Genomic DNA, 57671 nt, shown 5'->3' with positions numbered 1-57671 from the left:
GTCGATGTGCGCTTCTCGTTGACGGGAGATTTCGGTTTCTGATGTGGATTGCCCGGCGGAAGACCTCCGCCGCGTTGTACGAGCTAAGATGATCAAGAATTTGGGGGGGAATGAGTTTGCGTATTCTGGCATTGATCCTGCCGGCATTGCTGTGGTCGGTGGTCACGCCCGCCCAGGGCGAAGCGCCGCCGTCGATTGCGGCCGTGACGCTGGCTGGCGAGCAGTGCCGAACCGAGATCCGGACCGACGTGAAGATCGTCGGTTCCGCCCCCGCGGATGCCGATCTGGTCTGCGCTGGCAAGACGGTCGGACGGTTGGCCCATTCGCTCGTGCCCGGCAGCAGCCAGGAGACTGCCACTCAACCGGCGCTCTCGACCGCATTGGCCGGCAGTCGTACGGCGACGGCGATCAGGTCTGAACTAGCCTGTGAAGCCGAGCACTGGCTGGCGACTCCTCAGGGGCCGGTCATCCTGTTTCCATGCCGGCAGAAAAATGATGGCTGGCCGATGCTGGTCCTGGCGCGCCTCGATGGCGGGGTGTTGACGATTGTCGTGGGGCCGGCCTCCACCTATCCGGTGCTTCGCGCGATAATGCGGCTGCCCGATGAAGGACTGTCCCAGACGCAGCTTACCGCCCAGGTCCAGGCCTTCTGGTCGCAACCTGTCGCGATGGCGAGCGCGACCGATCTCGAAGCCGTCAGGGCTCTGTTGCGCAATGCCCGCGTCGCCGCGAGCCAGCTCGACTATGAAGCCGCCGAGGCCGGATTCCGTTCGGCGCTCGAGCTGCAGTCCCGGCTTTTCGGCGAAAATGATCCCGGCACCAACGAGATATTGCTGGATCTGGCCCTGTCCGTCAGCAATCAGCGGCGCTTCGACGAGGCCGAGGCACTGCTGCGTCGGGCGGCACCGGTAGCGGACCGCTCGACACGCCCATCGGATCGCGCCAGGTCAGCGGCCTATCAGGGATACATCGCTGCCAATCGCGGCGATTTTGCAGCCGCGCGCAGCTTTGCCCACGCGGCCACCGCGGCATGGCGTTCGATCGCCGCCGACAGCCGGAGGACGGACAGTGTCTCGGGCCTGCTCGACAAGGGTGAGCAGGATTCGTCGGAGGCGGAGCTGGCCCATGCGCTGAACTTCGAAGCCGCGATGATGCTCCGCAACGACGATGCTACGGGCGCCTTTGCGACCGCCGGCGAGGCGCTTCTGATCATCGACCGGGTCGAGGACGAACCGCGCTGGTGGAAATCGGACATCCTCCTGACCCTCGGCGAAATCAGCAGTGTCCAGGGGCGCCTGTCTGCTGCCGAAGCCTATCTGAAGGGCGCACTTGCACAGCGGCAGGCGATCTTCGGCGAGGGGCCTGGCACTCTCAAGGTGAGGACGGCGCTGGGCCGCGCCTATCAGGCCGAGCAGATGAACACATCGGCCATCATCGCCTATCGCGACGCCATCAAGGTCGCACGTGCCCTTCCCGGGGGAAGCGTCCCGTTCACTGCCGATGACTTCGTGCCTTTCGCCGCAGCGCTCGTCGACTATGCGGGAACGGTCGAGGATCCGGCCGCGAAGGCGGGCCTTTTCGCCGAGGGTTTCGATGCTTTCCAAATGGTTAGAAGCCCGCTTGCCGATCGCTCCGCCGTAATGGCATCGGCACGTCTCTCCGCGGACACGCCCGAACTCGCCGCTCTGATCGGCCGCCTCGATGCTGCCATCCGCGACCAGGGTACCGCGCGCCTGCGACTGGGGCAGGAGCAGTCGCTCAACGCGCAGGAGCGCAGCGCCCAGGTCGAGGAACAGCTCGCCAAGGACATCGCCGTCCAGGGCAGGGCCGTCTCATCCCTCAGGCAGGAGATAGCCCGCCGCTTCCCGTCCTTCGGGCAATTGGCGGAGCCCAAGCTGCCAACGCTCGATGCGGTCCGCTCGCGCCTGCAGGAAAGGGAAGGGCTGGTCACCTTCCTGATCGGCCGGGAGCGCTCCTTCGTGCAGCTGGTGCGCCGGGACGGCGTGGTCATCGCACCAGTGCCAGCGGGCGCCGCAGCGCTGCAGGCGGCGGTCGTCCGGCTGCGCCGCGGCCTCGAAGTCCAGGGCACGTCGGTCAACGAGTTCGATCTCGAGGTCGCGCATCAGCTCTATTCGGATCTGTTCGGCGGCATCCTCAAGGAACTGGGCGAGGTCGATCGCCTCGTCGTGGCGCCCTCCGGTCCGCTGGCCAGCCTGCCGTTCAGCGTCCTCGTGACGAGGCCCGCCGAGGGCCAGGACTATCGCAAGGCGGGGTGGCTGGCGCAGGCGAAAGCCCTGACCCATGTTCCGTCCCTGGCGGCGTTCGTCACCCTGCGGTCGACCAAGCTGGTCGGCAATCAGCCGAGGCTGCTGATGGCCATGGGCAATCCCGTACTAGGGCCGGTTCAGTCCGGCTCCGGGCAGCGCAGTTCGATGGCCGCCTTTACCGGAAGCTGTCTTTCCGGCGGCGTGACCCCGCCGCAACTGCTCCGCTCGCTGGCGTCGCTACCCGACACCGGAGGCGAGATCACCAGCGTCGCGCGGTCGCTCAAGTCGGCCAACGTCACCATCAAGCTGGGCCAGGATGCGAATGAGACGGCGTTGAGAGAGGAGAATCTGTCGGACTACCGCATTCTCTATTTCGCCACCCATGGCCTGCTACCCGGCGAACTGCGGTGCCAATCCGAGCCAGGTCTGGTGCTCACGCCGCCCGCACTGCCGGCGGCATCGCATGAGAGCGACGGCCTGCTCGGTTCCAGCGAGATTGCGAAGCTCTCGATCAATGCCGATCTCGTCGTCCTGTCCGCGTGCAACACCGCCGCGTCGGGCGACAATCTCGGCGGGGAATCGCTGTCGGGGTTGGCGGCCTCCTTCTTCCACGCGGGTGCGCGCAGCCTGGTGGTGAGCCATTGGCAGGTACCGTCCGCTGCCACACGCCGGCTCATGTCGGGGATGTTCGGCGCGATGGGCGCGGAGCCGAACCTGCCCGCCGACACGGCGTTGCAGCGAGCCCAGGTCGAAATGATCCGCGATCCGGCGACAGCGCATCCTTTTTTCTGGGCGGCCTTCGTCATCATGGGTGACGGCGCCACGAAGCCTCTTCAGACGAGGACCGGAGCATGAAGCTGCATGCGCTTCTGTTGCTGCCGCTCGCCCTGCTGGCGGGACGGGCATCGGCCATTAACATGGTGGTGGTGGAGGCCCGGGCCGCCGGGCTCAAGCCGGGGATGATGATCAGCAGCACCGCCCCGGTCACCCTCAAGGAAGGCGAGCGCGTGACGATCATCGGCCCCGACGGCCGTTCCGTGACGCTCAGGGGGCCCTATAAGGGGATCGCGATGCGGGCCGGAACCGCGGTGCAGGATCCGAAGGCCGCACTGGCGGCGCTGATCTCCACCCGAAACGATCGCGCCAAGTCGGTCGGTGCGATCCGCGCCGGCGCGAATGCGGCAAAGCTTCCCGACCCCTGGCTGATCGATATCAGCCGTCCGGGCGCACGATGCGTGCGCGAGGGTGACCGGCCGATCTGGTGGCGGCCGGACGACCGTTCCTCCGAGACGTTCACCGTCTTCCCGATCGACCGCTCGTGGCGCGCCGATTTCCAGTGGAAGGCGGGCATCGACCGGATGGCGGCACCGGCGCTGTCCAGGCTGGAAGGGGTCAGCACCTTCCTTGTCCGTGTCGAGGGGCAGGAAAATGCCATCAGCATCCAGGTGATCCCGCGCGACGTCACGGAGCCGCTCGTGCTGAGCAGCTGGATGCTCGAGCGCGCCTGCATCCAGCAGGCCGATGCCTATCTGCGCCAGATCGAGGCGGATCTCGCGAGATCAGCGTCTCCTTCTTCGAAGTCCAAAGGATCCAATCCGTGAGCAAGGCATCGCGCCTATCCCTGTCCGTGATCGCCATCGCCCTCGCGGCGGCGCTGATCGCCTTCTTCGCCGTGCGCTACGTCTCGTTGCTCACCAATCTCGAATATACGTTCGCCGACATCCGCATCGCGGCGATGCAGCCGCCGGCGGAACCATCGAAGGATGTCGTCGTCGTGGCTCTCGACGAAGCGACGCTCACAGCCTTTGCCTATCGATCTCCGGTCGATCGCGGCTTCCTAGCGGATCTGATCACGCAGCTTTCAGCCAAGGGCGCGAAGCTGATCGGGGTCGACGTCATCGTCGATCAGCCGACCGAGCCGGAGAAGGATGCCAAGCTCAAACAGGTCATCGCTTCGACCAGGACGCCCCTGTTCTTCAGCTACTCCTCGGCGCCGAATATCGTGACCGAAGAGCAGCTCGCCTATCTGGATGCGTTCATCCCGGCCGACAAGCGCGCCGAGGCGAATTTGCTGACCGACCCATTCGATCAGTCGGTGCGCAGGATCAATCCCGGCGGAGAGCTCAATGCCGCCGGCCAGCGGATCGACACGCCGCACCATCCGGCGGGTTTCGTCCGGAAAACGCTCGCGCTGGCTGGGCGGAAGGCTCCGACGACGCCGGTGGAAATCGCCTGGCGCAGCCGACCGGACGCGGAAACGCCGGCCTTTCCGACCTTCTCGGCCGCGGTGATCCCGTTCCTTCCCGCGAGCTTCTTCAAGGACAAGATCGTCCTGGTCGGGGCGATCCTCTCGATGACCGACCGGCACCGGACACCGCTAGCCGTCGTCGACGACGGGGATCAGGGCAACATGCCGGGGATCTACGTTCAAGCCCATGGCGTCACGCAGATCCTCGAAGGGCGCAACCCGCCCCGCATGAGCGTCCCGGCGAAGGCGGCCATCACCCTGGTCGGTGCCATCCTGGGGGTGCTCCTCTCGCTGCTCAAGCGGGGCATCCTCTTCAACGTCGTCGTCGGGGCGTTGCTGATCGCCGCCTATTGGGCGGGAGCGGTGGTCGGCTATGGCTACGGGTTGCCGATGCTGCCGCTGGTCGGCCCGACGATGGCGTTCGCCTTCTCGATCTGGATGATGGACGTCTTCATTGGTCGGGGCGAGCGCAAGCAGCGCGAGTTCGTCCAGGGCACCTTCTCGCGATATGTCTCGCCCGCCGTCGTCAATCAGCTGGTCGCCGACCCGAGCGCGGTGTCGATCTCGGGCGTGCGCCGCGAAGCGACCTTCATCTTCACCGATGTCGCCGGCTTCACGACCCTGTCGGAACAGCTCACTTCCGAGGCGCTGTCCGATACGCTCAACGATTATCTCAACGGCGCCTGCGACATCATCCAGAAATATGAGGGCACGATCGACAAGTTCATCGGCGATGCGATCATGTCGATCTTCAATGCGCCGATCCTGCAACCCGATCATCCCGAAAGGGCGATCAAATGCGCTCTCGAGCTGGACGCCTATGCGGAAGCCTTCCGCATCGCACGCAATGCCGAAGGCATTCCGATCGGGGTTACCCGCATCGGCATCCACACCGGCGAGGCGACGATCGGCAACTTCGGATCGCAGTCGCGCATGGACTTCACCGCGCTGGGCGACACGGTCAACACGGCGGCGCGGACCGAAGGCGTGAACAAATATTTCGGGACCCGGATCTGCGCGACCGAGCAAACCGTGTCGCGCTGTCCTTCACTCCGCTTCAGGCCGGTGGGTGACATCGTCCTGAAGGGTAAATTGACAGCGACGGGACTCTATAGCCCGGTGGCCGACGACGAGCCCGAGGCGCTGACCCGCGGCTATGAGGCCGCCTATGCGCTGCTGCGCGAGAAGGACGACAATCCAGCGGCCGTCGACGCCTTCAAGGCGCTTGGCGCCGAGTTCCCCGATGACCCGCTGATCAGGTTCCATCTCAAGCGGATGAGCCAGGGCATCATTTCCTCCCGCGTCGTAATGGACGACAAATGATCGATCGAAGGACGACACGCCGTTTCCGCGCCCCGCGGCCGCACGCCGCCGGCCTGTGGCTCGCCACCGCCGTGGCGGGTTGCCAGGGCAGTCTGGCATTCGCGCAGAACGCCATCAAGCTGCCGCCCCAGGCGGACATCGCCCGGCAGCGCGTCGCGCCCCTGCCGCTGCCACCGGCCGATTATGATTTCAGGATCCAGAATCCGGAGAAATCGGCGGTGCCGAGAGCGGTCGACGAGATCGAATTTTCGGTGCGCGCGATCCGGGTGGTCGGCGCAGAGCATTTTCCCGACAGTGTCGTTCGCAGCATCTTCGCGCCGCTCGAGGGCAAGACGATCGTCCTCGAGGATCTGCGCAAGGCCGCGCAGCAGCTTGAAGACCGCTATCGCGCGGAAGGATATTTCCTGACCCGGGTCTTCGTCTCGCCGCAACAGGTCAAGGACGGCGTGCTCGAGGTCCAAGTGCTCGAAGGCTATATCGGCGCGGCCTTTGTCGAGGCGCCCAATGCGGCGTCACGGCGGCATGTCGAACAGTTGCTGGAACCCGTGACCAAGCAGCGTCCCGCGCGATTCCTGGACCTCGAGAGCAGGCTGCTGCTGATCAACGATATACCGGGCCTCGCGGGCAACAGCGTCCTTCGCCAGGGTGTGGAACCGGGCAGTTCGGAAATGCTGGTCAACCTCACAAGGGTGCCCAACGCCTACCGCGCCACCTTCAGCAACACCGCCTCGGACATATTGGGTCCGACCAGCTATGGCCTGGGAACGACACTGAGTCAGCCGCTCGGCCGCCCCGGCCTCCTCGACATCGACCTGTCGGCCTCGGGGGGGAATTTGTCGGAGCTGCGATCCGCCAATTTTCGCTATGCATCGCCGGTCGGGTCCGGCGGTGCTGTGCTCGCGCTCGGTGGGCTGGTGGCGTTTGCAAAGCCGGGTGGCATTGTCGCTGCCTCCGACATCGAAAGTCGGATCATGAGCTTCAATAGTCGCTTGCGGGTTCCGCTTCTGCGCACACGACCGAACTCGGTTTATCTGGATCTCTCCCTGACGCTCAACCGCAGCCGAACGGAAGCGAAGGGCCAGCTGTTCGTATCCGACAAGGGCACGGTCGCGGAAATCGGCCTGTCCTGGCAGCAGGCCGGTTGGCTGAACGGCGCGACGACCGTCACGCTTACTCTGTCCCGCGGCCTCGAGATATTCGGTGCGATCGGGCGGTCGGCTTTGCTGCCGTCGGTCGTGGGCTTCAAACCCGACTTCACCAAGTTGAACTACAGCCTCCAGCGCACCCAGATATTGGCCGACCGCATCACCGCGCAGTTCAATGTGCAGGGCCAATATACCGGCGATCGTCTGCTTTCGGGTGAGCAGGTCTCCTTTGGCGGGCCGTCGATCGGACGCGGCTATGACCCGTCGCTGCTGGCCGGCGAACGCGGCCTCGGCATGGTCGGCGAGCTCCAGTACGACCTGCCGGTCAAGCTCGCGCCTGCGGCCGACAGTGCCAAGCTCTACAGCTTTGCCGATTGGGCGCGGGCGACCACCCTGGCATATGGCCCCATGCCGAAACAGAACCGGTATATCAGCTCGATCGGGTTCGGCGTGCGCACCGTTCTATGGCAACATGCCAGTGTCGACATGCAGCTTGCCCGAGCCGTCCGCACCGTCGCCGGGGATCCTCGGCGTGGCGCGCGTTTCAACCTGAATGTCTTCCTCTTCTGGTAGGGACGTCGGCGGCCGCGCACGGTCTAAAAAGGGGCGATGGCGAGGATGAACCAGCCTGAGGGTGCACCGGAACCGTCGGCTGGTCCTCACGCTTGACACACTGATCCTTGCCGTGCTCACGCGGCGAAACGGTCCGTGGCGATTTCAAGCGGTGGATAATGTCACTTTGACAGGCGCCCGTACCGGAGGACCGATTCTGAGGCATTGATTCGACCTCCCACGTCACTTTAATCCTTTTATGCTGCCTTGCGACGACTGAGGTGGTTTCAATACCCCTTCTGATTTGACCCCACCTTGTAAACTGCATGCTATCATCTTCTACTGATGAAAGGTCTGCGCCTACGATCCGGGCAGCCGTCCCTGGAGAGGTTCTGATGGAGCTGAAGAGATCTCCAAAATTACTTGCGCTCGCTGCTGGGGGATTAACGCTTGCACTGGCGGCGAGGGAAGGGGGAATTGAAGGTCCCAATTTGGACCTGTCGATAGTTTTATTTTCTTGTGCTGCCGTTGTCGGAATCATCGCCCTTATCTTTGAGATAGCGATATGGAAAAGGCTTCATCGGGCTGATCAAAAAGGGATGATCGAGGACAGGGAAGCCGATACGCTGCCGATCATTGCAGCCATCATACTTTTTACATTGATCCTGATCTCCTTGGTTGTGCTGCCCTATGGATGGATGAAAGTCGTTGCAGCCGTTATCTTCCTTGGTTCATCGGTATTCATCTGGCGAACTCAGCAATGGCGCGTGGCATTTCCGGCGTTTGATGCTGGATGCCTGCTTTCGTTGTCATGCTCAGGCTTGGGTGTTGTCGTACCGCTACTGGGCTTGGCTCACGCAAATGCGGAAACGGGCGCGGAGCGGGCTAAAGGCGATTTTCTGGGAACATCGACGTCCGGTTCGACCCGGTACGGGGGAGTGAATGAGGGTCGTGTTCTCATGGATCAATTCGAGCATGCGATCAAATCGGGCGACAGTTCAGCAGTTGAACGTCTTCGACGTCGGATCAACGCGCTGTTCGATCGAGCGCCAGGAAGACAGGCAGCTGTGCCCGTTCCGGTAGTCTGTAGATCATGGACGGGACCCAAGGGAGACAAAGGAGACCAGGGTCCCAAAGGGGATCGGGGACCGAAGGGAGATCAGGGACCTAGCGGAGACAACGGCAAGACCGGAAGGCGGGGCAAGACGGGAGCTCAGGGCAAGACGGGCGCGCAGGGCAAGACGGGCGCTCAAGGACACACTAAGGATCCGGATGGAGATGAAGCGGCCAAAGCTCTCCAAACGGACAAGCGATGCGCGCAGCCAGGCGGCGCCAAGATATTGGGATCAGCAGGCGCAATTGTGACGCTTCCTTTCAAGGCGGGTCGGAGTTCCGGAGGTTCCGGATATCCCGCGGCACCTTCTGGTTAGAATAGCGGATATAGCGTCAAAGCTGGGCTCGGGAGAGCATGCTATTCGGCGATGGCGCCGCGTTATTGCAGCGCCATCCACCTCGGTAGCTCACAAATTGAACGAGACTATTGAGCGATGCTCTTCGTCTCTGCGAGAAAGCCAGAAAATTTGGCGGGCGTCATTCTTGCGAGTGTGTGGCCAGCTGAATGGCATTTTCCGATCTTACGAGTTCGAAAATTATCGCCAGAGGTAAACCGAATAGATTGAGGTACGTCCTAGGGCTAACTCGTTTACCCTTCCGGTTACGAGCCTCTCGCTTCCTTGTTCGCGGTAACTTTACCGACCAATACAGAACTGGAAATTATTACTTACACGACGTCGATGCGGGGCGCGAATATTCGCCAGATAATGTCTCCTGTTGTTGGAGAGAGGGAGCGACATGGCATCGAGGGAGCCGCCGGGTGACGGGCAATAGCTTCCGCCACGTGGCGGCCTTCCTGATCGGCTTCCTTCTAATGGGCGGCTCGGGACGGGCTGAGGTCGCGAAGGACCGGCCTCATGCCGAGCCTGGCATGGCAGCGTCCGGAGACATTCTCCCCCTCGCGTTTGATCTTGGGCGCTCGCTGTCTGGGGCGGAAGTCCCCTCAATAGGGATCACCTCCTTCCGCGAACCTCAGGCCGAACCGCCGGAGAGCATTACGGGTTTGCCTTCCTCGGCTGTGCGGGAAGGCGCGAGTCAGCGCCCCTGGGCGGATCATATAGCGAGAAGCGCGAGCCCCTATGCCACGTTCGGAAGCCAGGTTCGTCGGATCAAGTGGGAAAGCCTGGGGGCTCTCGGCTATTTCACCGCCGTCAACTCGCCCAAATTCTTCAAGGAAACGACATCTCTCCACTTCAAGGACGAAGGCTGGTTCGGGAGGTCGACGGAAAACCTGGGCGTGGACAAGCTGACCCACGCCTTCGATGCCTATATTCTCGCCGAGATCCTGCATGCCCGCCTCCATGCCAAGACGGATGGGACGAGCGGGGATGCCTTCACCGCGGCGGTCCTGGCGACCGGCCTGATGTTCTATAGCGAATTATACGACGGCATCGAGACCGACAGTGGAATCTCTGTCCAGGACATGGTCATGAATGCTGCCGGCGCGACGTTCTCGCTGCTGCGAAATACTGCGCCTGGGCTCAGGGAAAAACTCGATTTCCGCCTGCTTCTGATGCCCAATGCCGACATCTACACCCGCACCGGCAAGCGCCATTATGCCCAGCAGCGCTACCTTCTCGCCCTGCAACTGGCGGGATTCGAAAAGTTCAAGGATACGCGGCTGCGCTTCGTCGAATTGCATGCCGGCTATTATGCGTCGGGCTTCACCGCCAAGGACGTCGCCCGCGGAGTGAAGCCGCGCCGCCGGTTGTTCTTCGGTATCGGCCTCAATTTGCGCGAACTCTTCTTCCGCGCGCCCAGATCCACCGCCGGAAGAATCGCAGGCGTCGGGCTCGATTATATCCAGATCCCCTACACCGCCGTGCATTGGAAATAGGCAATCGCGGCCAGGAAGGCGCGGTGGGCGGTCTTGGGGCGGCGGCGCGTCTGGTGCAAGTTAATGATTAAAACAGGGAAATCGATAGAGGAAAAAGGAATATTGGGGCATGGTCATTTCGCCTGTTGATGTTACGATTATGGAATAAACGCGATATTCTATTCCACTCGCATCCTATGGATGCTTCTGCCGCAATGCAGTACCCGCCCAACTCAAAAACCGATTGGTAGCTGGTGCCGTCCCTTGATTTCATACCAGGCCGCGACCTAGATACACACGCCGAGATGATCATGCTGATGCGGCAAAGAACCGCTGGGGAGCATGTCCTGCTGCCGATTCCTGTAGAAATTAGGGACGATTTGGCAGAAGCAGGTTAGATCATAACAGGATCATAGGACTGTATTAAGGCAAAATATCTTGTCGTAACATTTGATAGTGCGCGCCGTCTGCGAAGCGGTAGTCGGTCATGTGAAGGATCGCACCATGCCCTCAATGACACTCCCGACTGCGAGATCTCGGCGGGCAAAGGCCTTCGTCATCATCGCTTCGAAAGGCAGGCCTCAGCAGGTCCGTCTGCTGCGCGATCTCCTGCGGGTTCAGCGCGATCTAATCGGCAGGCTGATCGTGGTCGGTAGCGAAGCAGCGGACATCGAAGGGGTTGCTGACGGCGATGGGCACTGGATGCGCTGCCTGCTGGCACGAGAGGCCGGTGCGGCGATCCAGAGGAACGAGGGCATCGCCTATGTCATGAACCATGAGAACCCCGATCTGACCCAGGACGTCGTCATATTCTTCGACGACGATTTCCGCCCTGCCGGCGACTGGCTTGAACGGGCAGCGGGCGTGCTCTCCGAGAGATCGGATGTCAGCGCGCTAACCGGCCGCATTCTCGGCGACGGGGTGAATGGCGAGGCTATCGACGAGGTGTACGCTCGAAAGCTGTTGGCCGGCGAAGCGCCGCCGATGGCGCATTGGGCTGCCGGTGAGGAGCGCGAGGTCGGCTCGGTTTACGGGTGCAACATGGCCTTTCGCGCGTCCGTCCTGTCGGAAATCCGGTTCGACGAAAACCTGCCTCTCTATTCCTGGCAGGAGGACCTGGACATCACCAGCCGGGTGGCGAGACTGGGCAAGGTGCTTTACACTCCGGAGTGCCGCGGTGTGCACCTGGGTGTGAAGTTGGGCCGCACAAGCGGATTCAGATTCGGCTATTCGCAGATCGCGAACCCGATCTATCTCTATAAAAAGGGGACCTGTCCCTATAAACGCGCGGCGCGATTCACGGCGCGCGCGATCGTGGGAAACGGAATCCGCAGTCTCCTGAAGCCGCGGCTGTTCGATTATCGCGGACGATTTCGCGGCAATCTGCTGGCGCTATATGATGTGATGCTCGGCCGGCTCCACCCCCGCCGGATTCTGGACCTATAGGCGTCTTCATTTTCTAGCTTACGCCGGCAATCGCCTTCATCAGCTCGGCCTCGCGAAAGGCTTTGGTCAGTCTCGGTATGTCCGGTGCACTCGTTTCGGCATCGGCATCGGCATAGCCGACACGATCAGGACGGGCAGGCCGGGCCAGTGTCGCCTTATGCTCAGGACAAGCTCCGCGCCCGACATGCCGGACGATTTCCGCTGCTCGCGAGGAGCTGGCGTCATACTCGCCACAATGTCCTTCGACCGGTTGCAGGCATAGCAGGCAGCGCCGGAGGACGGCGACGCCGGGGCCGCCGGGCTGACTCGGACGTGGTCGGTCCACGCGCCACGATCATCGCTCTTGCGCAGTGCAGCAAAGTACGTAGTGTGACGGGCGGAGAGGGTGCTTCCATCGGGTTGGGGAGCATGTCGATGCAAGACACTGATGCCGTTCATGGACGCTGCCGCCAGACCGGGCAGCTGATCGCCAAGAGCAACTGCTTCGCCCTGCGCTGCGAGGACGGTGGCGAGTTCTGGCTCGAAATGGATCGCATTCCTCATCATCTGATCGACCAGCGCGTCGACATAGATGGCATCATGTTCGGCAAGACCCTGATCGCCGTCGAGGGAATCGGTCCCGCGCCTGAGGCGGCGTGACCATCTCCTGTCCCATCCTCCCGCCCTGCCGGCAAGGCGTTGATTCTCAGGTAAGGCCTGTTCCCCCTCAAGCCCGCCGCGGTTGACGCGATGCTTGGCCGCGCGTCAAGGCTCGACTGTCCCTGCGAAAACCGCGTGCTCCGGAAATAGCGGAAAATATGCGCAGCTGTGAGCACCGTCACTGCGCGAACTGCAAAGAAATGTGAACGCTGTGTTGCCGGGTCTGGCGTACCAATCGGTACGCCTTGTCGCTAGAAGCCCGGCAACAGGGGAGGCGGCCATGATGCCGTCCCTGTCGTGGAGACCGTTTATGGCATATCTGCAATCGGACCTGCCGCCCTCGACCGCACCGGGCGCATATCGCGGCACTGCGCGTCCCGCCACGGCAAGACTCCCACGGCGGCGCGCTCGATCGAAGCTGCCGACGTTGATAGCAGGAGCCTTCGTCCTGTTGCTGCTGCTCGCAATCCCGGGCTATATCGCAGCGCGCGCAACCGCGTCGATCGCGATGGGCATCCTCGCCGCCGATCTGCTCTTTCTGATTGCCGTCGCCGGCTGGTCGGCCGTTGCGGGAGGCGCGCGCCGCTAATGAGGAATTCGGAAGTTGAGGTTTTGCTGCTCGCCGCCACAAGCCGTCGCGCCGTCCGGCCGGTAACTCTTGGTGTAGGTGAAGTTCTTCGCGACGCCGACTGCAGCATCGCGGAATACGAACGGAGGATAGGCGATGATGGCGCGTTGCGCCGCCGTCCGACCATCTGCTTCGATGTCATATTCCAGCCTCACCCACCCTTCGAAGCCCATCTCAAGCGCTGCCGTGGGATAATCACCAGAGTCGAGGCCCATATGTAGCAAGGCCGGCTTGGCGTCGATCAGAGCGCATTGTTGGCTGCTTAGCCCACTTTGCTGATAGGTCGCGGCAGCACTGGCGATATCGCCCGCTTCCGCCTGCAGCGCAGCCAGCCGCACCAACGCGCCGATGCGAAGGGGATTGGTCCTACCGAGCCGATCGTCGTCGATCACCTGGCGCAGGAGGACGCTGGCGTCGGACGGAGCCTGCGCGCGTACGATCGGTTCCGCAATGAGCAGTTTCAGCGTATTCGCAACGACCGCATCCGCAGCCACCCCGGGCTGGTCCAGCAGCGTGCGCAACTGGCTTCGATAGGTGACGGCGCCGGATTTTCGCCAGAGCGGAACTTCGGCGGCCAATTGCGTCTCGATCGACATCAGCGCCGGCAGCGGCGCACCCGCTCGAATGGCCAGGTCGCGGGCCTGAGTAAGCCACATTTGTCGATCGTCCGGAGTTGCTACCGTCTCTCTGCCAAGAGCGAGCAGGACCGGTATCGCGGATATGCCGCCACCCGTGGCCTGTCGACGCGCCAGTTCGGCCTTCAGCGGCGCGAATCTGGCCGCATCGCTCGCACCCTCGGCGGCAGGCGGGGCGTGCGACGCCAGAAGCCATTTATCAAGACTTGCCGCCAGCGCCTGGCCGATCGGTGGACGCTGCGCGCTTGTGGAACAGCGAAGTTCGACCCGCGTGATCAGGCGGAATAGTTCTGGGATTTTGGCCACTTGCTCGGATCGCCACGACCAGCCGGTCACCGCGCGAGCAAATTCGAATGCAGCCTGTCCGTTGGTGGACGCATATACCGGCGTGACCCTGCCGACCGATCCATCCGCTCTGATGCTGAACTCAACCACCGCGACATCGTCCGGCTGAAGATTTGCGGGTCCGCCACAAGGCGGGGGAAGCATATGGACGGCAGTCTGGAAGGGCGCTCTTTCGATACGGCCCGCACCGGTATAGGCGAGATAGTGGCGGGCATCGTCCCGTTTTCCGGAGAGTAGTGCCGCTATGGCAAGGTCCGATCGCGTCACGATCTCCGCCGCACCAACCTTGAGATCAAGGCCGCCCTGGTTAGTCACGGCCTTTTTCAGCAACGCATATGCTTCGATGGAGAGGCCATGATTGAGCATCGCCCGCGCTCGCAGCGTCTGAAGGTTGGCGATGTTGGTCTTTTTGGGGCTGTCCACTTGAGCTGCGACGATCGCCAGCGCCTGATCAGCGTATCGGATTGCCGCATCGCCGGGATCGAACATCGTGCTGCAGCCGAGCGCGACAAGTGCGCTGGTTCGATTTGCCACATCATCGGCGAGATCCAGCGCCCGCTTGAACTCTTCCGTAGCGGCGGCATAGTCGAGATGGGCGATGGCCAGATTGCCCAGCTCCATCTCCGCGAGAAATCGGTCGCGGCGAAGTTCGGGACGGTCTGACGGTACGCCCTTCAGACCCAGCCGCAGAGTCGATTCTCCCTCCTCCAGTCTCTCCATGCGGGCGAGATCGATACCTTTGCGCAGGCGTATCGTGCCGAGGACCAGCGCGCTCCGCTGAACCCCCGGGAGTTTCTCGAGGGCCTCGAAGCCGCGAACGGCTTCATCATAGCGTCCGGCATCATGCGCGGCCGTCGCGCTGTCGAACTGCGACTGCAGCGAAGCAGCCGGAGCGGCGGGCCGCGCTGGAGGGCTCTCTGCCATCGCCGAGCCGGCCGCCAGCAGCATCGCGGCAAGGTTGCTGATCATATGTTTCCCCGTTTGCCGCAGCCTATCCGAGAAAGCATGAGGATCAAGCCGGCGGCCGTGTCGGATTGCTCCACTCTGGGAGCTATTCCGCCCTGCGGCGCATCCCGTCTGCCAGGATGCTGCCGCGTCTCATAGGAAACCGGCGTTAGTCTCCGAAACATCGGGGCGCGCTGGAGCTTGTGCCGTTGATTTCTGCACAGGAATAGGTTTTTTGATAATAATGCTGCAGCGCGGGAATCGCCGCTGGACAGCCGCTGCCAAGGCAGGTGTCTGTTGCGTAGCTGAAATGAAGGTGAGGATCGGGTCGACAGTATCAAGGGAAGCTCAGTGAGCGGTCTCGCCAAGCGTATCGACTGGTTCAAGGCGAGCATATTGCCGCATCGGGGAGCATTGCGGGCGCGTCTGCGCCGCGCGTCGCCGTCCGAGGCGGATCTCGATGATCTGGTGTCCGAGATATTCGCGCGGGCCTATGGTGCCGAAGATTGGACGAGCATCGCTGATGGACGGCATCATCTCTTTCGCATCGCCCGCAACATGTTGATCGATAATGCGAGGGGCAACGCGATGCTGCCTTCCGACAGCGTAGCCGATCTCGACCAATCCCAGCCTGACAGCCGAGCCGAAGCCGGGATCTCGGCGCGCGACGAATTGCGCCAGATGCAACGCGTGATCGAGGCTATGCCGCCGCAATGCAGGCGTGTATTCGTGCTGCGCAGGGTGCATGAGCGCTCGATTGGGGCGATAGCGGCGGAGATGGAACTGTCGCTGTCCACCGTCGAGAAGGATCTTGCCAAGGCGATGCTGTTGCTCAGCCGGGCCATCGCCGAGATGGAGGAGGGGGTCTTTGAGCGTGGCGAATCCGCCGCAGAGCGACGAAGAGCGCCGGCAGGAAAGCGCGGCGAGCTTTTTCGTCAGGATGCTCGATGACCCCGCCGATGTCGTCCGTGCCGAGATCGAGCAATGGCTGACTGCAGATCACCGCAACGCGGTCGCCTTCGCGCAGGTCGCGAGGGCATGGGATCGGGCGGGCATGCTCCGTTCGGTCGCGCCGTCCCCCGATCATGATCCCCATCGTTCCCCCGGTGAGCCGGTGCTTCCGCCCGATCATGGCCAGCAATAACCGCTGGATGGCGGTTGCCGCCGCTATGCTGGCGATGGCCGCGCCGGCCGCAGCGGCGACGCTCCAGCAGCGGCTGCTCACGCTCGACAGCCATCTCGATACCCCGGCGTCGCTGGCGAAGCCCGGCTGGAAGATAGAGGATCGCCACGCTTATGCTCAGGACTATAGCCAGGTCGATCTGCCGCGAATGAAGTCGGGAGGGCTCGATGGCGGCTTCTGGGCGATCTTCACGCCGCAGGGGCCGCTCGATGATGCCGGCTTTGCCCATGCTCGCGACTATGCGCTCCTGCGCGGCATGGCGATCCGCGAGATGGCAGCGGCCGATCCGAAGAATTTCGCGCTGGCGGTGAACGCCGCCGATGCACCGGCCATCGCCGCCCAGGGCAGGCGCGTCGTTTATATGAGCATCGAAAACGCCTATCCGCTCGGGCACGATATCAGCCTTCTGGAGACCTTTCACGCGATGGGCGTGCGGCTGCTCGGCTTTGCGCATTTCACCAACAACCAGTTCGCCGACAGCTCGACCGATCCCGCGGGTCCGAAATGGGGCGGGCTCAGCCCGGAAGGCAAGGCTTTGCTCGCGGAGGCCAACCGGCTCGGAGTCGTGCTAGATGCCTCGCATTCCTCCGATGCGGTGTTCGACGATTTCCTGCGGCTGTCCAAGTCGCCCTTCATCCTGTCGCATTCCGGCTGCAAGGCCGTCTTCGACCATCCGCGAAACATCGACGATGATCGGCTGCGCAAGCTGGCAGCGGCCGGCGGCGTCATCCAGATCAACAGCCTTGGTGCCTATCTCCGCAAGCTGAATAACGATCCCGAGCGCGGCAAGGCGCTCGACGCGCTGGCGCGCCGGAGCGAAGGCGCACCACTTGGCGTGGGATCCTATCGCGCCCTGCTCGCCGAGCGCCACGCCATCGATATCGCCCATCCCGCCGAACGGGCCAGCTTCGACGATTTCATGGCTCACCTGCTCCACGCGCTGAAAGTGGCCGGCGTCGACCATGTCGGAATCGGTTTGGACTGGGATGGCGGCGGCGGCGTGGTGGGGCTGGAGGATGTAACGGGCCTCCCCAAGATCAGCGCCGCACTGATCAAGGCCGGCTACGGCGAAGCCGACCTCCAGAAAATCTGGAGTGGCAATCTACTGCGCGTGATGGCGGCGGCGCAGGCCGAAGGCGCGCGCGAGCGAGGCGAGGCGCCATGAGGTGACGGCCGGTCTGCTGGCCCCGCGCCTCATGGAGCCCTTCGAAGCGATAGCGCCCGGCGGCGTGCCTGTGCCGCTGGTGCGGATGGGCAAGGCCATTGCCTTTGGCGCCGATTTATCGTCATCGTGAAAGTACCGATGATGATCGCCCGTACCTTCCAAACTCCATCTCCAGCCACAGGCGAAGCCAGCGTTGTTCGGCAGGGAAGATCTGCATGACCGACCGGCCGGCGCAGGCCTATCCGGAACTTTCCTGGTTGCCCGATCCGCTGCCGACCTGGGCCGCCGAGCTTGCCGCCGAGGTGCCACCGGAGCAGGGCTGGCAGCATCTGATTGCGCTTGCCGCCTGGCGGCTGGGCGGTCTGGCGACCGTTCGGCTCGATCGCCGCCTGCAGCGCCTGTTCGGAGACGGGCCTCCGCCTGATCTCTCTACCCGGCCGGTGCGCCTGGCGGTGCTCGCATCATCGACGGTGGATCACCTGCTGCCCGCCTTGCGAGTCGCCGCCCTGCGGCGCGGCCTGTGGTTGACGACCTATGTCTGCGACTATGGCCAATATCGGCATGAGCTGCTCGATCCCGGTTCCGCGCTCCATGCCTTCCGGCCCACCGCGATCCTGTTCGCGCTGGACTCCCATCATCTCGCAGGGAGCTTCCGCGTCGATGAATCCGCCTCTGCGGCAGACAAGAGGCTCGACCGGCTGGTCGACGATCTTGCTTCGCTGTGGAGCAAGGCGCGGGCATCGTTCGGCTGCGCGATCCTGCACCAGATGGCGTTGCCGGTTTTCCCGGTACTGCTGGGCAATGCCGAGCATCGGCTGGCCGGTTCTCCCGCTGCGGCCATCGCTGCCCTGAACCAGCGGCTGCGTCTTCGCGCGGATAGCCAAGGCGTCGACATCGTGGCGCTCGACAGCCGCGCCGCGCAGGACGGCATAAGGGCGTGGCACGATCCGGTGCTGTGGCACCGTGCAAAGCAGGAACTGCACCCGCTTGCAGCGCCGGTCTATGGCGATCTGGTGTCGCGTCTGCTGGCGGCGCAGCAGGGCCGCTCGTTCAAATGCCTGGTGCTCGATCTCGACAATACCCTGTGGGGCGGGGTGATCGGCGACGATGGCCTGGAGGGGATATCCCTCGGCCAGGGGAGTGCGCTCGGTGAGGCCTATGCGGCGTTCCAGCGATATGTCCTCGACCTGTCGAAGCGCGGGATCATCCTCGCCGTCTGTTCGAAGAATGACGAGGCCAACGGGCTCGAGCCGTTCGACAAGCATCCCGAGATGCTGCTCCGCCGATCCGATATCGCCTGCTTCGCGATCAACTGGTCCGACAAGGTCGCCAACATCCGCTACATCGCGGAGCGCCTGAACATCGGTCTCGATGCGCTGGTGTTCGCCGACGACAACCCGTTCGAGCGGAACCTGGTCCGGCGAGACCTGCCGATGGTCGCGGTGCCCGAGCTGCCCGAGGATCCAGCTCTATACGCCGAGTGCATCGCGTCCGCGGGCTATTTCGAGAGCGGCCAGCCGACGGAGGAGGACCTGGACCGAACGCGCCAATATCAGGCGAACGCCGAGCGCGAGGAGCTGCGCGGCGCGACGACCGATCTCGAATCCTATCTGCGCAGCCTCGACATGGAGATGCGGTGGCGACGTTTCGACGCCATCGGCCAGTCGCGCATCGTCCAGCTGATCAACAAGACCAACCAGTTCAACCTCACCACGCGGCGCAGCAGCGATGATGAGGTGGCGGCGCTGAGCACCGACGATCGCGCGCTGACCCTGCAGATCCGGCTCGTCGACCAGTTCGGCGACAACGGGGTGATCGCGATCGTGACCGGCCGCGACGGTAGGCCAGGCGACATCGTCCTCGATACCTGGCTGATGAGCTGCCGTGTGCTGGGCCGCCAGGTGGAAGAGGCGACTCTCAACCTGGTCGCGGCCGAGGCGCGACGGCTCGGCGCGTCGCGTCTCATCGGCGAGTATATTCCGAGCGCGAAAAACGCCATGGTGCGCGATCATTATGCGAAACTCGGATTCGCGTTGCTCGAGGACGGCGGGGAAGGAGTGACCCGCTGGGTCTTGCCGCTGGACAGCTTCGCGCCAAGACCGACTTTCATTCGTAGCGTAGGGGGGTGAACTTCATGGATCAGGCGCAGGTAGCGGCGCAGCTATCGGAGATATTGGGCGAGGTTCTCGACGAACCCGGTCTGGTGCTGACGCCGGAGACGACGGCGGCCGACGTCGCGCACTGGGATTCGATGACCAACATCACCTTCGTCGTCGAAGTCGAAAGCCGCTTCGGCATCAAGTTCAAGACCGCGGAGATCGAGGAAATGCGCAACGTGGGGGACATGATTGCGATGATCCGGGAGAAGCTGGCCAGATAATCGATAGCGCGGGGCGGGGGCCATGCTGTTCAATTCCTACGAGTTCATCCTGGCGTTCGTTCCGATCGTCGTGGCGATCTATTATGCGTTCGGCACAGCGCGCCGGTCGGCGGCGCTGTTGTGGCTCGTCTTCGCCTCGCTGCTCTTCTATGCGTGGTGGCGCCCGCTCAACGTCGCGCTGATCGCGCCGTCGATTGCCATCAATTATCTGCTCGTCACCCTGCTGCTGCGCCTCGACGATCGCCGGCCACGGCTGGCGACGGCGCTGTTCTGGGTAGGGATAGCGTTCAATCTCGCCTTCCTGGGCTATTTCAAATATCGCAATTTCTTCTTCACCACGGTCAACGATGTCACAGGCAGTTCCTTCTCGCTCGACGATCTGATCCTGCCGCTGGGCATATCGTTCATTACCTTCCAGAAGATCGCGCTGCTCGTCGACGTGCGGGCCGGGCGGGTCGCCAAGGTGAACCTCCGCGACTACGCGTTGTTCGTCCTCTTCTTCCCGCAGCTGATCGCCGGGCCGATCGTCCATTATCGCGAGCTCATGCCGCAATTCGCCGCCGCCGATGGGCGCGCGCGGAGCGAGGATTTCGCGGTGGGGCTGACGCTGTTCTTCACCGGCCTGTTCAAGAAGGTGATGATCGCGGACCCGATCGCGGCGCTGATCGGCCCGACCTGGACTGCAGCGAGCGTTGGTGGCCATCCCGGGCTGGCGCAAGCCTGGGGTGCGGCGCTGGGCTATATGCTTCAGCTTTACTTCGATTTTTCGGGCTATTCGGACATGGCGATCGGCGCGGCGCGGCTGTTCGGCATCAAGCTGCCCTATAATTTCGATTCGCCGCTCAAGGCCACCAGCATCATCGATTACTGGTCGCGCTGGCACGTGACGCTAACCCGCTTCCTGACCGCCTATATCTTCAGCCCGATCAGCCTCGCGCTCACCCGCAAGCGCGCCGCGAAGCGGCTACCGGGAATGGCCGGCCGCCGCACCACATCGAAGGCATTTTTCGTGCTGCTCGCCTATCCGACGATGACGACGATGGTGCTGGCCGGCGTGTGGCACGGCGCGGGGTATCAATTTCTGCTGTTCGGCGTCTTGCACGGGGTGGCGCTGGTGATCAACCATGGCTGGCGGCTTCGTCGCCCGCTCTGGTGGCCAAGCGGCAGCACGGCCGCAATGCTCACCAAGCCGGGATCGTGGGCGCTGACCTTCCTGTTCGTGGTCTCGGCCGAGGTCTTCTTCAGGGCTTCGTCGGTCGGCGCCGGAATCGACATCTTGCGGGGCATGGCCGGGGTCAATGGCTTCACCCTCCCGGCGGCCATCGCGGCCAGGCTTGGGCCCGGCCTGCCGGTCGCCGCCGCTTTCGAAAGTGGAGTCGAGTTCGCCCAACTCTGGGGTCTGATGGCAATCGCGTTGTTCGTCGTCCTGGCGTTGCCCAACAGCTATGAGATGCTCGCCGATCATGCTCCCGCGCTCGGCTTCAAGACTCGCCCGTCGGGCCAGACCCGATTGCTCGGGTGCATGACCTGGGCGCCCTCCGCGCGCTGGGCTGTAGGGCTCTCGGGCGTCACCGCGCTGGGCCTGCTGTCGCTGAATCGCGTCAGCGACTTTCTGTATTGGCATTTCTGATGGCGCGGGTCTCGGGGATGCTGGTCTATTGCAAGCGCTGGCTCGCGGCCTTGCTGCTGCTGGTAGCGATTGTCGCCCTGGTCAACGGGCTCGTCGATCCTTATCTCGTGATCGGCGCGCCCCGGATTACGGGCGTGAACGCCGCGAAGCCGGTGACGATCGATCACACCCAGCTTGCCAAGAACCATCTTGTCCTGCGCATGCCGGCGCGGGGCCTGATGCTGGGCAGCTCGAAGGTTGAGGTCGGCCTCGATCCTGCCAGCACTTCCTGGCCCGCTGACGGCCGTCCAGTCTTCAACTATGGCATACCCGGCAGCGGCATCCGCGATGCCACCGCCAATCTGCGCCGCGCCATGGCGCAGCATGCGGTGCGACGCGTCCTGGTTCTGATCGAGCTCGAAGAATATATGCGCCCGGAAGCGGCTGGCGCACCGATCAGCCCGGCTCCCGCCCGATTCCCGGCCTTGGGCGACGGGGCCGGTGACGTGCTGCTGGCGACTCTGTCGACCGATGCGCTGGTGGCGAGCGCGAAGACGCTGTTGGCGCAGCGTGATCCTAACGTCATCGACCTGTCGCCTGCAGGCACAATGAGCGAAGGCGGATTCCGCAGGGTAGCGCTGTCAGACGGCTTCGACGCCCTGTTCCTGCAGAAGGACCGCATGCTGATCGCCAGCTTCGCTGACATGGCAGCGAGGCTGAAGGCCAACCCCGATGCGCCGCTGGCGCACCTTGCCGATCTGGAGGACCTGATCAGGCTGTGCCGCCAGCATGGCATCACGCTCGACATCGCCATCGCGCCTTTCCACGCCGATTATCTCGACGCCCTCGATCGCGCCGGCCTCTGGCCGCGCTACGAGCAGGCCAAGCGCGCGCTGGCCGTGCTGGTGGCCGAAGCGGGGCAGGGACAGGTGCCGCTATGGGACTTCCTCGGATATGACAGCTTTTCGACCGAGCCCGTCCCCGATCCGGGCGACCGCTCGGGTTCGACCCGCTGGTTCTGGGAACCGAGCCATTTCAGGCAGCGCCTTGGAGAGAAGATCCTCGCCACGATCTACCGCGGCGACCGGGCCTATGGCGTGCCGCTGGCACCAGGCAGCATCGATACGCGATTGCTCGCCGAGCGGCAGGCGAGACGCATCTATCGGACAGGCGGCAGAGCCGGGCTTGACCGGCTGGTTCGCGCCAGCCGCTAGCCTCGGCGTTCCGTCCGCTGCCGGCGGGTCAACCGACCTTTCGGGGCGCCGTGGCCGGTTCCGGCAGCGCATAGGGCATGATCATGGTTCCATCCGGCGCTGCGGTGAAGGTCGTCTGGGTCGGATAGGCGAACATGATGCCTTCGCGCGCAAATGCCTCCAGGATCGCGATGCATATCTCGTGACGGACATGGTTGAACACCTCGCCATCCTCGTCGATCACGTCGAACAGCAATTCGAAATCGAGGCTCGACGCGCCGAAATTGATCATCTGACAATGCAGGAAGGCGCTCTTGTCCTGCCGCGTCACGATCGCCTTCACCAGATCGGGGAGCCGGCGCAGCACCTCGGGCGGGGTCTGGTAGGTCACACCGAGCATCAGCGTCGCGCGCCGGCGCATGGTGTGCGCCAGATTGTGCAACTCCTTGTTGAGCAGGTTGGTGTTGGAGATCACCACCTCCTCGCCGGTCGCTGCGCGCAAGCGCGTGGTCTTCAGACCGATCGCCTCGACGGTGCCGGTTGTCTGGTCCCATCTGACCGTGTCGCCACGGCGGAACGGCTTGTCGAAGATTATGGCGAGCGACGCGAACAGGTCGGAGAAGATGCCCTGGGCGGCGAGGCCGATGGCGATGCCGCCGATGCCGAGGCTGGCGACCAGGCCCGTGATGTTGACCCCAACATTGTCGAGGATCAGGAGGGTCGCGACGATGAAGCATATCGCGGTGACCAGCACGCGGATCAGGCCGATCGCCGATCCGAGCGTCGAGGAATTGCTTTCGTCCTCGCCGGCCCGATGTTCGGCGATGCCGATCAGTATCTCGCGCGTCCACAGCGCAGCCTGGATCGCGGTCGCGACGATGAACAGGAAGCGGACGGTATCCGCGACCATCGCCGGCGGCATCGCATAGCCGCTGACGATCCTGGCGGCGAGCATGATGATGAAGAACAGGTTGGTGCGTGCGACGGCCCGGCCGAGGATGCGGGGCCAATGGCCGATATGCCTGCGCCGGCACATTCTCGTGCCGAGCATGCGGAGGCCGAACAGGCCCACCACGATCATCGCGCCCGCTATGCCCGCCAGGGCGATGCTGAGATAATGGCTGGTCGTCCAGCCTATGATCTGGGTCCATAGCTGCTGCAAGTCGGTGGCCGACTGTATCAGGGGATTACCCCCGCCGTTGCTGGTCAAATCGCCGTTCACTTTCATTCGAACACCCGTCATTTTCCGCTCATCGTTCCCCAACGAGGCTGCGTTCGGCGCCGTTCCGCCATAGTCGGCTGGGGCGTGGGAGCTTCGGGATGAGGTTCCTCTTCCTGTGCGATCTGCGCTTCGGTTTCGATTTCGCGCCGGCGCTTGCGGAACGGATTCCAGGCCCGCTTCTTGATATGGGTCTGCACATAGCGATCAAAGCCGATCTCCACCGCGATCATGAAATAGATGAACGGCTGGAAGGCGATGCCTACGAACGAGCAGCCTAGCATATAGATCAGATGGCCGTTCTGGAGCGCGGCCGCCAGCGGCGAGACCCAGGCATTTTCGCCCTGGTGCTTGCGGTAGGTTCGTCGGATCACCTCCATCCGGACGATGCCGATCAGGTGCACCATCAGGAAGATCGCCAGGCCCGGATAGCCCTGTTCGCCGAGCATCTCGAAATAGGCATTGTGGAACGCGCGGCCGGCATCGTAGCCGATCATCTTGACCACGGTGCCGTCGGCGGTCTTATAGCTCATGTCGATCTCGAGCTTGTTGCCGATGTACGAATTGAAGCCGCCGCCGAACGGGTGATCCTTCGCATATTCGATCGTCCACTTCCACACCGCCAGCCGGGTCGAAGCGGAAGCATCGGCGTGGTAGCCTTGGATTGTGTCCATCCGCTGCGTGTAGCTTTTGGGCAGGAAGGGAATGCCGCCGATGACGATGGCGGCCATGATGGCAAGATAGGTCATCCGTCGCCGCGCCGCGCGAAGCTCCAGCACGGCCATCAGCACGATGCATAGCAGCCCGGTGCGGGTCTGGGTGCCGATCGGGATCAGCAGGCAGGCGAAGGCGAAGGCGTACCAATAGAGTCTGGAGAATATCGTCGGAACCACGATCGTGGAATATTTCGCCATGTACAGGATCAGCGGGATCGACGAGATCGCGAAGGCCGATATGGTGCTGCTTTCGTACATGCCGCTGTTGTTGGCGACCATGAGGTTGAGGGTGCCATAGCCGCCGCCGCCGGCCAGTGTCTTCATGCCGCCGACGATCGCGATCGATGAAATCGACAGCAGCATGAACAGCAGGATGCCCTCGATGCGCACGCGCGTATAAAGCGTGACGGGCATGAAGATGGCGAACACCATCGCCTTCCACACCCAGTCCCATTTCTCCGCCGCGGCATCGGGATAGTCCGCGGTCGCCGTCGTGTAGGCGCACAGCAGCAGCAGGATGATCAGCAATATCTGGCGTGGGGTCGGCTTGCTCAGGCTCTTGTCGTCGTTCATCGCCCAGCCGGCGAACGACGCCACGAAGACCATCAGCGATATCGGAACCGAACTCAGCAGATAGTAGGACAGCCGCTGCGGCGACACGATATCGACATAGATATAGGTGCACAGAAACAGGAAGGGCCGGCGAAATCCCAGGAGCATGATCCCGACCAGGAAGCCGATCAGGAAAAGGTCACGCACGGTTCGAGCCAGGCCTGATTTCGCCGGTTTCCACCCCGGCGCGTCTTGGCGTCTGCTTTTTGGGGAGCACCGTCTTGAAATGCCGGCCCGTCTCGTTCGGCTCCTCGTTGAGATGAGGATGGACGAGCATCTTTAGAGCGACGAAGCCGAGCAGGAAATGGGCCAGTAATAGCGACAATGTGTCGATCATGAACGGTGTCCCGACCCGATTCCGGTTGACAATGAAAGCCTCTTCATGCGCGTTTCGTTACAGATGAAGCTTCTCCATATCCTAGATCATAGCCTGCCCATACACAGCGGCTATACTTTTCGCACACGGGCGATCCTCAAGGCGCAGATCGCGATGGGCTGGGACGTGCTCGGCGTGACCGGCCCGCGCTACAATGCCCCGCAGCCCGACCCTGCCGAAGAGGAGGGGCTGAGCTTCCGGCGGACGCCGCCGGCCCGGGCTGCACGGCCGCCGATCGGCGAGTTGCGCGAAATCGGCGCGCTGACCAGGCGGGCGGTCGAAGTGGCTTCCGAATGGCGGCCCGACATCATCCACGCCCATTCGCCTGCGATGATCGGCCTGGCTGGCCTGCGCGCCGCGCGCCGGCTGAAAATTCCGTTCCTGTATGAGATACGGGCCTTCTGGGAAGATGCCGCAGTGGGCAACGGTACAGGCTGCGAAGGTTCGGCGATGTATCGCCTCACCCGCATGCTGGAGACATATGTCGTTCGGCGTGCGGATGCGGTGTCGGTGATCTGCGAAGGCTTGCGGTCGGATCTGGTGCGGCGCGGCATCGCGGCCGACAAGATCATGGTATCGCCCAATGGCGTCGATCTCGACCTGTTCGGCGATCCTCCACCGCGGGATGCGGCGCTTGCTGCGCAGCTTGGGCTCGACGGCGCCGACGTGATCGGCTTCATCGGCTCCTTCTATGACTATGAGGGGCTCGACGACCTGATCGCGGCGATGCCGATGCTTGTCGCGCGGCGGCCGCAGGCGGTGCTGCTGCTTGTCGGGGGCGGGCCGATGGAGGCGGCGTTGCGCGCCCAGGCTGTGGCGTCCCCGGCCGCGGACCGGATCCGCTTCGTCGGGCGCGTGCCGCACCAGGAGGTGGAGCGCTATTACAGCCTCACCGACATATTGGCCTATCCGCGCAAGTCGATGCGGCTCACCGACCTGGTCACGCCGCTCAAGCCGCTGGAGGCGATGGCGCAGCGCCGGCTGGTGGCGGCATCGGATGTCGGCGGTCATCGCGAACTGATTGAGGATGGGGTGACTGGCACATTGTTCCGGCCCGACAATCCTATGGCAATTGCCGAGGCGCTTGCGGGGCTCCTCGATGACAGGAGCGGCTGGAACAGGCGGCGCGATATCGCCCGCGCCTTTGTGGAGCGCGAGCGCAACTGGAGCGTGAATGTCGCGCGCTATCGGCCGGTTTATCAGCGCTTGGTCGCCAGGACGGCGGGCTGAAATATTTTGGCATTTGTTTTCGGCGGCAAATGAATCCCAATTTCGCCGTAATAGTAGGCGATAAGATTTTGGATATGGGCGTTCCGATGGTTCAGAAGCAGACGCGTCGACGGTCCAGCCTCGTCATGGGTGCGCTGTTGGCGCTGCTGTTGGGAATAGCTGCGGCCTTTTTCGTGTTCGCCGTGCCCATCCACATGCTCGAAGCGGTGACGACGACCACCCGGCTGTCCAGGCTCATGGTTCAGGCCGAGCCGCCGATATCGCCCAATGACCGGATGCTGCTCGCGGTGCTGGCCGGCATTCTCACGACGGGCATCGGCTGGGTGCTGGTGGACTGGCTGCTGTTCGGCCGCGCCGGGATGCGGACGCTGATACGGGAGCGCGAGGACGATTATGAGGACGAGGACGGCGATGCCTTCCGTCCCACCGATCCGTTCGATCTCGTCACCCCGGCCCCGCTGCCTGCAGGGGACTGGAATCCACCCGCTTTCGGCGATGCGCGACGTCCGCTGTCGGCACGGACGGACATCGGCGATCCGCCCCGGGCTGGTATGGTGTTCGGCGAAAGCCCGGCGTCGAATCCCGGCATCGATCAGCAGATCCCGCCGATCGACCAGATAATCCCTGGCGCCCAGGGCTCAGCTGTCGCTGCGCCGCCGCCGTTTCACGCGCCGTCACTGCAACCGCCGCCGCTGCAGTCGATCGTGCCGCCGCCATTGTTCCCGACCGCGCCTGCAGGCAAGCCGACGCCCAGTGTGCCGCCGGCGCAGGGCGGCGCCGGGTTGTGGCGCGCGCCGGAGAGCCGGGACGCCGATGGCCGGCTTCCGGCCTCCTGGCCGCAACTCGACCTGCCCAGCGCGGAAGCATCTCGGCAGGAGGTCGCCTCACCGTCACTGCCCGGGGCTGACCTTGCGCCCCAGCCGATTGCCGGGATGCCGAATTGGCTTCCGGCCCCAGGGCCCCGGCCCGAGCCCCAGCAGCCGGCCGAGCAGTCCGCAGCTCCGGCGGCGTCGATCCTGCCCGAACCGCTCGCCGGGCAGGTGGAGACCGCTCCGCCGGCGCCCATTGCTGCCGCGCAGCCGATGCCACCGCTAGAATGGCCAGCGCCAGTGCCCGCGCCGTTGCAGCCTTCTTCGCGGTCTTCCGCTGCACCCGAAGCGCGTCTCACCCAGCCGGTGCAGTCGATTGCTCCGCAGCCGCAGGTCCACGAGCCGCTATCTCCGCAGGCCATGCCGGCGCCGCCAACCTCCGCGCAGCTGCCGGCCGTTCGCACATCCTCGGAGCCCGGCTTCGATCGGGCGAGGCTGGAGGATCTGCTGGCAAGGCTCGAGCGTGGTCTTCAGAATCGCCGTTCCCCGGTTGCTCCAACCTTGCAGGCGCCGGTTACTGCGCCGCGCGCCGACCTGCCCGCCGGTTATGCCGCGCCGCCGCCGATAGCGCCGCCTCCCGAACCGGTACATACGCTGCAGCCCGTGCTTCAGCAGCCTCAGCTGCAGCCTCCGGCGGCGCCGACGCCCCAGGCCTTTGGCGGGGGCCGAGACGCGTTGCTCGACCAACCCCTGCACGTCACGCTCGATTTGCTGCGCAGCATGGTGAAGCGCTGATCTCCGCTTCATCGAAGCGGCGATCCCAGCATCAATATGCAAGGATAAGCTTCGCTAGGCTCGTCCCTACCCTGGATGTGAGGGGGTGACGATTCGCTCAAACCGCCATCAACTGCGGCCTTCTATCGCCTCGCTCTGCGGAAGCTCGATGGCGAAGCTGGTGCCCTTCCCGGGCGTGCTGTCGCAGCTGATCGTTCCGCCGTGCCGCGCCACCACCGTGCGGACGAGCGCGAGGCCGAGGCCGACGCCCTCCCGCGGGCCCTGCTGGAAGCGGGCGAACAGCTTGCCGAGCTGCTCCTCGGTCATGCCGGCTCCCTCGTCGGCGATCGTCAGGCGAACATGGCTGCCGCTGCTGGCCAGGGTGCAGCGTACAGTGCCCTCGTCGCTATATTTGATTGCATTGCCGATCAGGTTGATCACCGCGCGGGTCAGCAGTTGGCGGTCACCATCGATGAGGTGCGGTTCGTCGATGCCTTCCATCGCAACATTGATCCCCCGAGCCTTGGCTTCTGGCCATAACGTGTCGGCCGCATCGATCGCGACGTCGTTGAGATCAACCGGCTCATTTTCCAGCGGCTTGGCTTCGGCGCGCGCGAGCTGGACGAAGTCCTCGGCCAGGTCGAGCGTGCGATTGGCGAGGCTTTCGATCCGCGCCGCTATCGGTTCCGGGACGCGGGCGTCGGCTCCCCGCAGCAGCGTCAGGATCGCAGATTGCGGCGCGCGCATGTCGTGGCTGAGCAGCTGCAGTGCCTCGTCACGGTGGCGCTCGGCCTGCTTGAGCGGGCTGATGTCGACGATACGCACGATCCACCCTACTTGTATGTCCGCGGCGTCGCGTTGGGCGACATAGCGCGTGGCGAAGCACCCGCCATCTTCGGCCGCCGCCTCGGCGCTGCCTTCGATCGGGGCGCCGGCGGCGAAGGGGGAGAGCGGGCCGCCATCTGTGGCGTGGAGCCGCGCCAGCAATGCCCGCAGGTCGGCGCCGCGATCGAGCGGGATGCCCAGCCGTGCCGCCAGCCGACGCCCTTCCGCGTTGGTGAGCGCGAGCCTGCCATCGAGGTCGGTCACGAACAGGGCGTCGGGCAATCGCCCGATGGCGTCCGACAGGAAGCGCCGCAAGTCGCGCAGCCGATCGATCGCCTGGCCGAGCAGGCTTGCCTGGAGCGTGATTTCGCGGCGGCTGCCCGTGCCCCGCTTGCGGGGAAGACCATCGTCCTCGCCCTGAAGCTGGCGCAATTCGCCGGTCATGTAGCTGCTGACGGCCTGCAGGCGTCGCCAGCCCCATAGCGGGTAGACGAACAACAGCCCGATCAGCGTGGCCGAGGGCGGCAACCAGATATGGGTGATCCGGAACAGGCCGAAGGTCAGCGCGACCGTCGCGCAGCTGACCGCAAGCGCGAGATTGGCGGTGCCGCGCGGACTGAGTAGCAGGAATCCCAGCAGCAGCGCCCACAGCGCTGCCAGCGCCGCCGCCAGCGTCCAGCCATCGGCGGCCGGCGTGATCGTTTCCCCGCGCAGCAGCGCGTCGAGCAGCTGCGCCTGGATTTCCACACCGGCCATCTGGCTGGTCGTCCCCGACGTCGGCGTGGGATAGCTGTCGCCCATTCCGTCAGCGGTCGCGCCGACCAGTATGTGCCGGCCGGTGAGCAGCTCGGCGGGGACGCGGCCCTCGAGCAGGTCGACGAACGAGAGCGTGCGGATATGGCCCGCCGCGCCGCCATAGGGGATCAGCACGGGCCGTGTCTGCCATAGCCCGGGCTTGCCGCGCTCGGCAGCGGGAGCCGACGCCAACCCGGCCATCATCGCTGCGAGCTGCAGCCAGCTGCGACCGTTGCCGCCCTCCTCGAGATAGGCTTTGCGGATCACCCGGTCGCCGTCAAAGCGGAGGTTGACCTGTGCGATCCCTGTCGCTGCGGCTGCGAGCTCACCGGCGGGGAGTGCCACATCATAGGCGGTGCCGTCCTTCCCCGGCACGTCGATCACCAGCGGCAGATATGTGGGATTGCGGCGTACCGCTGCGGCGAGGACAGGGTCGTCGGCGGTAGGCTCGACGAACAGCACGTCATAGCCGATCGTGCGCGGGTGGGCCTCCGCCAGCCGGTCGAGCAGCCGGGCATGGATCCGGCGTCGCCAGGGCCAGCGGCCGATCGCCTGCAGGCTGCGATTGTCGATCGCGACGACGACGATGTCATCCGGTGGAGCGCGCTCAGTGACGCTCAGCGCATGATCATAGACGATATGGTCGAGCCGCTCCGTGAGCCGCCCGAGCACCAGCCCGGCGACCAGCAGGGAGGCGGCCAGCGCGACCGCCAGCCATTCAGCGTAGAGTCTTGCCGGGACCGGACGCTGGTTCGGTTCGGTCATTGCCGGTCATGCTCGACGGATGTTCCCCGGACGCAGCGGCAATCCGCTGGCCCAGCGCAAAGGTGGCGGGTAGGCCCTCCAGGCCGGAGGGCGCTATCGCCGTCAGACGGACGTAGAAGGAGACGCCCGTGCTGAGGGTGAAGCTGGCGCTGGGCTGCTCTGTGACCGCCTCGTCGAAAACGTCCTTGAACGCCGTATCGGTGGCAAGCTGGACGCGATAGCGCGCTGCGCCCTCGATGGGCTTGATCGTGACGACCATCCCCGTAGCCGTCCTTTCCATCTGCAGCAGCACTGGCGGAGGCAGCAGCGCGATCGGCCCCTCGATGCCGGCCGCGGTGCCGATCACGCCGAACGCCTTGGGGACTTCGGTCTGGTCCTTGTCCGCATCGGGCGCCACGCCCACGGTGCCGCCGACCACCTCGGTCAGTGCGCGGCCTTCAGCAGCGTCGAACGCCACGCGGAAATCGGTACCGCGGACGGCGGACACCGACAGCGGCGTCGTCACCCGGAAGTTGCTCGCGGGGTCCAGGATCGGGGTGACGGTCGATCGCGAGCGCCCCGCTTCCAGGACGAAGTTGCGGTCGAGGCCGCCCGACAGCAGCACGCGGCGCAGCTTGTCGATCCGTATCCGGCTCTGCGAGGGCAGGGAGATCGAGCTTCCATCCGGCAGCCTGACCGTGACGAAGGCGTTGGCGCCCGTCTCCACCCGCATGCCCTGGCGCACGCTGGTGCCGACCGCGACCGGCCTGTTATCGACCGTCACCACGCCGCGGAATGATGCGATTTCACCGATCACCGGCTCGGTCCTGAGCAGCGCATCGGGGATCAGCAGCACCATGCCAGGGGGCAGGTGATAGGGGTCGGCGATCTTGTTCAGCCGCTGGACGGTCTGGAAGTCGCCGGTCTTGGAGAGATATCGCGCGGCCAGCGTATAGAGGGTGTCGCCGTTGCGCACGGTGTAGCGATAGGGCGGGTCGACCGGCACAGCGTACAGCGGCGCGCTCACGAGCAGCGCCAGCAGCGCGCCCATGAGAACCAGCAGATGACGATGCCCCCCTATCCGTATCAGTTTCCGCTAGCCTCCGCTTCGAGCGCTTCGAGCCTGTAACCATAGCTATAGACCGGTACCAGGCGAAAGCCGCGTTCCGGGCGCAGGCCAAGCTTGGCGCGAATGCGCGAGATATGGGCGTCCAGCGTGCGCGTCGGCAGGTCCGGATTGCGGCCCCAGACCATCTCCAGCAGATAGGAGCGCGACAGCGGTCGGTGAACATTCCGGAACAGCGTGGCCGCCAGTTCGAACTCCTTCGCCGTCAGGGTGATCGATTCATCCTCGACCGTCACGGTCTGGCGTCCGGGGAGCAGTGTATAGGGCCCATAGCTCTCATTCGCGCCAGGCGCCTCGCGCGGACCTGTACGGCGGTGGATCGCGGCGATCCGCGCCAGCAGCACCGGCGGCTGCACCGGCTTGATCACATAGTCGTCCGCACCGGCCTGCAGCCCGGTGACGATGTCCTCGTCGCTGTTGCGGTTGGTCAGCAGCAATGAGGGGACGGGCTTGTCCATGTTCTCGTGCATCCAGCGGATGATCTCGACGCCGCTCTTGTCCGGCATGTTCCAGTCCAGGACGACGAGATCGAACGTGTCCTGCCGCAGCTTGGAAGTCAGCGTCCGGGCGTTCTGGAATTCGTAGCAATGATGGCCGGCGTCGATCAGCGCCTGGATGACGAACGCCCGTGCCGACGGTTCGTCGTCGAGGACGGCGATGCGCATGCTGTCATCCGGCGCAGCCAGGGGCCTGGTGGGGTGGTCCATGCCGGTAAGCATGCCCGCCGTAACGGTCTATGCCAAGAGCCGGCGCCGCGCACCGCGCATAATTGTCTCGCCTCGCTGCGTGGAAGCTCGGCCGATATGCACCGTTATGGATGCAACAAAGCGCGAATTTGCAATCGTTCACAAGGTATTGCGGACGATCATAGTTAAGGTCGCGGCCGTAATGCCGGCGCTGCAGAGGATCGGGGGCCGGGACTGGGGTTTGCTCCCCTCCACCTGGCCGGCCTGTCTGCCCTGACAGGCCAAGGCTCGGCGTCGCCGGCATTGCTGTTGCACCCGTTGCTTTGCGTATTCGCGCTCGATTCGGGTTAGATGATCCCGGCCAGCACGTGCAGGCCTATGCCGATCAGCCCCCCGACCAATGTGCCGTTGACCCGAATATATTGCAGGTCGCGGCCCACGGCGTTTTCCAGCTGGTGGGTCACGGTCCCGGCGTCCCAGCCATGGATCGTCTCCGACACCAACTTGACGATATTGTCGCCATAATCGGCAACGAGGCCGACCGTCATGCGGCGGGTGAAACGGTTGATCGTCCGTTTGAGACCGGCATCGTTCTGCAGCGTGGCGCCAAGCGTGCGGAGCGCATCGCCGACATGGCCGCCGAGCGCGGCATTGGGATCCCGCGCGGTTTCGATCAGGCGCAGCCGCGCGCCCTGCCACAGCGTGTCCAGCCAGGCGGTCACTGCCGGACTTTCGAGCATGTCGGCTTTGAGCCTCGCCACCGTGGCGCGGGTTTCGGGATCGTGCTGCAGCTTGTCCGCCAGTTGTTCCAGTCCCTCCTGCGCCTTCAGCCTGACCGGATGTTCGGGATCGGTCGACATCTCGTCGAGCAGCTTGTGCAGCCCCTCGATGATCGCGGTGGACAGCTTCTCGTCCAATCCGGTCCACTTCATGATCTTGCCGGCGCGCGCCTGCACCATTTCGTGGATCATCGCTTCATTGTGCAGCAGGATCCGGCCCGCCCAGCCGATGACGCCGTCGAGCATCTCGGCATGCCGGTTCTCGACGATCGCGGCGTCCAGGGTGCGGCCGAGCAGGGGGGCGATGTCGAACCCGCGCAATCGGCTGGCGAGTGCGTTCTTCACCATGGCCCCGAAGTGGTCGTCGCCGAGCGACTCCAGGATCGTCGCCAGCGCGCGGCCGACGCCGGCGCGCGTCCGTCCGCCCGCTGGCGGTGCCGCCAGCAGACGGCCGATCGCGCCGGCCACATCGACCCGTCCCATCCGCCGGGCGACGACCGACGCCGTCAGGAAATTGACGCGCAGGAAAGCCGCGAGGCTGTTGCCGATGCGATCCTTGTTACGTGGGATGATCGCGGTGTGCGGGATCGGCACTCCGAGCGGGTGACGGAACAGCGCGGTGACCGCAAACCAGTCGGCCAGGCCGCCCACCATCGCGGCTTCGGCGAAAGCGCGCAGATAGCCCCAGCCCGTCGATGCTCCGGGTGCTTCCTGCGCTCGGGCGAACAGATAGAGCGCGGCCATGATGACCAGCAGCCCGGAAGCCACGATCCGCATGCCGCGCACCCCGCCTTGTGCGGGATTGAAGCGGTCGAGTCCGGTGGCTTGCAATATGGTCATGCGGACCAAATGGCTGTCGCGCGTAAATGTTCAACCGAAACGATAGCTGCCTGCCTCGCCTGTGGAGCGTCTCGATGCGTGCCGCGTGATGCCTATATCCGTCAAGTCGGCAGAAGCCGCGCTACTCCGCGGGCTGCGGCATGCCCGGTTCGATCCGGTGCGGCTCGTTGTTGACCAGCGCGCGGCCAAGCTTGGGGCCGATCCACTTTTCGAGATCGTCGGCGAGGGTGAAGCCGGCAGGGACGATCACCAGGGTCAGCAGCGTCGACAGCGCAAGGCCGCCGATCACGCAGACCGCCATCGGCGCCCGCCAACTGCTGTCGCCGGCCAGCCCGAGCGCGATCGGCAACATGCCGGCGATCATCGCTACCGTGGTCATCACGATCGGCTGGGCGCGCTTGTGGGCAGCTTCCAGGATCGCGTCGGTGCGGTTGGCGCCATGGCGCATTTCCTCGATCGCGAAGTCGACCAGCAGGATCGAATTCTTGGCGACGATCCCGAACAGCATCAGCAGGCCGATATAGACCGGCATCGAGATCGACATGCCGCACAGCTTCAGCGCGACGATGCCGCCGAGCGGCGCGAGCAGCAGCGAGCCCATGTTGACGAAGGGCGGCAGCACCCGTTTGTACAACAGCACGAGCACCGCGAAGACCAGCATGACCCCCGACAGGACGGCGATGATGAAGCCCGAGATCAGATCTTCCTGGAACTCCTGATCTCCGACCTTCACCTGGCGGACCCCGACGGGCAGCTTCTTCATTATTGGCGTGGCATAGACTGCCTTATAGGCGTCGCTGCTGACCGCGCCGGGGGCCAGATCGGCGCCGATCACGAGCCGCCGGACCTGGTTGTACCGCCGGATCTTCGATGGCCCGGTACCGAAATGGATGTCCGCGACGACGCGCAACGGCACGGTGCCGCCGGCGGTGGTTTGCACCGGCATGTTCTGGATCGTCGAAAGGTCGCGGCGCGAGTCCTCGCTGAGCGACACGCGGATCGGAATCTGACGATCGCTGAGCGAGAATTTCGCCATATTCTGCTCGATGTCGCCCAGCGTCGCGATCCGTATCGCCTGGCTGAGCGCGGCCGTGGTCACGCCAAGATCGGCGGCGAGATCGAGCCTCGGCTTGATGATGAGTTCGGGACGCTGGATATCGCCGTCGATCCGCGGATCGCGGACCAGCGATATGCCGCGCATCTGATCGATCAAGGATTGCGCTGCGAACTGCAGCTTCACCGGATCGTCACCCGCGAGCATGATCGTCATGTCGCGACCGAAGCCGCCGGTCTGCGACTGGAAATTGACGCGCGCATCGGGGATTCGGGACAGCAGCGGCGCGGTGTCGCGTTCGAACTGGATACTGGTCCGGTCGCGGTCCTTCGCTGGCTTCAGCGTGATGTAGATGTTCGCGAAACGCGTGTCGCCATCGTCGCCGATGGATGCAAAGGCATTCTCGACCTCCGGCTGCTTGTGCAGGATCGCCACCGCCTCGTCGGCAATCTTCTGAGTGTCCTCAACGATGCGCGCGCCTGGCGTCAGCTCGATTTTGACCTGGCTATAGTCGACGTCCAGCGGTGGCTGGAACTCGGATGGCATCGTTGCCATCAGCCCGATCGTAGCGACGAATGCGACGGCGCCGAGCCCGATGGTTTTCCAGCGATTGACGAGCGACCATTTCAGAAGGTCGAGATATTTCTCCATGGTCTTGCCGCCGCCATGTTCCTTGACGCCCTCGGCCTTCAGGAAAAAGGCCGCGATCATCGGCGTGATAAGGCGCGCGACGAGCAGGCTCATCAGCACGGCGACCGCGACGGTAAGCCCGAACTGCTTGAAGAACTGGCCGGGGACGCCGGGCATGAACGACACCGGCACGAACACCGCGACGATCGCCATCGTGGTTGCCACCACGGCAAGGCCGATCTCGTCGGCAGCGTCCATGGAGGCCTGGTAGGCGGTCTTGCCCATCCGCATGTGGCGGACGATATTCTCGATTTCCACGATGGCATCGTCGACCAGAATGCCGGCGACGAGACTGAGCGCGAGCAGACTGATCGTGTTGAGCGTGAAGCCCATCATGCTCATGAACCAGAAGGCGGGGATCGCCGACAACGGGATCGCCAGCGCCGAGATCAGCGTCGCGCGCCAGTCGCGGAGGAAGAAGAACACCACCACTACGGCCAGCACCGACCCCTCGACCATGGCATGAAGCGCGGACGTATATTGCTCCTTGGTATAGACGACGCTGGTGTACAGTTCCTTGAACTGGATGTTCGGGTTTTCGGCGCGAAGGTCCTTCAGGATTTTCTGTGCCTTGTCATAAACCTCAACGTCCGACGCGCCCTTGGCCTTCTGGATGCCGATCGACAGCACCTGACGGTCATTCATCTTGGCCAGCGACCGCTGCTCGCCATAGGAATCGCGCACGGTGGCGATGTCGGACAGCCGGATGGTACGGCCGTCGCCCATCGAGATCTGCGTTTCGCCGAGTGTGTATGCGGAGGCGGCATTTCCGAGCACGCGAACCGATTGTTCGGCGCCGGCCAGTTCGGCCCGTCCTCCGGCAGCATTCAGATTGGTGGCGCGCAACACATTGTTGACCTGGCTTGCCGTAACGCCATGCGCCTGCATGCGGGCCGGGTCGAGGATCACCCGGATCTCGCGCGAAACGCCGCCGCCACGGAACACCGCCGCCATGCCGTCGATCGCCTGCAGCCGCTTGATCGCGGTGTTGTCGACGAACCAGCTGAGCTGCTCGAGGGTCATGTCGATGCCCTCGACCGAATAATAAGCGATCGGACCGCCCTCGATTTCGATGCGGGAGACCTGCGGTTCCAGAATCCCCTCGGGCAGGTCGGACCGGATCTTGGCGACGGCATCGCGGACATCATTGACCGCGCGATCGACCGGCGTGCCGAGCTGGAATTCGATGTTGGTGCCCGACGTGCCCTCGGTCACATAGGAGGTAATCGACTTGACGTTGCCGATAGAGGCGACGGCCGCCTCGACCTTCCGCGTGATCTGCGTCTCCATTTCGGTCGGCGCGGCGCCGGGTTGCGTGATCTCGACATGCACCGCGGGGAAGCTGATGTCGGGCATCTGGTTGATGTCCATGCGCGCGAAGCTGATCAGCCCCGCGAGCGTCAGCGCGATGAACAGCACGATCGGCGGGATCGGGTTCCGGATCGCCCAGGCTGAGATGTTGTTCATGTCTCGGGTCCGATCTGTCAGCGGCCGGCGGCAGCCGGCGACGAAAGATGCGGCGTCACCTTGTCGCCCGGATTCAGGAAGGCGCCGGCCGACAAGACGACCTTCTCGTTGCCCTGCAGGCCCGAAAGGATCACCACGCCCGCATCGGTAACATCACCGGTCTTCACGTCGCGCCGGGCTGCCTTGTTGTCGGGGCCGACGACATAGACGAACGCTCCCTTTTCGTCGCTAAGCACTGCGGACTCCGGCAGGCGCGGTGCAGAGACCGTGCCGCTCAGGATCGAGGCCGAGGCGAATCCGCCAGGGCGAAGGGCCGAATCGTAGCGCATCTGCACGCGCGCGACACCCTGGCGGGTCTGGGGATCGATCACGGGAGAGATCTGCCACACCGTGCCGGGAAAGGCGCGCGTGCCGCCGATGGGCGTTACCTGCGCGGTGTCGCCCACCTTGAGCCTGGCGAGATCCTGCTCGGCCAGCTGCGCCCGGATTTCGAGTTCGCCGCCCTTCGCGACGCGGAACAGCGCGCCGCTGGACGGGCTGACAACCTGGCCCGGCTCGACGGCGCGGGTGAGCACCAGGCCGGCGGCGGGCGAACGGATGTCGAGACGGCCGATCTGGGCCCGCGTCTGGCCATATTGGGCGCGGGCCACCGCGACCCGGGCGACCGCGGCGTCGCGGCTCGCCGTCTTGCGGTCGATATCGGCCTTGGAGATGAAGCCGCGCGCGACCAGCGCCTTGGCGCGATCGAGCTCGGCCTGCGCCAGAGCGGCATCGGCCTGCGCCACGCGCACCGAGGCGGCGAGCGAATTGGCTTCCTGCGCCTGGACCGAGCGCTCGATAACGGCAAGCGTCTGGCCTGCGGCGACCCAGTCGCCCGGCTCGACCAGCACGCGTTGGACCATGCCGCCTTCTCCAGCGACGCCCACCGGCATCTCGCGCTTCGCGAACAGCGTACCGGTCGCGTTGATGGCGGCGGCGATATCGGTGCGACCGGGAACGATGACGGTTACGCCCGGCGGTGGTGGAGGTGGCGCTGCGTCCTTCTTGCCGAACATGGCGATACCGATGAAGACCGCCAGCAGCAGCACGGCGATCACCGCAGCGATGATGATCAGGCGCCGCCGTCGAGCCCGGCCGCCATCATAATCATATACTTTATAGTCAGACTGGATGCCGGATTCGACGTTCATCCCCATACGCTTTCCACTGCCGGCCCATCGAGCCCTGATGACGATCGGACTGTATTATATCAATATGTCACCTCGCTCAAGGGCACGGCGCCATATCACCCTCATCGAGCCAGAGCTTGGATCATTTCGCACCCGTAAGGCGTTCAGCCCATGTGCAGCGATGATCGATATATCCCTAGCACGTCGCGAAGTGGGCGGCAAAGCAGGAGCTAAACCGAAATGGGAGATAACACCCGCAACATTGCCCTCGTGGTGCCGCTGGCGCTGGCGCTGATGGGCCCGGCGGCGGCGCAGGAGCCGGCTGAAGCGACCATGCGTCCGCCGATGGCCGGCACCCGGCTGGACGTGATCGCAAGCGGCGAGGTGAGCGCGGTGCCCGACATCGCCACGATCGGCGCAGGAGTCGTCACCCAGGCGGCTACCGCGGCGACGGCGATGAGCGATAATGCGCGCCGCACAGCTGCTACGGTGGCCGCTATCCGCAAGGCCGGCGTTGCCGATCGGGACATCCAGACCACCGCGATCAGCCTCAATCCGCAATATCGCTATGCCGACAATCAGCCGCCGGTGATCACGGGTTATCAGGCGTCGAGCCGCGTGAGCGTGCGCTTCCGCGATATCAAGGCCGCAGGGCCGATTCTCGACTCGCTGGTCGCGGCCGGCGCCAACCAGATCGACGGCCCGGCGCTCTCGATCGACAGGCCGGAGCCGTTGCTCGATCAGGCCCGCGAAAAGGCAATCGCCGCGGCGCGGGCGCGGGCGGCGCTCTATGCCCGAGCGGCGGGGTTGCGGGTCACGCGGATCGTCGCGATCAGCGAGGGCAGCTACGACGCCATACCCCGTCCGATGCAAATGATGATGGCGCGCGCCAAGGAGTCGGCGGATTCCTCCATCGAGGCGGGCGAGCAGAAGGTCGCGATCAGCGTCTCGGTGACGTTCGAACTGAATTAGCACTCTATCGCGCGGTTCATCTGTGGACGGATGAACCGCGCCTCACCCCCCGTCGCTTTCCTCGCTCTTTCGGAAGGGCTGGAGGCGGATCTTGGTGCGGTGATCGTCGGCGGCGATACCGGTGCCATCGAGGTTCTGGCCGCGATAATAATGTTTCTGCCACTTCGCGGCCGAAGCCTCGGAATCGGGCTTCCTGAGCCCGTCGAGGAAATTGGCGCGGCTCGCGGTCCAGGCGTCGAACGCCGCCTTCAACTCCGGCTCGTCGGCGATCGGCCGCACCTCGGGCATGATCTTCTCCAGTTCGCCGCGCCGGGCCGGGAAGACATGGCAGAAGGCTTCGCCCTGCTCGAAGCGGATCACGGTGTTGGGCCGGGTGAACTGCCAGTTCATCGTGAAGGTGAAGGGGGTCCAGTCGGTTTCGACCATGCCCGACAGCGGCGCGATGGCGTCCTTGGGCCGGTTGATTGGGCCCTGCACCATCAGGTCATATCCGGCATCGGTGCGAAACACGGCCGGAATGTGGAAGGTGAGGACGCCATAGCCGAAATGGCTGATCGCCGGCTTGTGGTTTTCGTCGTCGGGGGTGATGCGGATCGCGTCGGAGGTCCGGCTGCCGTCCCACCAGGCGGAAAATCCGGCGGGGCAGAGAATCTCCCAGCCATGGGCATTGGCGATCGTCAGCGGCAGGCAGCGATAGGCATAACGCTGGTCGGTCGCGTCCATCCAGTCGCGCTCATAGGGAGCCGGGCGAATTTCGAGCGGCTGCCTCGGCAAGCCGTAGGCGATGAGCTTGGCGCGACTGGTCATAGGTGATGATGCCCCGAACGATTGATGCCATGATTGGCGTTACGGCCGGGCTCTGTCGAGAGGCTTGCAACCGCCAGCCGCGCCACGGCGAAATCATCGGGCATGAAAAAGCCGCCGGAGATAGCCCCGGCGGCTTTGCGTCAGAGATTTGCGGAAGCTTAGCGCATCGCGCCGCGGCGGACGAGATTGACGATTGCCAGCAGGATCACCGCGCCCAGGAAGGCGCTCAGCCAGCCATAGATTCCGCCCGCGCCAAGGGTTGGGCCGAACAGCACGCCGCCGATGAACGAACCGATGATGCCGACGATCACGTTCAGGATGATGCCCTGCTGCGCATCGGTGCGCATGAGAATGCTGGCCAGCCAGCCGATGATGCCGCCCACGATAAGGAAGATAATAAGGTTCATCGAGTCCTCCTGCCGTTGTCATAGGCTCTCGATCATGTCGAAAGCCATCGTTACGCACTACGTTCGAACCCCGCCTCTTGTTCCTTTTGCGCCCATCCGGACGGGTTGTTGTCGGCCTGAAACAGAAAACCCGCCGCCCTTGCGGGCAGCGGGTCCTGTCTCGACCGGAAAGCCCGATCAATATTTCTGCTGGCGCTCGTACAGCGATTTATAATGCTGGATGCGGGTAACGCGCAGCCCCGGCATTCCTGAGCGGTCGACCGCGCGTTGCCAACTGGCGAACTCCTCGACGCTCAGATTATAACGATCGCAAACTTCGTCCGCGCTCAGCAGGCCGCCATTGACGGCCGCCACGACTTCGGCCTTGCGGCGCACGACCCAGCGGGTCGTTCCGGCCGGCGGCAGCGAGTCCAGCGTGAGCGGTTCACCCAGCGGGCCGATAACCTGATGCGGACGAAATTTCTGATTTTCAAGCATACGTTACCCCAAACATGGTCATGCGACCCAGACTCATTCCCCGACACGGTCTTGGCGGTCCGCAATCAAGGAATCTTTGCGTGAGACGGTAAATGGCGGGAACATCTTCGTTAACGCGCCCCGCCACCGACGCGCGCGGCGGCGCCGGCATGGAAGCTGCCCTGCACGCCGAGCCCGCCAACGGCATCGGTGCGCGGCGCGGCCAGCAGGATCGCGGCCGCCCGGTGGGCATGATCATGATGTTCGGTGGGAGCGCCGTTGTGACGTGCAAGCCGTGCGGTGGGCGTCTCCGCCTGGAGGGCGGCGAGTTGTTCGCACAACAGAGTGAAATCCAGCGGTGCTTCCGCCGGCCTGGCGTCGCTGATGCGGAATTCGTCGATCCTGAACTTCATGCTGGCGAGTCCCGTTTTCCGTCTCAGCACAAGAAACGACGGACCGGGAGGAATCTTTAGTCATTTTCCAATCGATTTTGCGAGCTTAGCCGGCAGCTGCTATGGGCGCCCGATGAATCCTGAGTTCCAGATCGAAAGTCGCGACGGCACCTCGCTGAAGGGCGCGCGCATCGTCGTCGCCATGTCGGGCGGTGTCGACAGTTCGGTGGTAGCCGCGCTTGCCGCCGCAAGCGGTGCCGAGACCATCGGCGTGACGCTCCAGCTCTATGATCACGGCGCCGCCGTGGGCCGGAGCGGCAGCTGTTGTGCCGGGCAGGATATCCGTGATGCCCGGGCCGTCGCCGACAGGCTCGGCATCGCCCATTATGTGTTTGATTATGAGAGTCGTTTCCGGGATTCGGTAATTGCCGATTTCGCCGATGAATATGCCGCCGGGCGCACGCCGATCCCCTGTGTGCGGTGTAATCAGGGGGTCAAGTTCACTGACCTGTTCGGCATCGCTCGCGATCTCGGTGCGGACTGCCTGGCGACGGGCCATTATGTGCGCCGCGTGATCGGAGCCGGGGGGCGGGCCGAACTGCACCGTGCCGCGGATCCTGCGCGCGATCAGAGCTATTTCCTGTTCGCCACGACCCAGGCGCAGCTCGACTATCTGCGTTTCCCGCTGGGCGGCATGCCGAAGCCGCGTGTCCGGGCGATCGCCGCGGAACTCGGCCTTGGCGTCGCCGCCAAGCCGGACAGTCAGGACATCTGCTTCGTGCCGGATGGGGATTATGCGAGTATCGTCAAGCGGTTGCGGCCGGAAGCTGCCGATGAGGGCGAGATCGTGAATCTGGAGGGCAGGGTGCTTGGGCGGCACAAGGGGCTGATCCACTTCACGGTTGGACAGCGTCGCGGCATCGAAATCGGCGGCAGCCCGGAGCCGCTCTATGTCGTGCGGCTGGAGCCCGCCACCAAACGCCTGGTCGTCGGCCCGCGCCGCGCGCTGGCAGTGTCGGCAGCGGCACTCGACGACCTCAACTGGATCGGCGAGGGCCATGCCGGACCGGTGACGGCAAAGGTGCGCTCGCTCGCCAAGCCGGTGCCGGCGCGCTTCGAGGGAGGTGTCGTCCGGTTCGAGCAGCCCGAATATGGGGTCGCCCCCGGACAGGCAGCCGTGCTCTATGCGGGCGATCGCGTCCTAGGTGGCGGCTGGATCCGCGAAACCGTGGCAGCGGAACTCGAGCCGGGCTGACGATCAGCTCAGATTGAACACACCCTCGATCACCGTCGCGCATTTGCCGCCCAGCACCACCCGGTCACCCTTCAGCGCGCAACTCAGATAGCCGCCACGCGCCGATGCCTGATAGGCGCTGAACCTCTCCCTCCCGAGGCGCTTCGCCCAAAGGGTGGTCAGCATGCAATGCGCCGAACCGGTCACAGGATCCTCGTCGATACCCGCTCCGGGAGCGAAGACGCGGCTGACGATGTCGGTCTCGTCGCCGGGCGCCGTCGCCATGAACAGGATATCGCCAAAGCTGCGCATCTTCCTGAAATCAGGCGAAAGATCGTGCACTTCGGCCGCGCTGCCATATAGGAAGACAGCATAGCCGCCGTCGCGCCAATAGCTTTCCGTCGGGGTGCCGCCGAGTACCGCAGCATGATCGGGTAGCGGCTTTGGCGCGACTTCCCATGCCGGGAGGGCCAGGCTGTAGCCGTCGCCGTCGCGCGCCACTTCGAGGATGCCGGCCTTTCGGGTCGCAAAGCGCACCTTGTCGACCGATGTCCGGGACGACAGGAGGGCATGGCCGGCGGCCAGCGTCGCATGGCCGCACAGTGCCACCTCGATCTCCGGCGTGAACCAGCGCAGCTCGAAATCGGCGTCGTCGCCGAGCCATGTCACGATGAAGGCTGTCTCCGCGAGGTTGTTCTCGGCGGCGATGGCCTGGAGCGTCGCGTCGTCGAGCCACGCCTCGAGCGGCATCACCGCGGCCGGGTTGCCGGTGAAGGGACGGTCGGCGAAGGCGTCGACCTGCTGGAACGGGATTTTCAAGACTGCATCTCCTCGTTGCCGTCGACATGTCCGGCAGGATCGGGATGGATCAATATTTCGACGCCGGGGAACGCCTCGCGCAGCTTGTCCTCGACTTCGTCCATCACCCGGTGCGCATCGCCGATGGTCATCAGCGGATCGACCCAGACATGGAACTGCACGAAGTCATGATGGCCTGCGGTGCGGGTCTTCAGGTCATGGATACCCTGCAGTTCGGGGTGGCGATTGGCGACTTCGACGAAGGCGCGGCGGCGCTCCTCGGGCCATTCCCGGTCCATCAGCTGGTCTATCGCCTGGCGCGACGCGGTGTAGGCGCCGTAGAGCAGCCATCCGGCAATAGCGATGCCGGCCACTGCGTCGGCACCCTGGATGTCCATGAACTGTTCAGCGGCCAGCGCCGCGATGACCGCGGCGTTGAGCAGGAGATCGCTCTGGTAATGGATGTTGTCGGTGCTGATCGCGAGCGATCCGGTCTGCGCCACGACGCGCCGCTGGTAGGTGACCAGCAGCAGGGTCAGCGCCAGTGCGATCAGCGACACCAGGATGCCAGCTTCGGCATCGGCCGGCCGTACTCCCGCGATCAGCTTCTGGATCGAATGGGTGGTGATCCAGAAGGCCGACAGGCTGATCAGCACGACCTGGAAAAAGGCGGCGATCGCCTCGGCCTTGCCATGGCCGAACCGGTGCTGCCGGTCCGCCGGGGTCGCGGCGAGGCGGACGCTGTAGAGCGTTACCAGCGAGGCGATCAGGTCCAGTCCGGTATCCGCGAGCGACCCGAGCATCGCCGCCGAGCCGGTGGTCCAGCTGGCATAGCCCTTCAGGCCGATCAGGAACAGCGCCACGGAGACCGAGGCCATCCCGGCGCGGACGTTGGGGGCGAGCGTCATGGGTAGAGCAGGCCCTCGGTCCAGCCGTCGCCGTCCCGGGTGAACAGGCGGCGTTCGTGAAGCCGATGGGCGCGATCCTGCCAGAATTCGATCCGCTCCGGCGCGACGCGAAAGCCCGACCAGTGCGGGGGGCGGGGTACATCGGCGCCTTGGAAGCGTTCGGTGATCGCTTGGTAGCGCGCCTCGAAGGTGGCGCGGCTATCGAGCGGGCGCGACTGGTCCGATGCCCAGGCGCCGAGCTGCGAATCGCGCGAGCGGGTTGCGAAATAGGCGTCGCCCTCCGCGGCGCTCACCTTGCTGACCGGTCCCTCGATGCGAACCTGGCGGCGCAGCGACTTCCAGTGAAAGAGCAGCGCGGCCCGGCTGTTTTCCATCAGCTGCTCGGCCTTGCGGCTTTCATAGTTGGTATAGAATACGAAGCCGCGTTCATCATGGCCCTTCAGGAGGACCATTCGGACCGACGGTCGACCATCGGCACCGACGGTCGCAACGGCCATCGCTTCAGGATCATTGGGTTCCGCCTGGCGCGCCTCGGCGAACCAGCTGTCGAACAGGGGGAGGGGGAAGTCTGTCATGGTCTGTCTTCTAGTGCGCGCATGGCAAATATCCACCGCCGGCTGGGATGGGATCAGATGACCGCCGATGCGGCAGGGGACCGGCCCCCGTCCAGCGCCAGCGCCACCCGATCCAGCGCTACCGCCAGTTGCGCCTGGTCCATCGCCACGCCCAGGCAAAGGCGCACGCCGGAGATCGAGGAAGGATCGACCAGCGGCGCCGATGGCGGCGTGAGTTCGACGCCGGCCCGCATCGCGCGCGCCACCATGCGCTCGGCCTCCAGCTCCGGCATGGGCAGCCAGAGATGCGGGCAGCGCGGATCGCCCGGCGGGCTGATCGCCGGCCCCAGGCGCTCGATGGCCATCCTGCCGCGTGCCGCCATCTCCGCCTGGACCTCGGCGACGATCTCGTCCGCCGCGCCGTCCTCAATCCACTGGTTGGCGATCAGCGCTCCCATCGCGGCGGGCGCATAGACCCTTGCGAGGATCAGTCGCTGCACCCGATCGAGATGATCGTCGTCGGGCAGGATCAGATAGCCGGCGCGCAGGCCCGGCGCGAGCGCCTTGGAGGTGCCGTTGATGTAGAAGCAGCGCTCCGGCGCATAGCTGCTGAGCGGGGGCGGCGCATTGCCGATAGCAAAGGCCGAATAAAGGTCGTCTTCGACGATCCACAGCTGACGCGCGCGCGCGATCGCGGCGATTTCGGCGCGACGGGCGTCGCCCATGATCCGGCCGGTCGGGTTCTGAAGGGTCGGTAGCGTGTAGAGCACCCGGGCGCCTCCGGCGGCGGCCCGGTCGAGCGCATCGGGGAGCAGGCCCTGCTCGTCCATCTCCAGCCCCAGTGTCCGGTAGCCGCCGGCGCCCGCGATCGAGCGGACGCCGAAATAGGTGGCGGCTTCGGTCATGACCGTGTCGCCGGGGCGGCACAGCGTATCGAGCGCCAGCGTCATCGCCTGCTGGGCGCCGCTGGTGACGACCAGCCGGTCGGCACGGGCATCGGCAAGACCGCTCACCCGCCGCAGCCAGTTGGCGGCGGTGCGGCGGTGCGCCTCATAGCCGCCCGGTGGCGCATAATCGAGGAACTGCGCGATATCGCCGCGCTTGCTCAGCTTGGCGAGCGTGGCTGCGAAGCGCCGCTGGCTTGCCGCGAGCGGCGGCAGGTTGCGGGCGAGATCGATCGAACCATCCGTGCGGCCGGGACGAGGCGCGGTATCGGCCACGAAGCTTCCGCGTCCTACCGTGGCCGTCAGCAGGCCCTGCCGCGCCGCTTCTCCATAGACGGCGGTGACCGTGCCGATGCCGATGCCCAGCCGGTGCGCAAGCTCGCGATGCGGGGGCAGCCGGGTGCCCGGCGTGAGGCGGCCTTCGTCGATATCGCGCCGCAGGGCCGCGAGCAGCCGGCCGGACACGGTCTCAGCATCATCATCGAGAACGGGAGTCCAGGTCATCGGGCATCCAGATTGCAGTTATAATGTCACAATGACAATATCGCCTTTGACATATGACAAAGTAGATCGCAATTGGCGAGTGTCAATCCCAAACAGGATAGGGACAATGAGACAGATATGGATGACAGCCCTCGCTAGCTTCTTGCTGATCGGTTTCGCAGCCGTCGTTTCCGCCGCCGCGCTCGCCTCGGCCGGGCCCGATGCGCGGCCAGAAGGACGGCGAATGATGATCGACGCCCAGTACCGTCTCGCCATGTGCTTGCGACGATAGTCATGGCACCTGATACGCTTCTCGCACTCTGCACCTTCTGCATCGCATCGACGGTGACGCCCGGCCCGAACAACATGATGCTGTTGTCCTCCGGCGCGACCTTCGGCTTTCGCCTGACGCTGCCGCATATTTTCGGGATCAGCATCGGTTGCGTGGTCATGGTGTTGTTGCTGGGGTTCGGCCTGGCCAGCATCATCGCCGGGGCGCCGTGGCTCTACACGACGCTGCACCTCGTCTCCACGGCCTATCTCCTCTACCTTGCGTGGCGGATCGCGACGTCGGCCGGCATGGGCGTGGCCTCGCCGCGGGCGAAGCCGCTGACCTTCCTCGATGCAGCGGCGTTCCAGTGGGTCAACCCAAAGGCCTGGGCGATGAGCCTGGGCGCTGCGACCAGCTTCTCGCGGCCCGGCCACCTGATCGCAGACGTGACCTTGGTGGCGCTGGTGCTCGCGGCCTGTGGCCTCCCCTGCATCATGTTGTGGGCCGGCGGCGGCACCGTGGTGCGCCGGCTGTTCACCCGCCCGTCGGCGCTGCGGGCCTTCAATATCGGCATGGCCGTGCTGCTGGCGGCGTCGCTCTTCCCGGGATGGGCGGAGCTGACCCGAGCGGTCTGAGTTTTACGTCGTCGGGAAAATCCAAGTCCTTATTGCACCGCACAAAGGGATGTGCTGACTCTGTCAGCCATGATTCAGGCCGCTCTGCACCACAAGACAGTCTATCGCTACGATCACCCGGTCGTGCTCGGGCCCCAGGTGATCCGGCTACGGCCGGCGGCGCACAGCCGCACCGCGGTCGACAATTATTCGCTGCGGATCGTTCCCGAGAACCACTTCATCAACTGGCAGCAGGATCCGCACGGCAACTGGCTGGCTCGGCTCGTTTTTCCGGAGCGGACCAACGAGTTCTCGGTGACCGTGGATCTGATCGCGGACATGGTCGCGATCAATCCGTTCGACTTCTTCGTCGAGGATTATGCCGAGCAACGCCCGTTTACCTATGCGCCCGATCTCGCTTCCGATCTCGCCGCCTATTTCGAACTCGAGCCGCAGGGGCCGCTGTTCGACGAGTTCGTGGCGCAGTTCGCCGATGTGCGCATCCGCACGATCGATTTTCTCGGCAATCTCAACATCGCGATCAATCAACGCGTCGGCTATGTCATCCGGCTCGAACCCGGCGTGCAGACGCCGGAGGATACGCTGGCGATCGGCACCGGCAGCTGCCGCGACTCTGCCTGGCTGCTGGTCCAGGCCGCACGGCGGCTTGGCCTCGCTGCGCGCTTCGTGTCGGGCTACTCGATCCAGCTGACACCGGACATCATTCCCATCGAAGGGCCCAAGGGCGTGTCGCAGGACGTCTGCGATCTCCACGCCTGGGCCGAGATCTACCTGCCCGGCGCCGGCTGGATCGGCATGGATGCGACCTCCGGCATGTTCGCGGGCGAGGGGCATATCCCGCTCGCCGCCACCCCCCACTATCGCTCGGCTACGCCGATCGAGGGCGCGGTGCTCGAACCCGCCCATGTCGACTTCCACTTCGACATGAACGTCCAGCGCATCGCCGAGGCGGTGCGGATCACCAAGCCGTTCACCGACGCGCGCTGGGATGCGCTCGATCGGCTGGGCGAGCAGGTCGACGCCGACCTGGTGGCACAGGATGTGCGGCTCACCACCGGCGGCGAGCCGACCTTTGTCGCGCTAGATGATCCCGAGGCGCCCGAATGGAACGGCGACGCCGTCGGTCCCACCAAGGCGGGCTATGCCGACCGGCTGATCCGCAAGCTGCGCGAGCGCTATGCGCCCGGCGGCATGCTCCATCATGGCCAGGGCAAATGGTATCCGGGCGAAAGCCTGCCGCGCTGGGGCTATTCGGTCTATTGGCGCACCGATGGCGTGCCGGTCTGGAAGGATGCCAGCCTGATCGCGGGAAGCGACACCGGCAAGGCGGTGACCAGCGACGATGCCGGCACCTTCCTGGCGGAGATCGCGGAGAGCCTCGGGGTCGGCGCCGAGATGGTGCAGGAAGCCTATGAGGACGGCATCGAATGGGCGGTCAAGGAAGCCCAGCTCCCGGAAAATGTCGATCCGACCGATCCCATGATCGACGACCCCGAAGCGCGGCACCGCATGGTCAAGGCATTCGAGCATGGCCTGAGCAAGCCGGTCGGCCATGTCCTGCCGATCCAGCGCTGGCAGGCGGCGCAGGCGCCCGAGCCGCGGCGCTGGCGATCGGAACGCTGGCAGGTGCGGCGCGGCAAGCTGTTCGTCATGCCCGGCGACGCCGCCATCGGCTATCGCCTGCCGCTCGGCTCGCTCCCCTATGTGCCGCCGGCCGACTATCCCTATCTCCACGTCCAGGACACCACCGAGCCGCGCGGGCCGCTGCCGCTTTTCGAGCCGGCGCGCGGCGAAGAGCCGGCCCAGCGGGCCGAGACCGTGGCGCCTGCGGCCGGCGGCACCGCGGCGCAGGCGCGCCAGGAACAGAAGATCATCGAGGGCGCGGTCCGCACCGCGATGACGGCCGAATCGCGCGGCGACTATATCGCGGTGTTCCTGCCGCCGACGGAGAAGCTTGAGGATTATCTGGAACTGGTCGCCGAGATCGAGGCGACCGCCCAGCGCACCCGCGTTCCGGTGCGGATCGAGGGCTATGGCCCGCCGCCCGATCCGCGCCTCAACGTCCTCAAGGTGACGCCCGATCCGGGCGTGATCGAGGTCAACGTCCAGCCGGCGGCGAGTTGGGCCGAGACCGTCGACATCACCACCGGCCTTTACGAGCTGGCGCGGGAGACCGGGCTGACCGCCGACAAGTTCATGATCGACGGCCGCGCGATCGGCACCGGCGGCGGCAACCACATCGTGCTCGGCGGGCGTTCGGTGACCGACTCGCCGTTCATCCGCCGGCCGGACATGCTCAAGAGCTTCATCCTCTATTGGCAGCGCCATCCGGCGCTCAGCTATCTGTTCTCGGGCATGTTCATCGGTCCGACCAGCCAGGCACCGCGTATCGACGAGGCACGCCATGACGGGCTGTACGAACTCGAGATCGCGCTGTCTCAGGTGCCGATGCCGGGCCAGGGCGAGACGCCGCCGCCATGGGTGGTCGACCGGCTGTTCCGCAACCTGCTGGTCGACGTCACCGGCAACACCCACCGCACCGAGATATGTATAGACAAAATGTTCTCGCCGGATGGGCCGACGGGCCGGCTGGGGTTGCTCGAGTTCCGCGGTTTCGAAATGCCGCCGGAACCGAAGATGAGCCTGGCCCAGCAACTCCTGATCCGCGCGCTCGCCGCCTGGTTCTGGCGCGAACCGCAGCAAGGCGGGCTGGTGCGCTGGGGCACCGCCCTGCACGACCGCTTCCTGCTGCCGCATTTCGTCTGGGCCGATTTCATGGAGGTCCTCTCCGACCTGCGCCACGCCGGCTATGATTTCGATCCAGCCTGGTTCGAGGCGCAGCGCCAGTTCCGCTTTCCGGTTCACGGCACGGTCTCGGCAGGCGGCGTGACCCTGGAGATCGCGCATGCGCTCGAGCCCTGGCATGTGTTGGGCGAAACCGGTGCGATCGGCGGCACGGTGCGCTATGTCGACAGCTCGACCGAGCGGCTACAGGTGAAGGCGAGCGGCCTGGTGCCGGGCCGCCATATCGTGGCGGTGAACGGCCGTGCGGTGCCGATGACGCCTACCGGCGTGCCGGGCGAAGCGGTCGGCGGTGTGCGCTACAAGGCGTGGAAGCCGGCCAACTGCCTCCACCCGCTGCTGGATGCCGATGCCCCTTTGACCTTCGATCTGCTCGACAAGTGGAATGGTCGTTCGCTAGGCGGGTGCGTCTATCATGTCGCGCATCCGGGGGGACGCAGTTATGACACCATTCCGATCAACGATCTCGAGGCCGAGGCGCGCCGTCGCGCGCGCTTCCAGGGCCATGGCCACACGCCCGGCCCGGTGACGATCCCGATGACCGAACGGGCCAGCGAGTTCCCGGTGACACTCGACCTTCGCACGCCGCCCAACTGGTAATGGCCGTCGCGCAGGGGGATATGATGGCGGAACTGCCAGGCATGCCGAGCCTCGGGGATGGTTGGCTCCACAGCTATATCGGCAAGGCGGGAAGAGCCGATGCATTGCGCGGCGACGTCGGGCGCGGCGCCAAATGGTGGCACGCGCTGTTCGACGGCGTCGGACGGCTGAGCGAAGGCCGGCTCGACCTGCTTCAGCAGCGCATGGCGCGCCAGGTGCAGGAGCTCGGCACGGCCTTCCGCCTGCCGGGCGAGGAACGCGAACGGCCCTGGCCGGTGTCGGCGATGCCGCTGCTGATCGGTGAGGACGACTGGGCGATCATCGCCGCCGGCGTGTCGCAGCGCGCCGAGCTGCTGGAACGGGTGCTCGACGATATATTCGGCGCGCAGAAGCTCGTCGCCTCCGGCGCCATCCCGGCTGCGCTGGTCACGGGAAGCCGCGCCTATTGGCGCTCGCAGGTCGGAATCAAGCCGCCTGGCGGCCATCGACTCCACATCTACGCGGCCGATCTGTGCCGCGACCCCAGCGGCGAATGGCGGGTGCTCGACGATCATGTCCGCGCACCGGTGGGAGCCGGCTATGCCCTCGAAAACCGGCTCGCCTCGACTCGCCTGATGGGCTCGCTACAGACCCGCCTGCATGTGGAGCGGCTGGCGCCGTTCTTCTCGGCATTCCGCGAGGGGCTGGCGTCAGCATGCCGCCGGTCGGAACCGCGCATCGGCCTGCTGACGCCGGGACGCTACAACCAGAGCTACGCCGAGCAGGCGCATCTCGCCCGCTATCTCGGCCTGTTGCTGGTCGAGGGCAGCGATCTGGCGGTGCGCGAGGATGGCCTGTTCGTCCGCACGATCGAGGGTCTCAAGCGCGTTGACGCCCTGTGGCGTCGCATCGATTCGCGGCTGCTCGATCCGCTGGCCTTCGATGCGACGTCTGCGATCGGTGTCCCTGGTCTGATGGACGCGATGGCGGCGGGGCAGGCGGTGATCGCCAACGCTCCCGGCGCCGGCGTGGTCGAATCGACCGCGATTGCAGCCTTCCTGCCCACGCTGGCGCGACGTCTGCTGGGCGAGGACCTGGCGCTTCCCAACATCGCCACCTGGTGGTGCGGACAGGAGACCCCGCGCGCGCAGGTGGAGGCGCGTCTCGATGAGATGCTGATCGCGCCGGCCTTCACCGAAACGCCGGTGGGCCTGCCGCGTGGCCGCCCGGTGCTCGCTTCCACGCTGAGCAGCGCCGAGCGCGCGACCCTGCTGGCCGACATGCACCGGCGGCCCCATGACTATGTTGCGCAGGAGGATGTCCACCTGTCGACCACCCCCGTCGTGCAGGACGGACAGCTGGTGCCGCGGCCGTTCACGGTGCGGGTGTTCGCCGCGCGTGACGGGCAGGGGAACTGGACGGTGATGCCCGGCGGCTTCGCGCGGATCGGCGACGATTCGGATGCGCGCGCAACGGTGATGGGCGAGGGTGCTTTCTCGGCCGATGTGTGCATCGTCGGGTCGAAGGCGGTCGAGCCGATCTCGCTGCTGCCCCAGAAGGTGCCGATCCGGCGCAATCCTGGCACCCTGCCGAGCCGCGCCGCCGACAATCTCTACTGGCTGGGCCGCTATCTCGAGCGCGGCGAGGCGACCTTGCGGCTGGTGCGCGCGACGCTGGGCGGATCGATCGTCGCCGATGGCGGTGCCGCGCTTTTCCCGCTGACGTTGGACAGGCTCGGCACGATGCTCGTCTCGTCCGGAGCGGCCGTGCCCCAGCAGGACGAGCATGACGAGGAAGAGGATGACGCGCCCGAGCACAGCTTCGGCGAAACCCATGATCTGCGCGAACTGGCGCGGTTGGCGCTGGACGGCGAGGGACCGGCGAGCGTCGCCACCCTGATCCGCAATGCCCGCGTGATCGCCAGCGGCACGCGGGACCGGCTGTCGGCTGATGTCTGGCGGCTGGTCGATGCGCCGCTGGCCAATGCCACCTCCGAAGACGCGGAGGCGACCCTCGCGCGGGCGGTCGACCTGCAGGAGCGTTTCTCCGCGCTGTCCGGCCTTGCGGCGGAAAATATGGGGCGAACCGCGGGCTGGCGGTTCCACGACATGGGGCGCCGGGTCGAACGAGCGCTGTGGGGCTGCCGCCTGGTCCGCATTTTCGGCGGCAAGGACGCATCGGCCGACGACCTGACCACCTTGCTCGATCTGTGCGACAGCCAGATCAGCTACCGCGCCCGCTATCTGATGGGACTGGCGCTGGAGCCTGTCCGCGACCTGGTTGCGCTCGATCCCTATAATCCGCGCGCCATTGTCTATCAGATCGAGCGGATCTCCGAGCATCTCAAGGCCTTGCCCGCGCTCCGTGACGACGGCATGGCCGAACCGCATGTCGCGATCTTCTATCGTATCGAGGCGGTGACGCGCACCACCAGCGCGGACGCGCTCGATTCGAAGATGATGCTCAGCCTCGAGAACATGCTGTCGGAGATGTCCAACGCGATCAGCGCCCGCTTCTTCCTGCAGGGTAGCGAAGGCTTCCGGATGTCCGGTATGACGCTCGCTTGATGCTCTATCAGGTCCGCCACAAGACTCGCTTCCGCTACGCCTTTCCGGTCAGCTTCGCGCGGTGCAATCTCAGGCTGCAGCCGGTCGAATGGGGGGGGCAGACGCTGGAGGACTATGTGCTGGAGCTGTCCCCGGCTGCGCACGTCACCGGAACCCGGCCGATCGGCTATCTCGGCAATGTAACGCGGATGGTGATGGACCGGCCGTCGCGCGAACTCAGCATCGAGAGCAGCTTTCGCATCCGCGTCGACCGGCCCGTGCCGAAGCCGCATGTCGACGATCCGACCATCGGCGAGATCGCGGTGCTGGCGCGGACGACGACGGACATGGGGGTCGAGAGTCCAGCCAATTATATCTACCCCTCGCTGTCCATCCCGCTCAGTCCGGAGATTACCGCCTGGTGCTCGGAGCATCTCGATCCGCATCGCGGCATCATCGAGGCAGGGTTGGCGCTCGCCACGCGCATCCATGACCGCTTCACCTATGACGGCAGCGCGACGACCGTCGATACCACCCCCGCCGAGGCTTTCGAGAAGCGCCACGGCGTCTGCCAGGATTTCGCGCAGATCATGATCGCCGGGCTGCGGGGCGTGGGCCTGCCGGCCGCCTATGTGTCGGGCTATCTGCGCACCGTGCCGCCGCCGGGCAAGCCGCGGCTGGTCGGCGCCGACGCCACCCATGCCTGGGTGGTGATATGGTGCGGGCCAGATCGGGGCTGGCTGGGTTTCGACCCCACCAACGCCTGTATGGTCGGCAGCGATCACATCATCACCGCGATGGGCCGCGATTATGCGGATGTCGCGCCGATCGATGGGGTCTTCACAGGGCAGGACGGGCAGAAGATCGATGTTTCGGTCGATGTCGAGCCGATCGAGTAGGGTTGAACACGATAAGGCCTATCCCCGCCCCGCCGCCTTCGCGACCAGGCGGTTCACATAATCGATCTTCCCCATGATCGCCGGCGTCAGCCGGAACGGATAGAGGTCGGGCTGGCCCATGCTCCGGTTCACAGCGTTCAGCGCGAAGCTGTAAGGCACCATCTCGGCCATCAGCTGGTCCGTGCTAGCGGTATAGCAATCGAAGTCGACCACGGCGCCAGGGTGGCTCTCCGGCCCCGGAAACGGCGCCATCCGCATGTCGAAGCCGCCGATCGTCGCCAGCGTGTCCACCAGGTGGAGATAATGAGCGAAGGTTTCGGCGAAATCCTCCCAAGGATGCGACGTCGCGTAGAAGCTTACATAGTCGTCGGTCCAGACCTTCTGGCTGCTCGGGCCGTAATGGTCCTGCAGCGCCTGGGCATAGTCGATCGTCTCGTCTCCGAATATGGAGCGGAACGCCTGCAGTTCCTGCGGGTCCTGCTCGACCAGCCGCGACCAGTAATGATGGCCGACCTCGTGCCGGAAATGGCCGAGGAGCGTGCGATAGGGCTCGCCCATGCTCCGTCGCATCCGCTCGCGCTCGACATCGTCGGCTTCGATCAGGTTAAGCGTCACCACGCCGCCGTCATGGCCGGTCAGGACCTGTCTCTGGCCCTGCAACTCGGCTGAGGGGTCATATAAGAAATCAAAGGCAAGTCCCTGGATATGATCGACTTCCTCGGCCTTGGTTTCCAGTGGCAGACCCAGCTTGATCAGCGTGTGGAACAGCCGGCGCTTCGCTTCCTCGATCCTGCCCCAGCGCTCGGGCACGGTTGGGACGGTCAGGTCTGGAATCGTGCGATTGTGGCGGCAGGCGCGACAGAAGGGGGTGTTGTCGGTGGTCGAGACCAGCCAGTTGCAGACGCCATATTCATTGTTGTTCGCGCAGACCGCGACGTCATGGGTTCCGCCGTTGCCGTCGCGCCAGGTGGTGGCGCCGTCGCCGAGGAACAGGAAGCCATCCGACGCGGGGTCGAAGCCCAGCGTGAAGGCGCAGCCTGGGCACACGCGCACCTCGAAATGGTTCAGGCGCTTGCAGTTAGGGCACGGATAAGGCGCCATAGGTAAGTAACTCGCTTGTAGTTGGGAGGTTTCGGTCGCAGAACGCCAGCGGACCGGCCGAGTTGCCCTGCGGCAAATGAAATTTGCACTTGCTTAATGGCGAGGCGGTACACATCTGATCTGTTGCATAAATGCAACAGGGTGCGATTGCAGGATGACGACGACGACTATGGCCGATCTGTATTCGAAGCTTGGGGTGAAGCGCGGCGCCGACGAGGCCGAGATAAAGAAGGCCTATCGCAAGCTCGCCAAGGAGCTTCATCCCGATCGCAACAAGGACAATCCCAAGGCGACCGAGCGCTTCGCCGATGTCACGGCGGCCTATGATCTGCTGTCGGACCGGGACAAGCGCGCCCAATATGACCGTGGCGAAATCGATGAGCAGGGCAATCCGCGCGGGCCGTTCGGCTTCGGCGGACGTGGCGGCGGCGGCGGCTTCAATCCCGGCGCCGGCCCAGGCGGGGCAAACTACGAGTTCACCGGCGATGGCGCCGATTTCGGCGATATCTTCGAAGGTATTTTCGGCCGCTCGCGCGGCGCAGGCGCGGGTGCTGGCGCGCGCCGACCGGGCGGTTTTGGCGGCTTCGGCAGCCAGGGCGGCGGTCGTCCGCCCAAGGGCCCCGACATCGCCTATCGCCTGGCGGTGCCGTTCGAGGATGCCGCGGCGCTGAAGCCGAAGCGGATCACGCTGGCCAATGGCAAGACGATCGACGTCAAATTGCCCAACGGCGTCGAGTCTGGCACCCAGATGCGGCTGACTGGACAGGGCGAGGCCGGCCCTGGCGGCAATGGCGACGCCATCATCACCGTGGACATTCGCCCGCATCGCTACTTCAGGCGCGACGAGGATGATGTCCGCCTTGACCTGCCGGTGGCGATCGACGAGGCGCTGCTGGGCGCGAAGGTCAAGGTTCCGACGGTCGACGGCGCGGTGATGCTCGGCATCCCCAAGGGCAGCAGCTCGGGCAAGACGCTGCGGCTCAAGGGCAAGGGCTTCTACCGCAAGGATGGATCGCGCGGCGACCAGCTTGTCACCGTGATGATCGACATTCCCGCCGAGGATGCCGAGCTGGAAGCCTTCGTCGAGAATTGGTCCGCAAAGGGCAAGCGCAACCCGCGAGCCAATCTGGGCGTTTGACGGCGTAACAGTCTTTCCAGCTGGGTGGGACAATAGGGAGCGCGGCTCTGACAACGGACCAATCTCCCGAAGCGCGCCGGCGTCGTCCTTTCGAAAAGCATCTGGCGGAGATGCGCCCCGGCGGCCGGGTCTACACGATCGTCAGCCGCGCTGCGCTGGGTGTGTATAACGACGGCTTCATCCACGCCGGGAACATCGCCTATCTGGCCCTGCTGACGATGTTTCCCTTCTTCATCGTGATGGCGGCGCTGGCGCAGCTGTTCGGACGCACGCCCGATGTCCAGCATGCGGTCTATGGCTTCCTGCGGACTGTCCCGATATCGGTGCGCGACCTGATCTCGCAGCCGATCCGCGACGTGCTCGCCGCCAATAACAGCGGCGCCCTGCTCTGGCTGGGCGCGCTGGTGGGGCTGTGGACCGTCGGCAGCTTCGTCGAGACGATCCGCGACATCCTCCATCGCGCCTATGGCACCAAGCCGTCCCGCGGCTTCTGGCACTATCGCGCCGGTTCGATCCTGATCATCATCGTTTCGGTGATCCTGACCATGTCGGCGTTCAGTGCGCAGGTGGTGCTTACCGGCGTCGAGCAGTTCATCTGGCGGCTGCTGCCGGTCGGCGCCAGCCTTCAGCCGCTGATCAACCTGTCGCGGATCGCGCCGCTGCTGATGCTGGTGGGGGCGCTCTATGCGATGTTCGCCACGCTCACTCCATCCAAATATCGCTATGCGCCCTGCCCGAAATGGCCGGGTGCGCTGTTTACCGGCCTATGGTGGATGGCGGTGACGATGCTGCTGCCCGTCGTGGTGAGCGCATTTGGCGGTTATGGCCGCACCTATGGCAGCCTTGCGGGCGTCATCGTGACGCTGCTGTTCTTCTGGCTGGTGGGGCTTGGGCTTGTTTTCGGCGCTCATCTCAACGCGGCTCTAGCGGAAACCCCGGAAAGCTCTGTAAAGGAGGCGGCGCCGAACGAGTAAGGGAGATGTCGTGGCGGGTTTGATGACGGGGAAGCGCGGGCTGATCATGGGCCTCGCCAATGATCGCTCGCTGGCGTGGGGGATTGCCAAGGCACTCCACGAACAGGGCGCCGAAATGGCCTTCAGCTATCAGGGCGAGGCACTGGAGCGACGCGTGCGTCCGCTGGCCGAGCAGGTCGGCTCCGACTTCCTGATCGAATGCGACGTCTCGAACGATGCCGCGCTCGA

48 protein-coding genes (2 of these 48 cut by a window edge) are annotated in these 57671 nt (G+C 64.9%); 29 read left to right on the top strand and 19 right to left on the bottom strand.

Annotated elements, in window-relative coordinates:
* The 10 genes from AC1DQK_RS03110 to AC1DQK_RS03065 form a co-directional block, all read left to right on the top strand.
* Positions 1-42, top strand: partial view of a beta strand repeat-containing protein gene (locus tag AC1DQK_RS03110; protein ID WP_477867301.1) — the 3' end only. 5154 nt of this gene lie to the left of the window's left edge; the window shows 42 of its 5196 coding nt (coding positions 5155-5196); its start codon lies off the left edge, out of view; the stop codon is at positions 40-42.
* A gap of 68 nt (positions 43-110) precedes the next feature.
* Positions 111-3122: a CHAT domain-containing protein gene (locus AC1DQK_RS03105; RefSeq protein WP_477867299.1), complete on the top strand. Its 3012-nt coding sequence runs from the start codon at positions 111-113 to the stop codon at positions 3120-3122.
* A complete protein-coding gene (locus AC1DQK_RS03100) occupies positions 3119-3868 on the top strand; it encodes a hypothetical protein (RefSeq protein WP_477867297.1) in 750 nt (249 codons plus the stop codon). The genes AC1DQK_RS03105 and AC1DQK_RS03100 overlap by 4 nt, the downstream gene beginning before the upstream one ends.
* On the top strand, positions 3865-5838 hold the full coding sequence (locus AC1DQK_RS03095; RefSeq protein WP_477867295.1) for a CHASE2 domain-containing protein: 1974 nt from the start codon (positions 3865-3867) through the stop codon (positions 5836-5838). The genes AC1DQK_RS03100 and AC1DQK_RS03095 overlap by 4 nt, the downstream gene beginning before the upstream one ends.
* Positions 5835-7556 carry a ShlB/FhaC/HecB family hemolysin secretion/activation protein gene (locus AC1DQK_RS03090; RefSeq protein ID WP_477867293.1) on the top strand — a complete coding sequence of 574 codons (1722 nt, stop codon included), beginning with the start codon at positions 5835-5837 and terminating at the stop codon, positions 7554-7556. Before AC1DQK_RS03095 ends, AC1DQK_RS03090 begins: the two co-directional genes overlap by 4 nt.
* 374 nt (positions 7557-7930) lie before the next feature.
* Positions 7931-8965, top strand: a complete 1035-nt coding sequence (locus AC1DQK_RS03085) for a hypothetical protein (protein WP_477867291.1) — start codon at positions 7931-7933, stop codon at positions 8963-8965.
* Positions 8966-9153: 188 nt separating this feature from the next.
* Positions 9154-10485 (top strand): DUF2279 domain-containing protein, encoded by a 1332-nt coding sequence (locus AC1DQK_RS03080; RefSeq protein WP_477867289.1) that lies wholly within the window; start codon positions 9154-9156, stop codon positions 10483-10485.
* 492 nt (positions 10486-10977) lie between these two features.
* Entirely contained in the window at positions 10978-11910 is a 933-nt protein-coding gene (locus AC1DQK_RS03075; protein WP_477867287.1) for a glycosyltransferase family 2 protein, read from the top strand.
* A 414-nt stretch (positions 11911-12324) separates the two neighbouring features.
* On the top strand, positions 12325-12549 hold the full coding sequence (locus AC1DQK_RS03070) for a DUF5818 domain-containing protein (RefSeq protein WP_477867285.1): 225 nt from the start codon (positions 12325-12327) through the stop codon (positions 12547-12549).
* Positions 12550-12859: 310 nt separating this feature from the next.
* On the top strand, positions 12860-13138 hold the full coding sequence (locus AC1DQK_RS03065) for a hypothetical protein (protein ID WP_477867283.1): 279 nt from the start codon (positions 12860-12862) through the stop codon (positions 13136-13138).
* Here AC1DQK_RS03065 and AC1DQK_RS03060 read toward each other — a convergent pair.
* Complete coding sequence (locus AC1DQK_RS03060) at positions 13135-14778, bottom strand: hypothetical protein (RefSeq protein ID WP_477867281.1); 1644 nt, start codon at positions 14776-14778, stop codon at positions 13135-13137. The two genes, AC1DQK_RS03065 and AC1DQK_RS03060, sit on opposite strands and share 4 nt — an antisense overlap.
* A 675-nt stretch (positions 14779-15453) precedes the next feature.
* Between AC1DQK_RS03060 and AC1DQK_RS03055 the strand changes: the two genes are divergently transcribed.
* The 8 genes from AC1DQK_RS03055 to AC1DQK_RS03020 all read left to right on the top strand — a co-directional run bounded on the left by AC1DQK_RS03055 (position 15454) and on the right by AC1DQK_RS03020 (position 22653).
* Complete coding sequence (locus AC1DQK_RS03055) at positions 15454-16053, top strand: RNA polymerase sigma factor (protein WP_477867279.1); 600 nt, start codon at positions 15454-15456, stop codon at positions 16051-16053.
* Complete coding sequence (locus AC1DQK_RS03050) at positions 16043-16246, top strand: hypothetical protein (protein ID WP_477867277.1); 204 nt, start codon at positions 16043-16045, stop codon at positions 16244-16246. The genes AC1DQK_RS03055 and AC1DQK_RS03050 overlap by 11 nt, the downstream gene beginning before the upstream one ends.
* Positions 16233-17450, top strand: coding sequence for a dipeptidase (locus AC1DQK_RS03045; protein ID WP_477867275.1), 1218 nt, complete (start codon positions 16233-16235; stop codon positions 17448-17450). The genes AC1DQK_RS03050 and AC1DQK_RS03045 overlap by 14 nt, the downstream gene beginning before the upstream one ends.
* Position 17451: 1 nt before the next feature.
* Positions 17452-17580, top strand: coding sequence for a hypothetical protein (locus tag AC1DQK_RS03040; protein WP_477867273.1), 129 nt, complete (start codon positions 17452-17454; stop codon positions 17578-17580).
* Between the two features lie 85 nt (positions 17581-17665).
* Positions 17666-19579, top strand: coding sequence for an HAD-IIIC family phosphatase (locus AC1DQK_RS03035; RefSeq protein WP_477867271.1), 1914 nt, complete (start codon positions 17666-17668; stop codon positions 19577-19579).
* A 5-nt stretch (positions 19580-19584) separates the two neighbouring features.
* Complete coding sequence (locus AC1DQK_RS03030; RefSeq protein ID WP_477867269.1) at positions 19585-19830, top strand: acyl carrier protein; 246 nt, start codon at positions 19585-19587, stop codon at positions 19828-19830.
* 22 nt (positions 19831-19852) lie between these two features.
* Complete coding sequence (locus AC1DQK_RS03025) at positions 19853-21460, top strand: MBOAT family O-acyltransferase (protein ID WP_477867267.1); 1608 nt, start codon at positions 19853-19855, stop codon at positions 21458-21460.
* Positions 21460-22653 carry a hypothetical protein gene (locus AC1DQK_RS03020; protein WP_477867265.1) on the top strand — a complete coding sequence of 398 codons (1194 nt, stop codon included), beginning with the start codon at positions 21460-21462 and terminating at the stop codon, positions 22651-22653. The genes AC1DQK_RS03025 and AC1DQK_RS03020 overlap by 1 nt, the downstream gene beginning before the upstream one ends.
* Before the next feature lie 28 nt (positions 22654-22681).
* Here the strand turns inward: AC1DQK_RS03020 and AC1DQK_RS03015 are convergent, their stop codons facing one another.
* From AC1DQK_RS03015 to AC1DQK_RS03005, 3 genes are read right to left on the bottom strand one after another with little or no spacing between them, the layout of a single operon-like run.
* Positions 22682-23854 carry a mechanosensitive ion channel family protein gene (locus AC1DQK_RS03015; RefSeq protein ID WP_477867263.1) on the bottom strand — a complete coding sequence of 391 codons (1173 nt, stop codon included), beginning with the start codon at positions 23852-23854 and terminating at the stop codon, positions 22682-22684.
* 17 nt (positions 23855-23871) lie between these two features.
* Positions 23872-25326, bottom strand: a complete 1455-nt coding sequence (locus AC1DQK_RS03010; protein ID WP_477867261.1) for a putative O-glycosylation ligase, exosortase A system-associated — start codon at positions 25324-25326, stop codon at positions 23872-23874.
* Positions 25319-25516 carry a hypothetical protein gene (locus AC1DQK_RS03005; RefSeq protein ID WP_477867259.1) on the bottom strand — a complete coding sequence of 66 codons (198 nt, stop codon included), beginning with the start codon at positions 25514-25516 and terminating at the stop codon, positions 25319-25321. The genes AC1DQK_RS03010 and AC1DQK_RS03005 overlap by 8 nt, the downstream gene beginning before the upstream one ends.
* 63 nt (positions 25517-25579) lie before the next feature.
* Here AC1DQK_RS03005 and AC1DQK_RS03000 point away from each other — a divergent pair, with 63 nt between their 5' ends.
* Positions 25580-26785 carry a TIGR04063 family PEP-CTERM/XrtA system glycosyltransferase gene (locus tag AC1DQK_RS03000; RefSeq protein WP_477867257.1) on the top strand — a complete coding sequence of 402 codons (1206 nt, stop codon included), beginning with the start codon at positions 25580-25582 and terminating at the stop codon, positions 26783-26785.
* 86 nt (positions 26786-26871) lie between these two features.
* Positions 26872-28389: a hypothetical protein gene (locus AC1DQK_RS02995; protein ID WP_477867255.1), complete on the top strand. Its 1518-nt coding sequence runs from the start codon at positions 26872-26874 to the stop codon at positions 28387-28389.
* 108 nt (positions 28390-28497) lie between these two features.
* On the opposite strand, the gene AC1DQK_RS02990 is transcribed toward AC1DQK_RS02995, so the two are convergent.
* The 6 genes from AC1DQK_RS02990 to AC1DQK_RS02965 all read right to left on the bottom strand — a co-directional run bounded on the left by AC1DQK_RS02990 (position 28498) and on the right by AC1DQK_RS02965 (position 38564).
* On the bottom strand, positions 28498-30753 hold the full coding sequence (locus tag AC1DQK_RS02990) for a CHASE2 domain-containing protein (protein ID WP_477867253.1): 2256 nt from the start codon (positions 30751-30753) through the stop codon (positions 28498-28500).
* Positions 30707-31783 carry a FecR family protein gene (locus AC1DQK_RS02985; RefSeq protein ID WP_477867251.1) on the bottom strand — a complete coding sequence of 359 codons (1077 nt, stop codon included), beginning with the start codon at positions 31781-31783 and terminating at the stop codon, positions 30707-30709. The genes AC1DQK_RS02990 and AC1DQK_RS02985 overlap by 47 nt, the downstream gene beginning before the upstream one ends.
* A gap of 35 nt (positions 31784-31818) precedes the next feature.
* Positions 31819-32565 carry a response regulator transcription factor gene (locus tag AC1DQK_RS02980; RefSeq protein ID WP_477867249.1) on the bottom strand — a complete coding sequence of 249 codons (747 nt, stop codon included), beginning with the start codon at positions 32563-32565 and terminating at the stop codon, positions 31819-31821.
* Between the two features lie 326 nt (positions 32566-32891).
* Entirely contained in the window at positions 32892-34163 is a 1272-nt protein-coding gene (locus AC1DQK_RS02975; RefSeq protein ID WP_477867247.1) for a DUF445 domain-containing protein, read from the bottom strand.
* Between the two features lie 121 nt (positions 34164-34284).
* The gene (locus AC1DQK_RS02970; protein WP_477867245.1) at positions 34285-37374 is read right to left on the bottom strand and encodes an efflux RND transporter permease subunit; all 3090 of its coding nucleotides are present in this window, start codon (positions 37372-37374) and stop codon (positions 34285-34287) included.
* 17 nt (positions 37375-37391) lie between these two features.
* Positions 37392-38564 (bottom strand): efflux RND transporter periplasmic adaptor subunit, encoded by a 1173-nt coding sequence (locus tag AC1DQK_RS02965; RefSeq protein WP_477867243.1) that lies wholly within the window; start codon positions 38562-38564, stop codon positions 37392-37394.
* Between the two features lie 219 nt (positions 38565-38783).
* On the opposite strand from AC1DQK_RS02965, the gene AC1DQK_RS02960 reads away from it, so the two are divergent.
* The gene (locus AC1DQK_RS02960; RefSeq protein WP_477867241.1) at positions 38784-39515 is read left to right on the top strand and encodes an SIMPL domain-containing protein; all 732 of its coding nucleotides are present in this window, start codon (positions 38784-38786) and stop codon (positions 39513-39515) included.
* Positions 39516-39557: 42 nt separating this feature from the next.
* Here the strand turns inward: AC1DQK_RS02960 and AC1DQK_RS02955 are convergent, their stop codons facing one another.
* The 4 genes from AC1DQK_RS02955 to AC1DQK_RS02940 all read right to left on the bottom strand — a co-directional run bounded on the left by AC1DQK_RS02955 (position 39558) and on the right by AC1DQK_RS02940 (position 41598).
* Positions 39558-40322 carry a DUF6065 family protein gene (locus AC1DQK_RS02955; protein WP_477867239.1) on the bottom strand — a complete coding sequence of 255 codons (765 nt, stop codon included), beginning with the start codon at positions 40320-40322 and terminating at the stop codon, positions 39558-39560.
* 158 nt (positions 40323-40480) lie between these two features.
* Positions 40481-40729, bottom strand: coding sequence for a GlsB/YeaQ/YmgE family stress response membrane protein (locus AC1DQK_RS02950; RefSeq protein WP_477867237.1), 249 nt, complete (start codon positions 40727-40729; stop codon positions 40481-40483).
* A gap of 177 nt (positions 40730-40906) precedes the next feature.
* The gene (gene sciP / locus AC1DQK_RS02945; protein WP_477867235.1) at positions 40907-41206 is read right to left on the bottom strand and encodes a CtrA inhibitor SciP; all 300 of its coding nucleotides are present in this window, start codon (positions 41204-41206) and stop codon (positions 40907-40909) included.
* Positions 41207-41316: 110 nt separating this feature from the next.
* Entirely contained in the window at positions 41317-41598 is a 282-nt protein-coding gene (locus tag AC1DQK_RS02940; RefSeq protein ID WP_477867234.1) for a hypothetical protein, read from the bottom strand.
* A 112-nt stretch (positions 41599-41710) separates the two neighbouring features.
* Here AC1DQK_RS02940 and mnmA point away from each other — a divergent pair, with 112 nt between their 5' ends.
* Complete coding sequence (gene mnmA / locus AC1DQK_RS02935; protein WP_477867232.1) at positions 41711-42832, top strand: tRNA 2-thiouridine(34) synthase MnmA; 1122 nt, start codon at positions 41711-41713, stop codon at positions 42830-42832.
* 3 nt (positions 42833-42835) lie between these two features.
* Here mnmA and AC1DQK_RS02930 read toward each other — a convergent pair whose 3' ends face one another.
* From AC1DQK_RS02930 to AC1DQK_RS02915, 4 genes are read right to left on the bottom strand one after another with little or no spacing between them, the layout of a single operon-like run.
* Positions 42836-43630 carry a PhzF family phenazine biosynthesis protein gene (locus tag AC1DQK_RS02930; RefSeq protein WP_477867230.1) on the bottom strand — a complete coding sequence of 265 codons (795 nt, stop codon included), beginning with the start codon at positions 43628-43630 and terminating at the stop codon, positions 42836-42838.
* Positions 43627-44517, bottom strand: a complete 891-nt coding sequence (locus AC1DQK_RS02925; RefSeq protein ID WP_477867228.1) for a cation diffusion facilitator family transporter — start codon at positions 44515-44517, stop codon at positions 43627-43629. Before AC1DQK_RS02925 ends, AC1DQK_RS02930 begins: the two co-directional genes overlap by 4 nt.
* Positions 44514-45092, bottom strand: coding sequence for a pyridoxamine 5'-phosphate oxidase (gene pdxH, locus AC1DQK_RS02920; RefSeq protein WP_477867226.1), 579 nt, complete (start codon positions 45090-45092; stop codon positions 44514-44516). Before pdxH ends, AC1DQK_RS02925 begins: the two co-directional genes overlap by 4 nt.
* A gap of 53 nt (positions 45093-45145) precedes the next feature.
* Entirely contained in the window at positions 45146-46519 is a 1374-nt protein-coding gene (locus AC1DQK_RS02915) for an aminotransferase-like domain-containing protein (RefSeq protein WP_477867224.1), read from the bottom strand.
* Positions 46520-46792: 273 nt separating this feature from the next.
* On the opposite strand from AC1DQK_RS02915, the gene AC1DQK_RS02910 reads away from it, so the two are divergent.
* The 4 genes from AC1DQK_RS02910 (at position 46793) to AC1DQK_RS02895 (ending at position 54230) form a co-directional block, all read left to right on the top strand.
* Entirely contained in the window at positions 46793-47404 is a 612-nt protein-coding gene (locus tag AC1DQK_RS02910) for a LysE family translocator (RefSeq protein ID WP_477867222.1), read from the top strand.
* A 69-nt stretch (positions 47405-47473) separates the two neighbouring features.
* Positions 47474-50806 carry a transglutaminase family protein gene (locus AC1DQK_RS02905; RefSeq protein WP_477867220.1) on the top strand — a complete coding sequence of 1111 codons (3333 nt, stop codon included), beginning with the start codon at positions 47474-47476 and terminating at the stop codon, positions 50804-50806.
* Between the two features lie 23 nt (positions 50807-50829).
* Positions 50830-53352, top strand: coding sequence for a circularly permuted type 2 ATP-grasp protein (locus AC1DQK_RS02900; RefSeq protein ID WP_477867218.1), 2523 nt, complete (start codon positions 50830-50832; stop codon positions 53350-53352).
* Positions 53352-54230, top strand: coding sequence for a transglutaminase family protein (locus AC1DQK_RS02895; protein WP_477867216.1), 879 nt, complete (start codon positions 53352-53354; stop codon positions 54228-54230). Before AC1DQK_RS02900 ends, AC1DQK_RS02895 begins: the two co-directional genes overlap by 1 nt.
* An 18-nt stretch (positions 54231-54248) precedes the next feature.
* On the opposite strand, the gene AC1DQK_RS02890 is transcribed toward AC1DQK_RS02895, so the two are convergent.
* Positions 54249-55331 (bottom strand): zinc-binding metallopeptidase family protein, encoded by a 1083-nt coding sequence (locus AC1DQK_RS02890; RefSeq protein ID WP_477867214.1) that lies wholly within the window; start codon positions 55329-55331, stop codon positions 54249-54251.
* A 169-nt stretch (positions 55332-55500) separates the two neighbouring features.
* Between AC1DQK_RS02890 and AC1DQK_RS02885 the strand changes: the two genes are divergently transcribed.
* The 3 genes from AC1DQK_RS02885 to fabI form a co-directional block, all read left to right on the top strand.
* The gene (locus AC1DQK_RS02885; protein ID WP_477867725.1) at positions 55501-56469 is read left to right on the top strand and encodes a DnaJ C-terminal domain-containing protein; all 969 of its coding nucleotides are present in this window, start codon (positions 55501-55503) and stop codon (positions 56467-56469) included.
* Positions 56470-56579: 110 nt separating this feature from the next.
* Complete coding sequence (locus AC1DQK_RS02880) at positions 56580-57443, top strand: YihY/virulence factor BrkB family protein (RefSeq protein WP_477867212.1); 864 nt, start codon at positions 56580-56582, stop codon at positions 57441-57443.
* Positions 57444-57453: 10 nt separating this feature from the next.
* Positions 57454-57671: the 5' portion of an enoyl-ACP reductase FabI gene (fabI, locus tag AC1DQK_RS02875; RefSeq protein WP_477867211.1), read on the top strand. The gene runs 586 nt beyond the window's last position; the window shows 218 of its 804 coding nt (coding positions 1-218); its start codon is at positions 57454-57456; its stop codon lies beyond the right edge, outside the window.

The sequence above is a fragment of the Rhizorhabdus sp. P4_G5 genome, from assembly GCF_056401065.1.
This window is presented reverse-complemented; position numbering and strand designations above follow the sequence as displayed.

Excerpts from the sequence above, each read along its gene's own strand:
- AC1DQK_RS03105 (WP_477867299.1), top strand. The coding sequence starts at position 111 with ATGAGTTTGCGTATTCTGGCATTGATCCTGCCGGCATTGCTGTGGTCG.
- AC1DQK_RS03100 (WP_477867297.1), top strand. The coding sequence starts at position 3,119 with ATGAAGCTGCATGCGCTTCTGTTGCTGCCGCTCGCCCTGCTGGCGGGA.
- AC1DQK_RS03090 (WP_477867293.1), top strand. The coding sequence starts at position 5,835 with ATGATCGATCGAAGGACGACACGCCGTTTCCGCGCCCCGCGGCCGCAC.
- AC1DQK_RS03085 (WP_477867291.1), top strand. The coding sequence starts at position 7,931 with ATGGAGCTGAAGAGATCTCCAAAATTACTTGCGCTCGCTGCTGGGGGA.
- AC1DQK_RS03080 (WP_477867289.1), top strand. The coding sequence starts at position 9,154 with ATGGCATTTTCCGATCTTACGAGTTCGAAAATTATCGCCAGAGGTAAA.
- AC1DQK_RS03075 (WP_477867287.1), top strand. The coding sequence starts at position 10,978 with ATGACACTCCCGACTGCGAGATCTCGGCGGGCAAAGGCCTTCGTCATC.
- AC1DQK_RS03070 (WP_477867285.1), top strand. The coding sequence starts at position 12,325 with ATGCAAGACACTGATGCCGTTCATGGACGCTGCCGCCAGACCGGGCAG.
- AC1DQK_RS03065 (WP_477867283.1), top strand. The coding sequence starts at position 12,860 with ATGGCATATCTGCAATCGGACCTGCCGCCCTCGACCGCACCGGGCGCA.
- AC1DQK_RS03060 (WP_477867281.1), bottom strand. The coding sequence starts at position 14,778 with ATGGAGCTGGGCAATCTGGCCATCGCCCATCTCGACTATGCCGCCGCT.
- AC1DQK_RS03050 (WP_477867277.1), top strand. The coding sequence starts at position 16,043 with ATGCTCGATGACCCCGCCGATGTCGTCCGTGCCGAGATCGAGCAATGG.
- AC1DQK_RS03045 (WP_477867275.1), top strand. The coding sequence starts at position 16,233 with ATGGCCAGCAATAACCGCTGGATGGCGGTTGCCGCCGCTATGCTGGCG.
- AC1DQK_RS03035 (WP_477867271.1), top strand. The coding sequence starts at position 17,666 with ATGACCGACCGGCCGGCGCAGGCCTATCCGGAACTTTCCTGGTTGCCC.
- AC1DQK_RS03030 (WP_477867269.1), top strand. The coding sequence starts at position 19,585 with ATGGATCAGGCGCAGGTAGCGGCGCAGCTATCGGAGATATTGGGCGAG.
- AC1DQK_RS03025 (WP_477867267.1), top strand. The coding sequence starts at position 19,853 with ATGCTGTTCAATTCCTACGAGTTCATCCTGGCGTTCGTTCCGATCGTC.
- AC1DQK_RS03020 (WP_477867265.1), top strand. The coding sequence starts at position 21,460 with ATGGCGCGGGTCTCGGGGATGCTGGTCTATTGCAAGCGCTGGCTCGCG.
- AC1DQK_RS03005 (WP_477867259.1), bottom strand. The coding sequence starts at position 25,516 with ATGATCGACACATTGTCGCTATTACTGGCCCATTTCCTGCTCGGCTTC.
- AC1DQK_RS03000 (WP_477867257.1), top strand. The coding sequence starts at position 25,580 with ATGAAGCTTCTCCATATCCTAGATCATAGCCTGCCCATACACAGCGGC.
- AC1DQK_RS02995 (WP_477867255.1), top strand. The coding sequence starts at position 26,872 with ATGGTTCAGAAGCAGACGCGTCGACGGTCCAGCCTCGTCATGGGTGCG.
- AC1DQK_RS02990 (WP_477867253.1), bottom strand. The coding sequence starts at position 30,753 with ATGACCGAACCGAACCAGCGTCCGGTCCCGGCAAGACTCTACGCTGAA.
- AC1DQK_RS02985 (WP_477867251.1), bottom strand. The coding sequence starts at position 31,783 with ATGGGCGCGCTGCTGGCGCTGCTCGTGAGCGCGCCGCTGTACGCTGTG.
- AC1DQK_RS02980 (WP_477867249.1), bottom strand. The coding sequence starts at position 32,565 with ATGGACCACCCCACCAGGCCCCTGGCTGCGCCGGATGACAGCATGCGC.
- AC1DQK_RS02975 (WP_477867247.1), bottom strand. The coding sequence starts at position 34,163 with ATGACCATATTGCAAGCCACCGGACTCGACCGCTTCAATCCCGCACAA.
- AC1DQK_RS02970 (WP_477867245.1), bottom strand. The coding sequence starts at position 37,374 with ATGAACAACATCTCAGCCTGGGCGATCCGGAACCCGATCCCGCCGATC.
- AC1DQK_RS02965 (WP_477867243.1), bottom strand. The coding sequence starts at position 38,564 with ATGAACGTCGAATCCGGCATCCAGTCTGACTATAAAGTATATGATTAT.
- AC1DQK_RS02960 (WP_477867241.1), top strand. The coding sequence starts at position 38,784 with ATGGGAGATAACACCCGCAACATTGCCCTCGTGGTGCCGCTGGCGCTG.
- AC1DQK_RS02955 (WP_477867239.1), bottom strand. The coding sequence starts at position 40,322 with ATGACCAGTCGCGCCAAGCTCATCGCCTACGGCTTGCCGAGGCAGCCG.
- AC1DQK_RS02950 (WP_477867237.1), bottom strand. The coding sequence starts at position 40,729 with ATGAACCTTATTATCTTCCTTATCGTGGGCGGCATCATCGGCTGGCTG.
- sciP (WP_477867235.1), bottom strand. The coding sequence starts at position 41,206 with ATGCTTGAAAATCAGAAATTTCGTCCGCATCAGGTTATCGGCCCGCTG.
- AC1DQK_RS02940 (WP_477867234.1), bottom strand. The coding sequence starts at position 41,598 with ATGAAGTTCAGGATCGACGAATTCCGCATCAGCGACGCCAGGCCGGCG.
- mnmA (WP_477867232.1), top strand. The coding sequence starts at position 41,711 with ATGAATCCTGAGTTCCAGATCGAAAGTCGCGACGGCACCTCGCTGAAG.
- AC1DQK_RS02925 (WP_477867228.1), bottom strand. The coding sequence starts at position 44,517 with ATGACGCTCGCCCCCAACGTCCGCGCCGGGATGGCCTCGGTCTCCGTG.
- pdxH (WP_477867226.1), bottom strand. The coding sequence starts at position 45,092 with ATGACAGACTTCCCCCTCCCCCTGTTCGACAGCTGGTTCGCCGAGGCG.
- AC1DQK_RS02915 (WP_477867224.1), bottom strand. The coding sequence starts at position 46,519 with ATGACCTGGACTCCCGTTCTCGATGATGATGCTGAGACCGTGTCCGGC.
- AC1DQK_RS02910 (WP_477867222.1), top strand. The coding sequence starts at position 46,793 with ATGGCACCTGATACGCTTCTCGCACTCTGCACCTTCTGCATCGCATCG.
- AC1DQK_RS02905 (WP_477867220.1), top strand. The coding sequence starts at position 47,474 with ATGATTCAGGCCGCTCTGCACCACAAGACAGTCTATCGCTACGATCAC.
- AC1DQK_RS02900 (WP_477867218.1), top strand. The coding sequence starts at position 50,830 with ATGGCGGAACTGCCAGGCATGCCGAGCCTCGGGGATGGTTGGCTCCAC.
- AC1DQK_RS02895 (WP_477867216.1), top strand. The coding sequence starts at position 53,352 with ATGCTCTATCAGGTCCGCCACAAGACTCGCTTCCGCTACGCCTTTCCG.
- AC1DQK_RS02890 (WP_477867214.1), bottom strand. The coding sequence starts at position 55,331 with ATGGCGCCTTATCCGTGCCCTAACTGCAAGCGCCTGAACCATTTCGAG.
- AC1DQK_RS02885 (WP_477867725.1), top strand. The coding sequence starts at position 55,501 with ATGGCCGATCTGTATTCGAAGCTTGGGGTGAAGCGCGGCGCCGACGAG.
- AC1DQK_RS02880 (WP_477867212.1), top strand. The coding sequence starts at position 56,580 with ATGCGCCCCGGCGGCCGGGTCTACACGATCGTCAGCCGCGCTGCGCTG.